Source organism: Halomonas sp. ABH4_019 (assembly GCF_056159885.1).
Genome location: NZ_JBSWWC010000004.1, coordinates 170,012 through 224,420, shown reverse-complemented (window position 1 = coordinate 224,420; position 54,409 = coordinate 170,012). Strand labels below are relative to the sequence as shown.

At 68.9% G+C, this 54,409-nt stretch carries 59 protein-coding genes and 1 tRNA gene (2 of these 60 cut by a window edge); 35 read left to right on the top strand and 25 right to left on the bottom strand.

The annotated features are described in order from the left end of the window. The 5 genes from ACXAFN_RS16775 to yidD all read left to right on the top strand — a co-directional run. Positions 1-314: the end of an inactive transglutaminase family protein gene (locus ACXAFN_RS16775; protein ID WP_474990562.1), read on the top strand. Its footprint begins 1,198 nt before the window's first position; only the last 314 of its 1,512 coding nucleotides appear in the window; its start codon lies beyond the left edge, outside the window; the stop codon is at positions 312-314. A 4-nt stretch (positions 315-318) separates the two neighbouring features. Continuing rightward, positions 319-1,296, top strand: coding sequence for an alpha-L-glutamate ligase-like protein (locus tag ACXAFN_RS16770; protein ID WP_474990560.1), 978 nt, complete (start codon positions 319-321; stop codon positions 1,294-1,296). Positions 1,297-1,393: 97 nt separating this feature from the next. Beyond that, a complete protein-coding gene (locus ACXAFN_RS16765; protein ID WP_474990558.1) occupies positions 1,394-1,864 on the top strand; it encodes a Fur family transcriptional regulator in 471 nt (156 codons plus the stop codon). Next, a complete protein-coding gene (gene hisI / locus ACXAFN_RS16760; protein ID WP_474990556.1) occupies positions 1,861-2,301 on the top strand; it encodes a phosphoribosyl-AMP cyclohydrolase in 441 nt (146 codons plus the stop codon). Before ACXAFN_RS16765 ends, hisI begins: the two co-directional genes overlap by 4 nt. 4 nt (positions 2,302-2,305) lie before the next feature. Then, positions 2,306-2,647 (top strand): membrane protein insertion efficiency factor YidD, encoded by a 342-nt coding sequence (gene yidD, locus ACXAFN_RS16755; protein ID WP_474990554.1) that lies wholly within the window; start codon positions 2,306-2,308, stop codon positions 2,645-2,647. A 113-nt stretch (positions 2,648-2,760) separates the two neighbouring features. Here the strand turns inward: yidD and ACXAFN_RS16750 are convergent, their stop codons facing one another. Both ACXAFN_RS16750 and ACXAFN_RS16745 read right to left on the bottom strand, forming a co-directional pair. Continuing rightward, positions 2,761-3,183 carry a SufE family protein gene (locus ACXAFN_RS16750; protein ID WP_474990552.1) on the bottom strand — a complete coding sequence of 141 codons (423 nt, stop codon included), beginning with the start codon at positions 3,181-3,183 and terminating at the stop codon, positions 2,761-2,763. Positions 3,184-3,210: 27 nt separating this feature from the next. Then, a complete protein-coding gene (locus ACXAFN_RS16745) occupies positions 3,211-4,428 on the bottom strand; it encodes a tyrosine-type recombinase/integrase (protein WP_474990550.1) in 1,218 nt (405 codons plus the stop codon). A gap of 309 nt (positions 4,429-4,737) precedes the next feature. Here ACXAFN_RS16745 and ACXAFN_RS16740 point away from each other — a divergent pair, with 309 nt between their 5' ends. Then, a complete protein-coding gene (locus tag ACXAFN_RS16740; protein ID WP_474990548.1) occupies positions 4,738-5,796 on the top strand; it encodes a DNA-binding protein in 1,059 nt (352 codons plus the stop codon). Between the two features lie 18 nt (positions 5,797-5,814). Here the strand turns inward: ACXAFN_RS16740 and nfuA are convergent, their stop codons facing one another. Further along, a complete protein-coding gene (nfuA, locus tag ACXAFN_RS16735; protein ID WP_474990546.1) occupies positions 5,815-6,405 on the bottom strand; it encodes a Fe-S biogenesis protein NfuA in 591 nt (196 codons plus the stop codon). A 570-nt stretch (positions 6,406-6,975) separates the two neighbouring features. On the opposite strand from nfuA, the gene metH reads away from it, so the two are divergent. The 4 genes from metH to ACXAFN_RS16715 all read left to right on the top strand — a co-directional run bounded on the left by metH (position 6,976) and on the right by ACXAFN_RS16715 (position 14,459). After that, positions 6,976-10,677 carry a methionine synthase gene (gene metH, locus ACXAFN_RS16730; RefSeq protein ID WP_474990544.1) on the top strand — a complete coding sequence of 1,234 codons (3,702 nt, stop codon included), beginning with the start codon at positions 6,976-6,978 and terminating at the stop codon, positions 10,675-10,677. A 150-nt stretch (positions 10,678-10,827) separates the two neighbouring features. Then, positions 10,828-12,156, top strand: coding sequence for an MATE family efflux transporter (locus tag ACXAFN_RS16725; protein ID WP_474990543.1), 1,329 nt, complete (start codon positions 10,828-10,830; stop codon positions 12,154-12,156). A 139-nt stretch (positions 12,157-12,295) separates the two neighbouring features. Beyond that, positions 12,296-13,948, top strand: coding sequence for a nitrite/sulfite reductase (locus ACXAFN_RS16720; RefSeq protein ID WP_474990541.1), 1,653 nt, complete (start codon positions 12,296-12,298; stop codon positions 13,946-13,948). Then, entirely contained in the window at positions 13,941-14,459 is a 519-nt protein-coding gene (locus ACXAFN_RS16715; RefSeq protein ID WP_474990539.1) for a DUF934 domain-containing protein, read from the top strand. The genes ACXAFN_RS16720 and ACXAFN_RS16715 overlap by 8 nt, the downstream gene beginning before the upstream one ends. Before the next feature lie 229 nt (positions 14,460-14,688). On the opposite strand, the gene smrA is transcribed toward ACXAFN_RS16715, so the two are convergent. Then, complete coding sequence (smrA, locus tag ACXAFN_RS16710) at positions 14,689-15,279, bottom strand: DNA endonuclease SmrA (RefSeq protein ID WP_474990537.1); 591 nt, start codon at positions 15,277-15,279, stop codon at positions 14,689-14,691. Between the two features lie 158 nt (positions 15,280-15,437). Between smrA and ACXAFN_RS16705 the strand changes: the two genes are divergently transcribed. The 8 genes from ACXAFN_RS16705 (at position 15,438) to pdxH (ending at position 19,828) form a co-directional block, all read left to right on the top strand. Continuing rightward, positions 15,438-15,698, top strand: coding sequence for a helix-turn-helix domain-containing protein (locus tag ACXAFN_RS16705; protein WP_474990535.1), 261 nt, complete (start codon positions 15,438-15,440; stop codon positions 15,696-15,698). Positions 15,699-15,701: 3 nt separating this feature from the next. Continuing rightward, complete coding sequence (locus tag ACXAFN_RS16700; RefSeq protein WP_474990533.1) at positions 15,702-16,436, top strand: HipA N-terminal domain-containing protein; 735 nt, start codon at positions 15,702-15,704, stop codon at positions 16,434-16,436. Continuing rightward, on the top strand, positions 16,436-17,008 hold the full coding sequence (locus ACXAFN_RS16695; protein ID WP_474990531.1) for a HipA domain-containing protein: 573 nt from the start codon (positions 16,436-16,438) through the stop codon (positions 17,006-17,008). The genes ACXAFN_RS16700 and ACXAFN_RS16695 overlap by 1 nt, the downstream gene beginning before the upstream one ends. 84 nt (positions 17,009-17,092) lie before the next feature. Continuing rightward, a complete protein-coding gene (locus ACXAFN_RS16690; RefSeq protein WP_474990529.1) occupies positions 17,093-17,524 on the top strand; it encodes a gamma-glutamylcyclotransferase family protein in 432 nt (143 codons plus the stop codon). 128 nt (positions 17,525-17,652) lie between these two features. Then, positions 17,653-17,994: an arsenate reductase (glutaredoxin) gene (gene arsC / locus ACXAFN_RS16685; protein ID WP_474990527.1), complete on the top strand. Its 342-nt coding sequence runs from the start codon at positions 17,653-17,655 to the stop codon at positions 17,992-17,994. A gap of 33 nt (positions 17,995-18,027) precedes the next feature. After that, positions 18,028-18,648 (top strand): NAD(P)H:quinone oxidoreductase, encoded by a 621-nt coding sequence (gene wrbA / locus ACXAFN_RS16680; protein WP_474990525.1) that lies wholly within the window; start codon positions 18,028-18,030, stop codon positions 18,646-18,648. Beyond that, positions 18,645-19,037, top strand: coding sequence for a DUF2069 domain-containing protein (locus tag ACXAFN_RS16675; protein WP_474990523.1), 393 nt, complete (start codon positions 18,645-18,647; stop codon positions 19,035-19,037). Before wrbA ends, ACXAFN_RS16675 begins: the two co-directional genes overlap by 4 nt. A 149-nt stretch (positions 19,038-19,186) precedes the next feature. Further along, on the top strand, positions 19,187-19,828 hold the full coding sequence (gene pdxH / locus ACXAFN_RS16670; RefSeq protein ID WP_474990521.1) for a pyridoxamine 5'-phosphate oxidase: 642 nt from the start codon (positions 19,187-19,189) through the stop codon (positions 19,826-19,828). A gap of 30 nt (positions 19,829-19,858) precedes the next feature. On the opposite strand, the gene ACXAFN_RS16665 is transcribed toward pdxH, so the two are convergent. Beyond that, positions 19,859-22,606, bottom strand: coding sequence for a bifunctional acetate--CoA ligase family protein/GNAT family N-acetyltransferase (locus ACXAFN_RS16665; protein WP_474990519.1), 2,748 nt, complete (start codon positions 22,604-22,606; stop codon positions 19,859-19,861). Positions 22,607-22,711: 105 nt separating this feature from the next. Between ACXAFN_RS16665 and ACXAFN_RS16660 the strand changes: the two genes are divergently transcribed. Beyond that, positions 22,712-23,644, top strand: coding sequence for a histone deacetylase family protein (locus ACXAFN_RS16660; RefSeq protein ID WP_474990517.1), 933 nt, complete (start codon positions 22,712-22,714; stop codon positions 23,642-23,644). Positions 23,645-23,802: 158 nt separating this feature from the next. Further along, complete coding sequence (locus ACXAFN_RS16655) at positions 23,803-24,435, top strand: helix-turn-helix domain-containing protein (protein ID WP_474990515.1); 633 nt, start codon at positions 23,803-23,805, stop codon at positions 24,433-24,435. A gap of 6 nt (positions 24,436-24,441) precedes the next feature. Here ACXAFN_RS16655 and ACXAFN_RS16650 read toward each other — a convergent pair whose 3' ends face one another. Continuing rightward, positions 24,442-25,284: a formate dehydrogenase accessory sulfurtransferase FdhD gene (locus tag ACXAFN_RS16650; protein WP_474990513.1), complete on the bottom strand. Its 843-nt coding sequence runs from the start codon at positions 25,282-25,284 to the stop codon at positions 24,442-24,444. A gap of 161 nt (positions 25,285-25,445) precedes the next feature. Between ACXAFN_RS16650 and ACXAFN_RS16645 the strand changes: the two genes are divergently transcribed. The 3 genes from ACXAFN_RS16645 (at position 25,446) to ACXAFN_RS16635 (ending at position 28,086) form a co-directional block, all read left to right on the top strand. Next, complete coding sequence (locus ACXAFN_RS16645) at positions 25,446-25,778, top strand: DUF1244 domain-containing protein (RefSeq protein ID WP_474990511.1); 333 nt, start codon at positions 25,446-25,448, stop codon at positions 25,776-25,778. Next, the gene (moaB, locus tag ACXAFN_RS16640; protein ID WP_474990509.1) at positions 25,775-26,296 is read left to right on the top strand and encodes a molybdenum cofactor biosynthesis protein B; all 522 of its coding nucleotides are present in this window, start codon (positions 25,775-25,777) and stop codon (positions 26,294-26,296) included. The genes ACXAFN_RS16645 and moaB overlap by 4 nt, the downstream gene beginning before the upstream one ends. 584 nt (positions 26,297-26,880) lie before the next feature. Then, positions 26,881-28,086: a molybdopterin molybdotransferase MoeA gene (locus ACXAFN_RS16635; protein ID WP_474990507.1), complete on the top strand. Its 1,206-nt coding sequence runs from the start codon at positions 26,881-26,883 to the stop codon at positions 28,084-28,086. Here the strand turns inward: ACXAFN_RS16635 and ACXAFN_RS16630 are convergent. The 7 genes from ACXAFN_RS16630 to ACXAFN_RS16600 form a co-directional block, all read right to left on the bottom strand. Beyond that, entirely contained in the window at positions 28,066-28,650 is a 585-nt protein-coding gene (locus ACXAFN_RS16630; RefSeq protein WP_474990506.1) for an acyl carrier protein phosphodiesterase, read from the bottom strand. The two genes, ACXAFN_RS16635 and ACXAFN_RS16630, sit on opposite strands and share 21 nt — an antisense overlap. A gap of 10 nt (positions 28,651-28,660) precedes the next feature. Beyond that, positions 28,661-29,014 (bottom strand): TusE/DsrC/DsvC family sulfur relay protein, encoded by a 354-nt coding sequence (locus ACXAFN_RS16625; RefSeq protein ID WP_474990504.1) that lies wholly within the window; start codon positions 29,012-29,014, stop codon positions 28,661-28,663. A gap of 4 nt (positions 29,015-29,018) precedes the next feature. Beyond that, the gene (gene tusB / locus ACXAFN_RS16620; RefSeq protein ID WP_474990502.1) at positions 29,019-29,309 is read right to left on the bottom strand and encodes a sulfurtransferase complex subunit TusB; all 291 of its coding nucleotides are present in this window, start codon (positions 29,307-29,309) and stop codon (positions 29,019-29,021) included. A 23-nt stretch (positions 29,310-29,332) separates the two neighbouring features. After that, positions 29,333-29,713, bottom strand: coding sequence for a sulfurtransferase complex subunit TusC (gene tusC, locus ACXAFN_RS16615; protein WP_474990500.1), 381 nt, complete (start codon positions 29,711-29,713; stop codon positions 29,333-29,335). Positions 29,714-29,725: 12 nt separating this feature from the next. Then, complete coding sequence (tusD, locus tag ACXAFN_RS16610) at positions 29,726-30,118, bottom strand: sulfurtransferase complex subunit TusD (protein WP_474990498.1); 393 nt, start codon at positions 30,116-30,118, stop codon at positions 29,726-29,728. 70 nt (positions 30,119-30,188) lie between these two features. After that, complete coding sequence (locus tag ACXAFN_RS16605) at positions 30,189-30,857, bottom strand: Bax inhibitor-1/YccA family protein (protein ID WP_474990496.1); 669 nt, start codon at positions 30,855-30,857, stop codon at positions 30,189-30,191. A gap of 87 nt (positions 30,858-30,944) precedes the next feature. Continuing rightward, positions 30,945-31,358 carry an NUDIX hydrolase gene (locus ACXAFN_RS16600; protein ID WP_474990494.1) on the bottom strand — a complete coding sequence of 138 codons (414 nt, stop codon included), beginning with the start codon at positions 31,356-31,358 and terminating at the stop codon, positions 30,945-30,947. Between the two features lie 142 nt (positions 31,359-31,500). On the opposite strand from ACXAFN_RS16600, the gene ACXAFN_RS16595 reads away from it, so the two are divergent. After that, positions 31,501-31,590, top strand: a tRNA-Ser gene (locus tag ACXAFN_RS16595). A gap of 158 nt (positions 31,591-31,748) precedes the next feature. Here ACXAFN_RS16595 and ACXAFN_RS16590 read toward each other — a convergent pair. After that, positions 31,749-31,973: a hypothetical protein gene (locus tag ACXAFN_RS16590; RefSeq protein ID WP_474990492.1), complete on the bottom strand. Its 225-nt coding sequence runs from the start codon at positions 31,971-31,973 to the stop codon at positions 31,749-31,751. Positions 31,974-31,995: 22 nt separating this feature from the next. Between ACXAFN_RS16590 and ACXAFN_RS16585 the strand changes: the two genes are divergently transcribed. Beyond that, positions 31,996-32,148, top strand: coding sequence for a hypothetical protein (locus ACXAFN_RS16585; protein WP_474990490.1), 153 nt, complete (start codon positions 31,996-31,998; stop codon positions 32,146-32,148). 8 nt (positions 32,149-32,156) lie between these two features. Here the strand turns inward: ACXAFN_RS16585 and ACXAFN_RS16580 are convergent, their stop codons facing one another. Both ACXAFN_RS16580 and ACXAFN_RS16575 read right to left on the bottom strand, forming a co-directional pair. Next, positions 32,157-32,807, bottom strand: coding sequence for a metallophosphoesterase (locus ACXAFN_RS16580; protein WP_474990488.1), 651 nt, complete (start codon positions 32,805-32,807; stop codon positions 32,157-32,159). Between the two features lie 68 nt (positions 32,808-32,875). After that, entirely contained in the window at positions 32,876-34,582 is a 1,707-nt protein-coding gene (locus ACXAFN_RS16575) for a potassium/proton antiporter (RefSeq protein ID WP_474990486.1), read from the bottom strand. Between the two features lie 178 nt (positions 34,583-34,760). Here ACXAFN_RS16575 and ACXAFN_RS16570 point away from each other — a divergent pair, with 178 nt between their 5' ends. Then, positions 34,761-35,960, top strand: coding sequence for an ABC transporter substrate-binding protein (locus tag ACXAFN_RS16570; protein ID WP_474990484.1), 1,200 nt, complete (start codon positions 34,761-34,763; stop codon positions 35,958-35,960). Positions 35,961-35,966: 6 nt separating this feature from the next. Here the strand turns inward: ACXAFN_RS16570 and ACXAFN_RS16565 are convergent, their stop codons facing one another. From ACXAFN_RS16565 to ACXAFN_RS16555, 3 genes are all read right to left on the bottom strand, one after another. After that, positions 35,967-36,743, bottom strand: a complete 777-nt coding sequence (locus ACXAFN_RS16565; protein WP_474990482.1) for an alpha/beta fold hydrolase — start codon at positions 36,741-36,743, stop codon at positions 35,967-35,969. A 19-nt stretch (positions 36,744-36,762) separates the two neighbouring features. Beyond that, on the bottom strand, positions 36,763-37,443 hold the full coding sequence (locus tag ACXAFN_RS16560; protein WP_474990480.1) for a 7-cyano-7-deazaguanine/7-aminomethyl-7-deazaguanine transporter: 681 nt from the start codon (positions 37,441-37,443) through the stop codon (positions 36,763-36,765). Between the two features lie 134 nt (positions 37,444-37,577). Then, entirely contained in the window at positions 37,578-39,485 is a 1,908-nt protein-coding gene (locus tag ACXAFN_RS16555; protein WP_474990478.1) for a propionyl-CoA synthetase, read from the bottom strand. 316 nt (positions 39,486-39,801) lie between these two features. On the opposite strand from ACXAFN_RS16555, the gene ACXAFN_RS16550 reads away from it, so the two are divergent. Continuing rightward, complete coding sequence (locus tag ACXAFN_RS16550; protein WP_474990476.1) at positions 39,802-40,128, top strand: ArsR/SmtB family transcription factor; 327 nt, start codon at positions 39,802-39,804, stop codon at positions 40,126-40,128. Positions 40,129-40,132: 4 nt separating this feature from the next. Here the strand turns inward: ACXAFN_RS16550 and sohB are convergent, their stop codons facing one another. Continuing rightward, on the bottom strand, positions 40,133-41,164 hold the full coding sequence (gene sohB / locus ACXAFN_RS16545; protein ID WP_474990474.1) for a protease SohB: 1,032 nt from the start codon (positions 41,162-41,164) through the stop codon (positions 40,133-40,135). 131 nt (positions 41,165-41,295) lie between these two features. On the opposite strand from sohB, the gene ACXAFN_RS16540 reads away from it, so the two are divergent. After that, positions 41,296-41,610: an SCP2 sterol-binding domain-containing protein gene (locus tag ACXAFN_RS16540; RefSeq protein WP_474990472.1), complete on the top strand. Its 315-nt coding sequence runs from the start codon at positions 41,296-41,298 to the stop codon at positions 41,608-41,610. Positions 41,611-41,652: 42 nt separating this feature from the next. On the opposite strand, the gene nudC is transcribed toward ACXAFN_RS16540, so the two are convergent. From nudC to ACXAFN_RS16520, 4 genes are read right to left on the bottom strand one after another with little or no spacing between them, the layout of a single operon-like run. Continuing rightward, positions 41,653-42,426 (bottom strand): NAD(+) diphosphatase, encoded by a 774-nt coding sequence (gene nudC / locus ACXAFN_RS16535; RefSeq protein WP_474990470.1) that lies wholly within the window; start codon positions 42,424-42,426, stop codon positions 41,653-41,655. Further along, positions 42,426-43,187, bottom strand: coding sequence for a DNA polymerase III subunit epsilon (dnaQ, locus tag ACXAFN_RS16530; protein ID WP_474990468.1), 762 nt, complete (start codon positions 43,185-43,187; stop codon positions 42,426-42,428). The genes nudC and dnaQ overlap by 1 nt, the downstream gene beginning before the upstream one ends. Before the next feature lie 45 nt (positions 43,188-43,232). Beyond that, a complete protein-coding gene (gene rnhA, locus ACXAFN_RS16525) occupies positions 43,233-43,676 on the bottom strand; it encodes a ribonuclease HI (RefSeq protein ID WP_474991055.1) in 444 nt (147 codons plus the stop codon). A 23-nt stretch (positions 43,677-43,699) separates the two neighbouring features. Continuing rightward, the gene (locus ACXAFN_RS16520; RefSeq protein WP_474990466.1) at positions 43,700-44,467 is read right to left on the bottom strand and encodes a class I SAM-dependent methyltransferase; all 768 of its coding nucleotides are present in this window, start codon (positions 44,465-44,467) and stop codon (positions 43,700-43,702) included. A 99-nt stretch (positions 44,468-44,566) separates the two neighbouring features. Between ACXAFN_RS16520 and gloB the strand changes: the two genes are divergently transcribed. The 7 genes from gloB (at position 44,567) to ACXAFN_RS16485 (ending at position 54,390) form a co-directional block, all read left to right on the top strand. Then, the gene (gene gloB / locus ACXAFN_RS16515) at positions 44,567-45,334 is read left to right on the top strand and encodes a hydroxyacylglutathione hydrolase (RefSeq protein WP_474990464.1); all 768 of its coding nucleotides are present in this window, start codon (positions 44,567-44,569) and stop codon (positions 45,332-45,334) included. 69 nt (positions 45,335-45,403) lie between these two features. Continuing rightward, positions 45,404-46,594, top strand: coding sequence for a transglycosylase SLT domain-containing protein (locus ACXAFN_RS16510; RefSeq protein ID WP_474990462.1), 1,191 nt, complete (start codon positions 45,404-45,406; stop codon positions 46,592-46,594). 46 nt (positions 46,595-46,640) lie between these two features. After that, positions 46,641-48,461 carry an extracellular solute-binding protein gene (locus ACXAFN_RS16505; protein WP_474990460.1) on the top strand — a complete coding sequence of 607 codons (1,821 nt, stop codon included), beginning with the start codon at positions 46,641-46,643 and terminating at the stop codon, positions 48,459-48,461. A 206-nt stretch (positions 48,462-48,667) separates the two neighbouring features. After that, complete coding sequence (locus ACXAFN_RS16500) at positions 48,668-49,741, top strand: microcin C ABC transporter permease YejB (protein WP_474990458.1); 1,074 nt, start codon at positions 48,668-48,670, stop codon at positions 49,739-49,741. Between the two features lie 2 nt (positions 49,742-49,743). Continuing rightward, a complete protein-coding gene (locus tag ACXAFN_RS16495) occupies positions 49,744-50,844 on the top strand; it encodes an ABC transporter permease (protein WP_474990456.1) in 1,101 nt (366 codons plus the stop codon). Then, entirely contained in the window at positions 50,837-52,426 is a 1,590-nt protein-coding gene (locus ACXAFN_RS16490) for an ABC transporter ATP-binding protein (protein ID WP_474990454.1), read from the top strand. The genes ACXAFN_RS16495 and ACXAFN_RS16490 overlap by 8 nt, the downstream gene beginning before the upstream one ends. 224 nt (positions 52,427-52,650) lie before the next feature. Further along, positions 52,651-54,390, top strand: a complete 1,740-nt coding sequence (locus ACXAFN_RS16485) for a GGDEF domain-containing protein (protein WP_474990452.1) — start codon at positions 52,651-52,653, stop codon at positions 54,388-54,390. Positions 54,391-54,394: 4 nt separating this feature from the next. Here the strand turns inward: ACXAFN_RS16485 and ACXAFN_RS16480 are convergent, their stop codons facing one another. Then, positions 54,395-54,409, bottom strand: partial view of a pseudouridine synthase gene (locus ACXAFN_RS16480; RefSeq protein WP_474990450.1) — the end only. The gene runs 687 nt beyond the window's last position; only the last 15 of its 702 coding nucleotides appear in the window; its start codon lies beyond the right edge, outside the window — the gene reads right to left on this strand; the stop codon is at positions 54,395-54,397.

Sequence of the window (54,409 nt, the reverse complement as noted above, 5' to 3'; positions counted from 1 at the left end):
TGTCGTTCCGGTTCGGGCTCAATGCCGGGCTGCAGATCACCTTCTTCCCGATGATCATCCTGTCGTGGACGATCGAGCGCATGTCGATCCTCTGGGAGGAGGAAGGCCCCAAGGAGGTGCTCATCCAGGGTGGCGGCAGCCTGCTCACCGCGGTGCTAGCCTACCTGGCCATGAACAATCCCTGGATCCGCCACCTCACCTTCAACTTCCTCGGCATCCAGCTGATCCTGATGGCGCTGATCCTGATGCTCGGCAACTACACCGGCTATCGACTGCTCGAACTGCGCCGCTTCAAGCCGGTCACGGAGGACTGACGCTATGTGGACCTCCCCGGGACGATTGCGCGCCAAGGGCATCATCGGCATGAACCGGCGCAACATCCGCTACATCGGTCGCTACAACGACCGCCGGCTGTATCCGCTGGTCGACGACAAGCTCAAGACCAAGCTGCTGGCCCAGCAGCACGCCATCACCACGCCGGCGCTGATCGGCACCGTGACCACCCAGTTCGGCGTCAAGCGCATCCACGAGATGCTCGCCGCCCACGACGGTTTCGTGATCAAGCCGGCCAAGGGCAGCGGCGGCAAGGGCATCCTGGTCATCGAACGCCGCGACGGTGCGCACTTCGTCAAGCCCAGCGGCGCCCACCTCAGCCTCGAGGACGTCGAGCGCCATGTCTCGAACATCCTGTCCGGGCTCTATTCGCTGGGCGGCTCGCCGGACGTGGCGCTGATCGAGGCGCTGATCGACTTCGACGAGACCTTCGCCGAATACAGCTACGAAGGCGTCCCCGACATCCGGGTCATCGTCTTCAAGGGCTATCCGGTGATGGCCATGATGCGCCTGTCGACCGCCGCCTCCGACGGCAAGGCCAATCTCCACCAGGGCGCCGTGGGCGTGGGCATCGACATCGCCAGCGGCACGGCGATCCGTGGCGTGCAGTTCGACCGCGCCCGCCACGACCATCCGGATACCGGCCACGAGCTGGCGAGCCTCAGCATCCCCGGCTGGGAGACGCTGCTGCGGCTGGCGTCCAGCTGCTACGAGATGACGGCGCTCGGGTATCTCGGCACCGATATGGTGCTCGATCGCCAGCACGGGCCCATGCTGCTGGAACTCAACGCCCGGCCCGGGCTGGCCATCCAGATGGCCAACGGCGAGGGGCTGCGCCCGCGGCTCGACCTCATCGAACGCCAGCCGGACGGCGTCGCCCCCGACGAGCGCGTGGCCTTCGCCCAGCACCACTTCGCGCGCCGCAGCGAGCTCGAGGCCGTGGCCATGGCGGCTCAGGCCTGAGCTCGCCGCCCGGCGACGACCGCGCCGGGCCATGACTGGCCGCTGGGGTGCGGGGCGCGTAGAATATAGCCCTCAATCCGCTGACCGCATGGCCCGCATGACCGATTCCCGCGCCCTGATGCAGCAAGCCGAGCGACAGTGCCGTCGCCGAGGCGTGCGCTTCACCCCGATCCGACAGCGGGTGCTGCAGCTGATCGCCGAGACCCGGGGCGGCCTGAAGGCCTACGAGCTGCTCGACCGCCTGGCCGCCGATCACGCCTCCGCCCGTCCGCCCACGGTGTACCGCGCCCTGGAATTCCTCATCGACCAGGGGCTGGTGCATCGTATCGAGTCGCTCAATGCCTACGTGGCCTGCCCCTGCCCCGAGCACGCCCACGGCTTCCAGCTGCTGATCTGCCGTGATTGCGGGCGCGTCGAGGAACTGCACCTCGACGACATCAACACCCAGCTTGGCCGGCGGGCCAGCGAGCTCGGCTTCGTCGTGCAGCGCCAGACCATCGAGCTGCTCGGCCAGTGCGACGCCTGCCGGACCGCCCAAGCCCCCTCCCGAGCCTCGGAATGCCCATGACCGACACCTTCAAGCGCCTGGAAGGCGCCGCGCCCGACAGCCGCCGCCCCCTCGGCGAGATCCTCGACGCCATTCCCTTCAACGCCGACGGCCTGATTCCCGCCATCGCCCAGCAGCACGACAGCGGCGAGGTGCTGATGATGGCGTGGATGAACCGCGAAGCGCTGGACGAGACCCTCGCTACCGGCCGCGTGTGCTACTGGTCGCGCTCCAAGGGCAAGCTGTGGCGCAAGGGAGAATCCTCCGGGCAGCAGCAACACCTGCGCGCCGCGGCCCTCGACTGCGACGGCGACACCCTGCTGATGCAGGTCGACCAGACCGGGCCGGCCTGCCACAGCGGGCGTCGCAGCTGCTTCTACGTGGCCCTCGAAGGCGACCAGGCGCGCATCACTTCGGCGCCGCTGATCGACCCCGAGGCCCTCTACGGCAAGCGCTGACGCCATGGGCGCCGCCCTGCTCCGCCGCGCCCGGCATCGCGCCGGACGCCTGCTGGTTCTCCCGCTGCTGGGAGCGGTCAAGGCCTATCAGCTGCTCCTCAGCCCCCTCCTCGGCCCGCGCTGCCGCTACTGGCCGAGCTGTTCGCACTACACGGCGGAGGCGCTGCGGGTACACGGCCCGCTGAAGGGCGGCTGGCTGTCCGCCAGGCGCCTCGCCCGCTGCCGTCCCGGAGCCGCCAGCGGCATCGACCCGGTCCCCGGCGGCCCCAGCGAGCGGCTATGCCGCGAGGACCCGGAGCTCGACGAGCATTTCCGACCTCGAGCCGCGTCTCGCGACGCGCGCTAGCGTCGCACGCCCGCCCGTTACCAGGCGACGGACACTCAAGGCGCCAACCAGGAACGCCCGCGATACCGCCATCGCGGGCGGGTTGGCACGCTTCGGTGTGCCCGGCTCGTCGCTCAGGCGGCTTCCTGTTCGGCGACCCGATAGATGCGTTCCAGCATGGCATTGAGGCCGTTGCTGCGCGTCGGCGAGAGGTGCTTGTCGAGCCCCAGGTCCTTGAGGAAGTGCGGACTGGTGTCGCGGATGTCCTGCGGCGAGCGATCGTTGTAGATGCGCATCAGCACGGCGATCAGCCCGGACACGATGGCGGCATCGGAGATCGCCTGGAAGGTGAGGCGATCGCCGTCGCGGGCATGGTGCATCCAGACGTTGGACTGGCAGCCCTGGATCTTGCGCTCGTCGGTCTTCCACTCCTCGGGGAAGGCCGGCAACTGCTTGCCCAGGTCGATGATGTACTGGTAGCGATCCATCCAGTTGTCGAACATCTCGAACTCGTCGACGAGCTCCTGCTGGGCCTGTTCGGCGGTCGTGGTGGTCATGCAAACTCCTCGATACGGTTGCCGCCATTATAACGGCTGAGGGGCGTCGTCGTCCGCCCCCGGCGAGAGTGAGTGGCGCGACTGCTGGCGATGCCATTCATCGTCCTCGGCATGCAGGTAGCGGGCGGTGGTGTCGAGCCGCGAGTGACGCGCCGTCTCGGCCAGATAGCGCAGCTCGACGCCGGCCTGGGCCTGATGGGTCAGCGCCGTGTGGCGCAGCCAGTGCGGCGTGGCGCGGCGCAGCAGCGCGACCTCGCGGGCGCCCTCCTCACCCAGTCGCGCCGCCAGCGACTCCGCGGCCGCCGTGAAGGCCTCGCGCATCAGGCGATAGAGCCGGTTCTCGCCCAGGCCGCGCCGGCCATCGAGCCCGCGCAGCAGCGGCGTCGCCTCGCCCGGCTCAGGGTCGGGGGCAAGCTCCAGCGCGACGCGCCACCGCCTGAGCAGGCGCAGCATGTCCGGCGGCACCGGGATACTCGCAGCCTTGCCGCCCTTCCCCACCGTATGCCACCACCAGCGCCCCTCGCGACGATGGAAGTCGTGCATCCGGGCCGCCGCCATCTCGCCGATCCGCGGTGCCAGCAGGTAGGCGAAGCCGAACGCGAAGCGCCGACGCTCGTGCTCGAAGCGCGCCCGCGGGCTGGCGCCCTGGGCCGGGACCTCGTCCAGCCAGCGCCACAACCAGTCCCACAGCGGCTTCTCCAGGTAGCGCTCCACTCGGCCACGACGATTGTCCAGCCGCCGGCGCTTGTCGCGCATCAGCCGAAACGGGTTGTGCCCGACCCAGCCCGCCTCCACGAGCCAGGCGAAGAGCCCCTGCAGGATCACCAGGCACTGACGGCGACTGGCCGGTGACAGCGGGCCGCGAAACGGCCGCCAGCGCGGATCCTGACGCGGGCGGGTCGGACCGGTCCAGCGCTCACGAGGCTGCGGGTCGGCCAGGAAGGCCTCGAAGGCGTCCAGATGGTCGCGGCGCACCTCGCCGAGTGAGAGGTCCCGCTCGGCCAGCCACAGCAGCAGCCGCTCCGCCTCGCGCCGGTAGGCTCGCTGGGTATGGGGGCTGGCGCGGTACTCGCCGAGCCACAGGGCCACCGCCTCGGCATCCGAGGTCGCGGCGATATGCGCCCGCCCGGCAGACGGCAGCGGCGATGTCGCAAGCGACTCGTCGCGGTCCAGCACCGCACCGATCGCCGTCGCCCGAGCCACCAGGCCTGACTGCCCTGTACCGCCCTCGCTTCTGTCGTCCATCGCCGCCTGCGCCTCGCTGCGTCTTTCGGGTGATTCATGGCGCGTGCCCGGCGGCTCGCGCCCGCCCTGCCGCCCGGCAATTCGCTCATGTCGTTCAAGGGCTTGGCTATCCGGCGCCAGACTCCGAGCAAGTATCGGCATTACGACGCCGTTAATCAAGATAAGCCGCGTAATCTTGATTTTATGGGCCATACCATAATGTATTTTACGTATTACGTTTAATGTAATTATCTTTATCCCGGCACCCGTGGCGGGTATAGTGCGATCTGAAGGCCCCGACGGGCGGACTCACGAAACGAGGAGAACGGCATGGCGCGCAGCGGCGTACGCTTCGAGGACGTGCAGCGGGCGATCGACGAACTGATGGCCACCGGACAGGCACCCAGCGTGCAGCGGATCCGCGAGGCACTGGGGACCGGCAGCTTCACCACCATCAGCGAGCACCTGCGGGAATGGCGAAAGCGACGCGAGGAGAACCGCGACGTGCCGCCGCCGCGCGGCATGCCGGCGCCGTTGCAGGAACTCGCCGAGTCGCTGTGGCAGCAGGCCCAGGAGAGCGCCAACGAGGCCCTGGCCCACTACCGCCGCGAGGCCGACGACAAGGTCGCCGAGGCCCAGCAGTGCGTCGCCGCTGCCGAGCGCCGCGCCGAGGATGCCGAGCAGCGTGAATCCGCCCTGTCGACGCACCTGACTCGCAGCGAGGAGCGCCTGAACGAGCAGACCGCCGAACTCGGTCGACTGCAGGCCGACCACGACACCCTGCTGGCCGAGGAGGCCCGACAGCGCGAGGCCCGCGGCCGCCTCGAGGCGCGCCTGGACGAGCTGCAGGGCGAACTCGAACGCCAGGCCCAGACTCACCGCCAGGACAAGGAAGAGACTGAAGCCGCGCACCAAGCGCGACTGAATCAGGAAGAGCAGCGCCACGAGGCCGCCGAAGCGAGGCTCATGGGGCTGCTCGACGAGGCCCGCCAGGAGCGCCAGGCCGCCGAGAAGGCACATTCGGCCCGTGCCGAACGACTGGAGAAACGCCTCGAGGCAACCAAGGCGGAGCAAAAGGCGCTGCAGGAGGCCCTGAAGGAAGAGGAACAGAAGCGACGCGACGAAGCGCAGGGACGCCGCGAGGTCGAGGCCGCCCAGGCGACCCTGATCGAGGAGCGCGCGCGCCTCGACGCCCAGCTGCAGGATGCCCAGGCGGCCCTGGCCAGCCGTCAGGCCAGGGTGGAAACCCTCGAGCAGCAGCTCGAGACCCGGCTGTGGTCATCGCTGGAACGGATGCAGGAGAGCCAGGCGCGGCTCGAGGCCGCCGCCGAAAACGCCTCGGGCCCCGACGATGCGGGGCCCGAGGAGGACACACAGGCCGGCCACTGAGCCGGCCCGGCGGAACGCTTATTGATAGTAGGCGTTGGTGGTGTCCGTGTGGTCGGTCACGTCACGGATGCCGGCGAGCTCGGGGATTCGCTCGAGCAGGGTCTTCTCGACGCCTTCCTTGAGCGTCAGGTCGACCGCGGCGCAGCCCTGGCAGCCGCCGCCGAAGGCCAGCACCGCCACCTGCTCCTCGGTCAGCTCGACCAGCTTGATCTCGCCGCCGTGGGCCGCGAGGCCGGGATTGATCTCGCTGTAGAGCACGTAGTTGACGCGATCCGCCAGCGGGCTGTCCTCGTTGACCTTGGGCATCTTGGCGTTGGGCGCCTTGATGGTCAGCTGGCCACCCATGCGATCGGCATTGAAGTCGACCACCGCTTCCTCGAGGAAGGGGATGCTGTTGGTGTCCAGATAGACGGCGATCTTGTCGAGCTCCAGACGCTCGTCGCTGGGCTCCTCCTCGCCGGGCCGGCAGTAGGCCAGGCAGGTCTCGGCATACGGCGTGCCGGGCTGGGTGATGAAGATGCGCACGGCGATGCCCTCGACGTTCTGCTTGGCCAGCAGTTCGGCAAGGTAGTCCTGGGCGCTGTCGGTGATCTGAATGCTCTCGCTCATTGCTCTCTCGCTGGTCGAGCCCGGCACGGTCGAGCCGGGATGAGGGTCTCTCACCATGGTAAGCGACTGCCCGAACCCTGACAATCCCGACCGCCACACTCGGTTTTAGCTCCTTGCTCCTTGCTCCTTGCTCCTTGCTCCTTGCTCCTTGCTCCTTGCTCCTTGCTCCTTGCTCCTTGCTCCTTGCTCCTTGCTCCTTGCTCCTTGCTCCTTGCTCCTTGCTCCTTGCTCCTTGCTCCTTGCTCCTTGCTCCTTGCTCCTTGCTCCTTGCTCCTTGCTCCTTGCTCCTTGCTCCTTGCTCCTTGCTCCTTGCTCCTTGCTCCTTGCTCCTTGCTCCTTGCTCCTTGCTCCTTGCTCCTTGCTCCTTGCTCCTTGCTCCTTGCCTGCATGAGCCTGGCTCAACACACCATGAAGCAAGCTCCTATTTGCGGCCCCTGCCCCGGCGCCGCGGCTTTTGCTAAGATGTGGCCCCTGTCCGGCCCCGTGCCGACCCCCGACGGACGCCCCACTCCCATAATATCGCGCCGTCGTCGCGCCCCGATGCCCTCACGCTGGAGATAGACCCGACCCATGGCCGCCGTTCCGACTCCCCTCACCGCCTCGCTCTCCGACAGCCTTCGCCGGCGCATCCTGATGCTCGATGGCGGCATGGGCACCATGCTGCAGAACGCCGCGCTGTCCGAGGAGGAATTCCGCGGGGAGCGCTTCGCCGACTGGCCTACCGACCTGAAGGGCAACAACGACCTGCTGGCGCTGACCTGCCCGGACCTGGTGACGCGCATCCATCGCGACTACCTGGAAGCCGGCGCCGACATCGTCGAGACCAACACCTTCAACAGCACCCGGCTGTCCCAGGCCGACTACGGCATGGAGGAGCTGGTGGTCGAGCTCAACCGCGAATCGGCCCGCCTGGCCCGTGCGGTCTGCGACGCCGTGGCCGAGGAGACCGGCGTGCCTCGCTATGTGGCCGGCGTGCTGGGCCCGACCTCGCGTACCGCCTCGCTGTCGCCGGACGTCAACGACCCCGCCAGGCGCAACGTCACCTTCGATGCGCTGCGCGACAACTACCGCGAGGCCGCCGAGGCGCTGATCGAGGGCGGCAGCGACCTGATCCTGATCGAGACCATCTTCGACACCCTCAACGCCAAGGCCGCCATCTACGCCCTGGAGGAGCTGTTCGAGGACCGCGGCGAGCGCCTGCCGGTGATGATCTCCGGCACCATCACCGACGCCTCCGGCCGCACCCTGTCCGGCCAGACCACCGAGGCGTTCTGGAACTCGATCCGCCACGCCAAGCCGATCTCCGTGGGTCTCAACTGCGCCCTGGGCGCCGAGGAGCTGCGCCCCTACCTGCAGGAGCTCTCCGACAAGGCCGACACCTTCGTCTCGGCGCACCCCAATGCCGGGCTGCCCAACGAGTTCGGCGAATACGACCAGACGCCGGAGGAAATGGCCGCCATCGTCGGCGAGTTCGCCGAGAGCGGGCTGGTCAACATCATCGGCGGCTGCTGCGGCTCCACCCCCGAGCACATCGCCGCCATTCATCGCGCCATTCGCGACACCGCGCCCCGCGAGGTGCCCGAGCGTCCCCTGGCCTGCCGGCTGTCCGGCCTCGAGCCCTTCAACATCGCCCACGACTCGCTGTTCGTGAACGTCGGCGAACGCACCAACGTCACCGGCTCGGCGCGCTTCAAGCGGCTGATCAAGGAAGAGGACTACACCACCGCCCTCGAGGTGGCACTCGAGCAGGTCGAGAACGGCGCCCAGGTCATCGACATCAACATGGACGAGGGCATGCTGGAGTCCGAGGAGGCCATGGTGCGCTTCCTCAACCTGATCGCCGGCGAGCCCGACATCGCCCGGGTGCCGATCATGGTCGACTCCTCCAAGTGGGAGATCGTCGAGGCCGGCCTCAAGTGCATCCAGGGCAAGGCGGTGGTCAACTCGATCTCGATGAAGGAAGGCGAGGACGCCTTCCGCGAGCAGGCCACCAAGTGCATGCGCTACGGCGCCGCCATCGTGGTGATGGCCTTCGACGAGGAAGGCCAGGCCGATACCTTCGCCCGCAAGGCCGAGATCTGCCAGCGCGCCTATCGCCTGCTGGTCGACGAGATCGGCTTCCCCGCCGAAGACATCATCTTCGACCCCAACATCTTCGCCATCGCCACCGGCATCGAGGAGCACGACAACTACGCCGTCGACTTCATCGAGGCCACCCGCTGGATCCGCGAGCACCTGCCCCATGCCATGGTCTCCGGCGGGGTCTCCAACGTGTCGTTCTCGTTCCGCGGCAACAACCCGGTGCGCGAGGCGATCCACTCGGTGTTCCTCTATCACGCCATCCGCGCCGGGCTGACCATGGGCATCGTCAACGCCGGCCAGCTGGCGGTCTACGACGACCTGCCCGAGGCGCTGCGCGAGGCGGTCGAGGACGTGGTGCTCAATCGGCGCAGCGACAGCACCGAGCGGCTGCTGGAGATCGCCGACGAGTACAAGGGCGACGGCTCCGGCGGCGCCAAGAAGGAAGACCTCGAGTGGCGCAACGAGGAGGTCGAGAAGCGCATCGAGCATGCCCTGGTCAAGGGCATCACCGCCTATATCGAGGAAGACACCGAGCTCGCTCGCCAGCGGGCCACCCGGCCCATCGAGGTGATCGAGGGGCCGCTGATGGACGGCATGAACGTGGTCGGCGACCTGTTCGGCGCCGGCAAGATGTTCCTGCCCCAGGTGGTCAAGTCGGCCCGCGTCATGAAGCAGGCGGTGGCCTACCTGCTGCCTTACATCGAGGCGGAAAAGAGCGAGGACACTCAAACCAAGGGCAAGATCGTCATGGCCACGGTCAAGGGCGATGTCCACGATATCGGCAAGAACATCGTCGGCGTGGTCCTGCAGTGCAACAACTACGAGGTGATCGACCTCGGCGTGATGGTCCCGGCGGAGAAGATCCTGCAGACGGCCAAGGAAGAAAACGCCGACATCATCGGTCTCTCCGGGCTGATCACCCCGTCGCTCGACGAGATGGTCCACGTGGCCAAGGAGATGCAGCGCCAGGGCTTTACGCTTCCGCTGCTGATCGGCGGCGCCACCACGTCCAAGGCCCACACCGCGGTCAAGATCGAACCGGGCTACGAGCATCCGGTGATCTACGTCACCGACGCCTCGCGGGCGGTGGGGGTGGCCGGCCGGCTGCTGTCGCCGGCCCAGAAGCCGGACTACGTGGCCGAGATCCGCGCCGAATACGAGAGGGTCCGCGAACGCAACGCCAAGCGTCGCCCCAAGGCAGCGGACCTGTCCTACGCCGAGGCGCGCGCCCGCAAGCCGGTCTACGACTGGGAGGGCTACACGCCGCCGGCGCCGAGCTTCACCGGCCTCAAGGTGTTCGAGGACTACGACCTGAACGAGCTGGTCGAGCGCATCGACTGGACGCCCTTCTTCATGAGCTGGGAGCTGGCCGGCAAGTACCCGAAGATCCTCGACGACGAGGTGGTCGGCGAAGCGGCGCGCAGCCTGTTCGCCGACGCCCGGGCGATGCTCGCCAAGCTGATCGACGAGGGGCTGGTCCAGGCTCGCGGCGTGATCGGCCAGTGGCCGGCCAACGTCGTCGATGACGACGTCGTCGAGGTCTACGCCGACGAGTCCCGGACCGAGGTGCTCGAGCGGCTGCATCACATCCGCCAGCAGACCACCAAGAACCGCGAGGGCGTCTGCTACAGCCTGGCCGACTTCATCGCCCCCAAGGACTCGGGCAAGCCGGACTGGATCGGCGGCTTCGCCGTCACCACCGGCCACGGCGTCGAGGAACTCGCCAACCGCTACAAGGCCGCCGGAGACGACTACAACGCCATCATGGTCCAGGCGCTGGCCGACCGCCTGGCCGAGGCCTTCGCCGAGCGCATGCACGAGCGGGTGCGCAAGGAGTACTGGGGCTACGCCGCCGACGAGACCCTCGACAACGAGGCGCTGATCGCCGAGAAGTACCAGGGCATCCGCCCGGCCCCGGGCTATCCGGCCTGCCCCGACCACACCGAGAAGGCCACCCTGTTCCGGCTGCTCGAGGCCGAGGCCAACGCCGGCCTCGAACTCACCGACAGCTTCGCCATGTGGCCCGCCGCCGCGGTCTCCGGCTGGTACTTCGCCCATCCGCAGTCGAAGTACTTCTCGACCGGCAAGATCACCCGCGACCAGGTCGAGGCGCTGGCCAGCCGCAAGGGCATGACGCTGGCCGAGCTGGAGCGCTGGCTGTCGCCGGTGCTCTCCTACGACCCGAGTTGATCGTGACCCGCTCGCCCCGGGCCCGCACGGCGGGTCCGGCCTCGTCACCCGTGGAAGTCGGCATGCTGCCTGATCTCGCTCGACGCCATCTCCTGAGGCGCCCTGCCACGCCGATACGCGCACGTGCCTCAGCGATCAAGGGACGCCGGCATGCTGCCTGACGCCTCTCGCCGCCAGACCATCCTGCGTCTCGCCCTGCCGATCATCGGCGGCATGCTCACCCAGAGCCTGCTCAACCTCGTCGACGCCGCCCTGGTGGGCGCGCTCGGCGAGGTGCCGCTGGCCGCGGTGGGCATCGGCGGCTATGCGATGTTCCTGATCACCGCGGTGGTGTTCGGGCTGTCGTCCGGTGTCCAGGCCCAGGCGGCGCGGCGTCACGGCGAGGGTGACTGGGAGCGCCGCGCCGTGTCGCTCAACGCGGGGCTCGTCATCGCCCTGGCCGTCGCCGGCCCCCTGATGTTGGTGTGCCTGTGGCAGGCGCCCACGCTGCTGGCGCTGATCAACCAGGACCCGGCGGTCAACGCCGAGGCGGTCGGCTATTTCCAGTGGCGCGTCGTGTCGCTGGTGCCGGTGGCGATGATCTTCTGCTTTCGCGGCTACTGGAACGGCATCCAGCAGACCGGCTTCTACCTGCGCATCATCCTGGTCATGCACCTGATCAACGTGGTCGCGAGCATCGGGTTGATCTTCGGGCTGGCCGGCCTGCCCGCCATGGGCGCGGCCGGTGCCGGCGCCGGCACCAGCCTGTCGCTGTTCGCCGGTCTCGGCCTCTGGTCCTGGGTCAGCCTGCGCCAGGCGCGAACCAGCGGCTTCTTGACCCGCCGCCCCTGCCCCCGCACCTTCGCCACCACCCTGCGCCTGGCCGTGCCGCATTCCTTCCAGCAGATCTGGTTCGCCGCCGGCTACGCGGTGCTGTTCTGGATACTGGGGCGGATCGACACCGCCAGCGTGGCGGTCGGCCACGTGCTGGTGAACCTGTCGCTGCTGCTGATCCTGCCCGGCGTGGGGCTCGGCATGGCGGCGATGAGCCTGGTCGGCGAGTCGCTGGGCCGGCGCGACCATGGCGACGCCCACCGCTGGGGCTGGGACGTGGTGCGCCTGGCCTGGCCCTGCCTGGCGCTGATCGCCCTGCCGATGGTGCTGCTGCCCGATGCCGTGCTGGGACTGTTCCTGCACGACGCGGAGCTGATCGCCCTGGGCCACTTGCCGTTGCAGCTCACGGCGGCCATGATCGTGCTCGACGCCGCGGCCCTGGTCTTCGCCCAGGCGCTGCTCGGCGCCGGCGCCCAGCGTACGGTGATGACCCTGACCCTGGCGCTGCAATGGCTGGTCTTCCTGCCGCTGGCCTGGTGGGTCGGCGTGCATCAGGAGGCCGGATTGCTCGGCATCTGGTGGATCCAGCTGGGCTACCGCTGCCTCAACTCCCTCGGCTTCATGCTGATCTGGCAGCGTCGGGGCTGGCAGCGGCTCGCGGTATGAGGGGCACGATCTCGGCAGGGCCGCCGCCCTCATTCCATTTCGAATATAAACTATGAAGATTTATTCTTTTATAGAATAATTGCGGCCCGTTAAGGTAGTCGCCAAGCTTCACCATTCCCCAGTTGCAGGTAAGCGCTGAATGTATCGCTACGACACCCATGACCAGATCCTGGTCGACGAGCGCGTCGCTCAATTCCGCGACCAGATGCGTCGCTACCTCGAGGGCAAGATCAGCGACGAGGAATTTCTGCCGCTGCGCGTGCAGAACGGTCTCTATATCCAGCGCTATGCGCCGATGCTGCGCATCGCCATTCCCTACGGCATGCTGGCCTCCTATCAGCTGCGCAAGCTGGGTGAGATCGCCGCCCGCTACGACCGCGGGTACGGTCACTTCACCACACGCACCAATCTGCAGCTGAACTGGCCCGAGCTCGAGGACGTGCCGGACATCCTGGCCGACCTGGCCAGCGTGCAGATGCACGCCATCCAGACCAGCGGCAACGACATCCGCAACACCTCCACCGACCAGTTCTCCGGCATCGCCGCCGACGAACAGGTCGATCCGCGCCCCTGGTGCGAGCTGATCCGTCAGTGGTCCACCTTCCACCCCGAGTTCGCCTACCTGCCGCGCAAGTTCAAGATCGCGGTGACCGGCGCCGAGGAAGATCGCGCGGCCATCCAGGTTCATGACGTGGGCCTGCGCTTCTGGCGCGACGCCGCCGGCGAGGTGCGCGTCAGGGTGCTGGCCGGCGGTGGCCTGGGCCGCACGCCGATGATCGGCAGCGCGGTCTGCGAGGACCTGCCCTGGCAGCACCTGCTGACCTACCTCGAGGCGATCCTGCGGGTCTACAACCAGTTCGGCCGCCGCGACAACAAGTTCAAGGCGCGCATCAAGATCCTGGTCAAGGCACTGGGCGTCGACGAGTTCCGTCGCCGCGTCGAGGAAGAATGGGCGCACCTCAAGGACGGCCCCCAGACCCTCACCGAGGAGGCCGTGTCGGCCGTGGCCGAGCACTTCGTCGACCCCGAGCGGCGTGAGGTGAGCGGCGAGGCCATCGAGGCCTATGAGGCCCTGCGCGCCGAGAACCGCACCTTCGCCCGCTTCGTGACCAACAACGTCACCGACCACAAGGTCCCCGGCTACAAGGCCGTGACCCTGTCGCTGAAGCGCCGCGAGCACTCCCCGGGCGACGTCACCTCCGAGCAGATGGCCGCCATTGCCGACCTGGCCGACGACTTCAGCTACGGCGAGCTGCGCGTCACCCACGAGCAGAACCTGGTGCTCACCGACGTGCCGGTGGATCGCCTGGAGGACCTGTGGCAGCGCCTCGACGAGCTCGGCCTGGCCAATCCCACCGTGGGCACCCTGGCCGACCTGATCTGCTGCCCCGGCGGCGACTACTGCGGCCTGGCCAACGCCAAGTCGATCCCGGTCGCCCATGCCATCCAGGAGCGCTTCGAGGACCTCGACTTCCTCTACGACCTGGGCCCGCTGGAGCTCAACATCTCCGGCTGCATGAATGCCTGCGGGCACCACCACGTCGGCAACATCGGCATCCTCGGCGTCGACAAGAAGGGCGAGGAGTACTACCAGATCTCGCTGGGCGGCAGCCAGGGCAACGAGTCGTCGCTCGGCAAGATTCTCGGCCCGTCCTTCTATCGCGAGGACGTGCCGGGCGTGATCGACAAGCTGCTCCAGGTCTATGTCGGCGAGCGCACCCCCGACGAGAACTTCCTCGACACCTATCGCCGCATCGGCCTCAAACCCTTCAAGGAGCGTGTCTATGCCTGAGCCGACTTCCCGCACCCTGATCGCCGACCGCCGCGTCGCGACCGACGAGTGGGTCCTCTGCGAGTCGGCCGAGCAGCGCCCCGAGGGCCAGCCGGCCATCCTCCCGCTCGCCGACTGGCAGGCCTGTGCCAAGGGCGACGACGTCGCCCCCTGGCTGCCCAGCGACACGGAGATGACCGCCGAGCTGGCAGCTGAGCTCGCGGCCGCTCCGCTGGTGGCCATCGACTTTCCGAAGTTCACCGACGGCCGCGGCTACAGCATCGCCCGTCTGCTGCGCGAGCGGCACGGCTACCAGGGCCAGATCCGCGCCATCGGCGACGTACTGATCGACCAGCTGTTCTACATGTCGCGCTGCGGCTTCGACGCCTTCTTGCTGCGCGAGGACCAGATCGTCGAGGATGCCTTGAACGCCCTGAACACCTTCAGCCGCAGCTACCAGCCCGGCACCGACGACCCGGAGCCGCTGTTCCGGCGCCGCCTGCGCGAGGCCCACAAGGGCGAAGTCGCCTGACGCGATGACCTCGCCAGAACCCACGAAGCCGGCCCTTGGGCCGGCTTCGTCGTTTCCAGCAACCATTCCCGCACCATCAGCGCGAACCTGTCGCCGCGGGAACGCGGCACGATACTTCGTCGCCTCGCTGCACACATCGGGCGCCTGACGGCACCATTCGTCGAGGCGTCGAATCGGCAGAAGGTCTGCGCTCCCACTGGCATTGGCGAGAGCGCAGTCACTTCCGATTTCAGCCCCGGCGCTTCTGCTGGCGCTCCCGATTGGCCGCCCTCGCCCGTTCGCTCTTGCGCAGCATCACCCAGGTGGCGCCCAGGCCACCGTCGGCCTGGCTCGCCGAGGCAAAGGCCTGCACCTCGTCGAAGGCCGGCAGCCACTTGGCCAGGTAGGAGCGCAGCACGTTGGCGGGGCTGTCGATCTCGTGCCCCCGGCCGTGGACGATCATCACCGAGCGCAGATCGTGCTCGACGGCCTCGCGCAGGAAGGCCGGCAGCGCCCGACGGGCCTCCTCCACCGGGCGGCGCAGCAGGTGCAGGCTGGCCTGCATCGGATAGCCGCCCTGGCGCAGGCGCTCCGCCACGCCCCGCTGGATGCCGTCGCGGCGAAAATCCAGCGGATCGAAGGGCGGTACCAGGTCGACGACGTCGTCGGAGAGGATATCGCGGCCCGAGTCGCCGCCGGCGGCGCTCTCGCGCTTGGCGAGCTGTGCCTCGGTCGGGGCGCGACGCGGCCGGCCGGCATGGGCCCGATCCTGACCCCGCGTCAGGGGCCTCACGTCGCCCATCAGGGCCTGGAAATCGGCATCGTCGTGAAGGTCCGTCATGGCACACCTCCTGGCCAACTGCGGGGGAACGGTCATCCTAGCAAAGTGCCCGGGGCCGTCGCATGTCGAGAGGGTGGCAAAAAATATCCGCCGTAGCGGATATTGTGCTATTATCCTCTACAGCGGATAATCATCTTTTATCCTCTATGGGGGATATCATGAAGATCACCTCACCCGAGATGCTCGCGCACTCCCTGAAGAGCGCGCGCAAGCGCCGCCAGCTGACGCAGCAGGCGACCGCCGAGCAGACCGGCATCAAGCAGGCGACCGTCTCCGGCTTCGAACACCACCCGGAACGCAGCCGGCTCGAGACGCTGTTCAAGCTGCTGTCGGCCCTCGAACTGGAACTGCACGTCACCGAGCGCGACCGGCCCGAGGACGCGACGGGCAGCGAGGCGCACTGGGACCAGGAGTGGTAGGCCATGGCGAACCTCACCGTCGCGATGAACGGCATCGACATCGGCACGCTGAGCATGGCGCGCTCCGGCGCCATGACCTTCCGGTACCGGCCGGAATGGGTCGAGCGGCCGGGCGCCCGGGCGATGTCGCTGTCGCTCCCCCTCACCACGGCACCATATCGCGGCCAGGTCGTCTTCAACTTCTTCGACAATCTGCTGCCGGACTCGGAGGCCATACGCACCCGCATGCAGGCCCGTTTCCGGGTGCCGACGCGCCACCCCTTCGATCTGCTGGCCAGCATCGGCCGCGACTGCGTCGGCGCGATACAGCTGTATCCCGAAGACGCCCCGACCGGCGACGTCCATGCCGTCACCGCCGCACCGCTCGATGAGCGGGCCATCGAGGCGTTGCTGTCCGGCTACCAGGATGCCCCCCTGGGCATGGCCGAGGGGCAGGATTTCCGCATCTCGCTGGCCGGGGCCCAGGAAAAGACGGCCCTGCTCTGGCACCAGGGCCAATGGCAGCGCCCCACCGGCAGCACACCCACCAGCCACATCTTCAAGCTGCCGATCGGCTTTCTCGAACACAGCAACATCGACCTGCGCCAGAGCAACGCCAACGAGTGGCTGTGTCTGCGCCTGCTGGAGGCCTTCGGCCTGCCGGTGGCCCATACCGAACTCGCCCGGTTCGGTGAGCAGGAAGTACTCGTCGTCGAGCGCTTCGACCGGGGCGCTGGTCGCGGGACGGCTCCTGGCTGATGCGCCTGCCCCAGGAAGACTTCTGCCAGGCACTGGGGATCGCCCCGGCGCTGAAGTACGAAAGCGATGGCGGCCCGGGTATCGCGCAGGCCATGCGCCTGCTACGCGGCTCCCAGCAGGCCGGCCTGGATCGGGACAGGTTCTTCAGGGCCCAGATCCTGTTCTGGCTGTTGGCCGCCATCGACGGGCATGCCAAGAACTTCAGCCTGTTCCTAGAGCCGGGAAGCGCCTATCGCATGACGCCGATGTACGACGTGATCTCGGCCTACCCCCTCATGCGCCAGGGCAGCATGGTCGCCGAGCGGGCCAAGATGGCCATGGCCCTGATGGGCAAGAATCGTCACTACCGGTGGTCGAGGATGGCGCCGCGACACTTCATCGCGACCGCGGAACGGGTCGACTACTCCACCCAGCGGGCCGTCGCGCTGATGGGCGAGCTCGCCACCAACGCCGAGCGGGTCGTCGGCGATCTGGCCGCGCGCCTTCCCGCCGATTTCCCGACGGCCACCAGCGACCCGATCTTCGAGGGCGTCCTCCGGCAAGCGGCCAGGCTCACCGCCTGGCTCGACTGAGCCTGGGCAGCGCATCGCGTCGGCTGTTGCGCGTGCGCCAAGCTATGGCAGCATGAGCCCCTAGATCCCCTCGGAGACCTCACCATGCCCGCCCCGCGCCTGCTGATCGGCCTGCCGCTGCTGGCCACGCCGCTGGCGTTGGCCGGCTGGCTGTGGCTGACGATGCTCAGCCCCTGGACCTACGAGCGCCCCGCGCATCTGGCACCGATCGCGGAGGGCCCCCACTCACTCTTCGTCTACGGGACCCTGACGCATGCTCCGGTGCGCTGGCTGGTCTACGGTCGAACAGGCGATCCCACCGCGGCGCGCCTCGAGGGCTTCCGACGCAGCGGCCTCGACCTGGCGACCTGCGCCGACTGCGCGGTGGAAGGGTTGCGGCTCACCGTCAGCGCCGAGGAACTGGCGCGACTGGACCGCTACGAGCGTCTCGGCATCCGCTACCGTCGCGTTCGCGTCATCCTGACCGATGGTCGGCCTGCCTGGGTCTATCGACGCCTGCCCGCTGAAGAACGCTGACGGAATGATGAGGCGTATTTTTCACCGTTAGGAAAGATAACGGTATAAATACGAAGACGGCGGTTGTGATGGCGTTCCGCCGCGGCCTACAATGAGCCGCGTTCATCCCCGCGATACAAGGAACGCCCATGATCACCCTCCTGCACAACCCGCGCTGTTCCAAGTCGCGCCAGGCCTTGGCCCTGCTGGAGGAGCGAGGCGTCGAGGTCGAGGTTCGCCGCTATCTCGACAGGCCCCTCGACGGGGGCGAGCTGCGGTCGCTGATGTCGCGCCTGGCGGTGGAACCCCGCGCCCTGGTGCGCACCAACGAGACCGAGTGGAAAGCCCTGGGCGCCGACGCCGACGACCCGGATCAGGTAGTGAATGCCATCGTCGCCCACCCGCGGGTCCTGCAGCGCCCCATCGCCGACGACGGCCAGCGGGCGATCATCGGTCGCCCCCCGGAAGACATCCTCGCCCTGCTCGACTGACGCCTTTCCGCCCCCCCGGTACCAGGAAGTTCCATGTCTGCCTCCCTGCCCTATGTCTTGATCCTCTACTATTCTCGCCACGGCGCCACCCGCGGCATGGCCGAACGCCTGGCCGCCGGCGTCGAGTCCTGCCGCGGGGTGGAGGCGCGGCTGCGCACCGTACCCCCGGTCTCCCCGACCTGCGAGGCGGTTTCGCCCGAGATTCCCGACGAGGGCGCGATCTACGCCGACATCGACGACCTGCGCCACTGTGCCGGCCTGGCGCTGGGCAGCCCCACCCGCTTCGGCAACATGGCCGCGCCGCTCAAGCACTTCATCGACACCACCAGCGAGCTGTGGCTGGGCGGCGCTCTGGTGGACAAGCCCGCCACCGCCTTCACCTCGACCTCGAGCCTCCACGGCGGCCAGGAGACCACGCTGATCAGCATGCTGCTGCCGCTGCTGCACCACGGCATGGTCTACGCCGGCCTTCCCTACAGCGAGACCGCGCTGATGGACACCCAGGCAGGCGGCACGCCCTATGGCGCCAGCCACCTGGCCGGCAAGCGCAGCGACCGCCCGCTGGACGAAGCGGAGCGCCAGCTGGCCCACGCCCAGGGACGCCGCCTGGCGCGGCTGGCCCTGGCGCTCGATAGCGCCGGAGTTCGCTCATGAGGCGCTGGCTCGAAGCCCTCGAGGCCCGCCACGGGCTCGACAACCTGACCGCCAGGTCGCGACGCCTGGTGATCGGCAGCTATATCGTCTTGATCGCCGCCATGCTGGGCTGGGGATGGATGCTACGGGAGAACGTCGGCAGCCTGACACCCGCCCTGGCCTTCGTGCTGCCGCTGGTGCTGTTCCTGCCGTCGATCCTTACCCGGCGGGCGCGTGGCCATGCCTGGCTGGCCTTCGTCAGCCTGCTTTACTTCATGATCGGCGTGAACGTGGCCATTCTGCCGGGGGTCGGCGGGCTTGGTCTGTTGATCGCCCTGGTGTCGCTGGCGCTATTCACCGGTTGCATGGGCTATGCCCGTTTTCGCAGCCGTCAGCTCAGGGCGGGCTGAGCGAATCCCGGTCCGGCCCACGCCTGGCGGTGATCCGGCGCCGGGGACAGGTCCGCGGCCCGGGGCAGGATACCCGGATACCGACGCATCGAACGCTTGAGCTCGCCTCGGCGAGCGGCGACCATGAAAGGGCACTCTAGGAGAACACCATGACACGCAATATCGCCGACATCAGGCGCGACTACGAAGGTGGGCGCCTGGACGAGACGCAACTGCCCGACCACCCCATGGCGCTGTTCGACGACTGGCTGACCCTGGCCCTGGACGCCGAGGGCGAGGACGGCAACGCCATGACGCTGGCCACCGTCGACAGCCAGGGCCTTCCCCACGCCCGGGTCGTGCTGCTCAAGGCGGCCGACGATCAGGGCCTGGTCTTCTACAGCAACTACCACAGCCACAAGGGCAGCGAGCTGGCCAACGTCCCTCATGCCGCCCTGGTCTTCTGGTGGCCGTCGCTGTCCCGCCAGGTGCGCGTGGAAGGGGCCGTCGTGCAGGTCGGCGAGTCGGAGTCCGACGCCTACTTCGCCAGCCGGCCTCGTGCCAGCCAGCTGGGGGCCTGGGTGGCCACCCAGAGCGTGGTGATTCCCGACCGTAACTGGCTCGAGGAGCGCGAGGCGCGCTTCGAGCAGGCCTACGAGGGCCAGCAGATCCCGCGTCCGGTGCACTGGGGCGGCTACCGCCTGGTCCCCGAGATGATCGAGTTCTGGCAGGGTCAGCCCAGCCGCCTGCATGACCGCATCCGCTTCGAGCGCCGCGACGATCACTGGCAGCGCTTCCGGCTGGCGCCCTGAGCCCCCGCGTCCCCCGCCCGACGGGGGACCTCAACCCGCCGCGCTGTCGAGCCGCAGCCGCTGCCAGTCGCTCCCGGGCTCGTTGAGCGAGAGCCTCGCGTCCACCACCTGCTCCTCGAGGTTGTAGCTCAGCGAGAACCCCAGCTGCTTCATCAGCGCCCGCATGGGATGGTTGTCGACCATGATCTTGCCGATCATCTCCAGGGTGCCCAGGCTCCGGCAGTAACGGATCATCTTGTCCATCAACAGGCTGCCGATGCCGAGCCCTTGCAGGTCGTCGCGGACGATGATCGAGAACTCGGTGCGGATGTTGTCGGCGTCGTTCCACACCCGCACCACTCCGAGCATCTCCTTGCCGCCGTCGGCCAGCGGATGCTCGGCGATGAAGGCCATCTGGCGGTCGTAGTTGATGTGCGAGAGCACCGACAGGTCACGCTGGCTGAGATCGGCCTTGTTATGGAAATAGCGAAAGCGGATGCTCTCTTCGGACAGTCGCCCGTGGAAGGCGTCGATCAACGGCGCATCCTCGGCGCGGATCGGGCGCACCTCCACCTCCCAGCCGTTGTTCAGCGTCAACCATTCTCGCAGCTCCTCGGGATAGGGCATGATCGCGAAGCGCGCCGGCGCTCCCAGGTCCATGGCGAAATCCACCGCCAGCATGCCGTCCCGGTTGAGCACCAGCGGGTTGAGCTCGAGGCCGCGTAGCTCGGTGAGGTCGGTGGCCATCTGCGAGAGCGTCACCAGCAGCTCGCCGATGCGCTCCAGGTCGCGCTGGGGTGCCCGGGAGTGCTCGCGGATCAGCCGCGCGGCATGGGTGCGATCGACCAGGTCGGCGGCCAGGCTCATGTTGAGCGGCGGCAAGGCCACCTGGCGGTCGGCCAGGATATTGACCTTGTAGCCGCCGATGCCGAACACGATCACCGGCCCGAACACCGGGTCGCGGGTGATCCCGGCGCAGAGCTGCATCGAATGCTTGCCGCGCTGCATGGGCTGCAGGCAGTACTCGCGCACCCGGAACTCGGGAAACTTCTCCGCCACCTTGTCGCCGAGGCGCCGCACACCCTCGGCGACCCGCTCCGGCCCCTCCAGGTCCTGCAGCAGGCCCGCCGACAGCTTGTGGGGATGCTGGCGGTAACGAAAGGGGCGGCAGTTGCCGTCATGCACCACCTTGAGTGCCAGTGGGCCCTCCAGGGCGCGCGCCGCCTCCACGGCGCGTTCGGGACCGCTCACATAGCGACTGGCCGCGACCGGAATGCCGTACGCCTCGAGCACCCGGGCCACCTCGGAGTGATCCAGGCACTCGCGGCCCGCCGCTTTCGCCTGCTCGATCAGCACCCGGCAGGCCGCCCGACTCTCCCGGGTGGTGGCAAACGGCAGGCTCGGCGGCGTCTGATGGAGCAGCGCCTGTACCCGCTGGTAGTCGACCATGTGCATGAAGGCCTTGACCGCCTTCTCCGGCGAGATATAGGTCGGGATACCGGCGTCGTTGCAGGCCTGACGGGCCTTCAGCGCCTCCTCGAGCCCCATCCAGCTGGTCAGCAGGTTGCGACGGAAGCGCTTGCGGGCCTCGATCACCGCCTCGGCCGTGGCCAGGGAAGGCGCCAGCCGCGTCGGGGCATGGACCACCAGCACGGCATCGACCCCGGGATCGTCGGTGACCAGCTCGATGGCCTCGACGAAGCGCTCGGGGGTGGCGTCGCCGCCCAGGTCCACCGGGTTCTCCCCAGGCTTGCTGACGTCCACGTCGTCGCGGCACAGCGCGTCGCGGGTGGCCTCGCCGAAGGTCGCCAGCCGGCCGCCGGCGCTGAGCAGCTTGTCGATGGCCAGCATCGCCGGCCCCAGCCCATTGGAGACCACCGCCAGGCGATCGCGCTTGAGGGGCTTCATGCGCGACAGCGTTTCGAGGGCGTCGAACAGCTCGTCGGAATCGTCGACCCTCACGACCCCGGCACGGGCGAAGGCGGCATCGAAGATCTGGTCGCGGTTGGCGACGCCCGGCGTGGGCGGCAGGTTGGAGATGTCCGAGGCGCTGGTGCGTCCGCTCTTGATCGCCAGCACCAGGCGGTGGCGGGAGGCCTCGCGCACCGCGGTCATGAAGTGCTGGGCGTCGAGGATGCGCTCCAGATGCAGCAGCAGCGCCTGGGTCGGCGCGAACTGGTTGAGGTAGTCGATCAGGTCGGGCAGCAGCACATCGACGCTGTCGCCCAGGGTCACCAGGTGGGAGAAGCCGATGCCGCGACCGGCGGCCCAGTCGATCATGGCATTGCCGAGCATGCCCGACTGGCCCAGGTAAGCCACCCGCCCCCTGCCGACCGGCTGGCTGGCGTAGGAGGCGTTGAGGCGTCGCCCCGGGACGATCAGCCCCATGCACTCCGGCCCCAGCACGCGGATCCCCGACTCCCGGGCCGCCGCCAGCATGCGACCGCGAATCGATCCCTTGCCGTCGCGCTCGTCGTCGAGGTTCGCGCCCCCCGACAGCACCAGGGCAGCCCGCACGCCGAAGCGTCCCAGTTCGCCGACCAGCCGGGGCGCGCGGACCACCGGCGCGCAGACCACCGCCAGGTCCGGCACTTCCGGCAGGCGGGACACGCCGGCCACGCAGGTGACCCCGTGAACGCTGTCGTGGCCCTTGGGATTGACCGCCCAGATCGTGCCCCGGAAACCGCCCTCGCGCAGGTTGCGGATCACCAGCCCTCCCATGGAGTGGGAGCGTTCCGAGGCGCCGACCACGGCGATGGTGCGCGGCTCGAAGAAATGGTGCAGGAAGCGGGTGCTCATGGGCGACTCCGTGACGGGCGAACAGCCTCCTGTGTACGACTTATGGCCACTGTTCCGCAAGGCCTCGTCACGCTTAGGGTAAATCACCCCCTTCGGAGCGCTCGCATGATCACGGCCTACCTCACCCATCCCGGCTGCCAGCGGCATCACATGGGCCCCGACCATCCCGAGAGCCCGCTGCGCCTGGAGGCCATTCGCGCGCGGCTGATGCGCGCCGGCCTGCTTCAGCAGACCATGCAGGGCGACGCCCCCCAAGCCACCGACGACCAGCTCGCCCGGGTCCACCCGTCTCGCCACCTGCGCGCCCTGGAGGCATGCCTGCCCGCCCGAGGGCTGACGGCCCTCGACGGCGACACCCTGATGAACCCGGACAGCCTGAGGGCCGCTCGCCATGCCGCCGGCGCCGTGGTGCGCGGGGTCGACCAGGTATTCCGCCACCAGGCCGACAACGTCTTCTGTGCGGTGCGCCCGCCGGGCCATCATGCCGAGGCCACCGAGGCCATGGGCTTCTGCTTCTTCAACAACGTGGCGGTCGGCGCCGCCCACGCCAGGGCCAGGTACGAGGCCCGGCGGATCGCCATCCTCGACTTCGACGTCCACCAGTGCAACGGCACCATCGAAATCTTCCGCGACGATCCCGAGGTGCTGATCTGCACCAGCTACCAGTACCCCTTCTATCCGTGGCGCTACCTGCAGGCCGCCTACGACAATGTCGTCGACACGCCGTTGCCCGCCGGCACCGACGGCCCGGCCTTCCGGCAGGCCATCGAGCAAGCCTGGCTGCCGGCCCTGCACGCCTTCAAGCCCGAGCTGGTGCTGGTCTCGGCCGGCTTCGACGCCCACCGCGACGACCCGCTGGCCGAGCTGTGCCTGGACGACGAGGACTACTACTGGGTGACCCGCCAGGCCATGGAGATCGCCGCCCTGTACGCCGACGATCGCCTGGTATCGGTGCTGGAGGGCGGCTACGATCCCGATGCCCTGGGGCGCGGCGCCGAGGCCCACCTCAAGGCGCTGCTGGGCCTGCCGTTCGCCTGACCGAGCCGTCAGGTTTCCTGGCGGCGGGAAACGCCGCTCGCCGCGCCCGCCCGCGCCAGTCCGTGTCGCGCCCCGCCAGCCCGGGGTCGCACGGGAGTCCGCACGGGGTGGTGGATATGGTAGTCTGGGGGAAACCCTGTTTCCGATAGTGAACCACCATGCCCGCCACCAAAGACCAGGAGGCCGCCGTGCGCATCGCCTCCGGGCGCAAGCCCTTCGTCGAGCCGTTGCGGCTCGGCGAGCGCCTCAAGGAGATCCGCCTGGCCAACCAGTGGACCCTGGGAGACGTCAGCGAGCGCACCGGCCTGGCCCGCTCCACTCTGTCGAAGATCGAGAACGACCAGATCTCGCCGACCTTCAGCGCCGTGCAGAAGCTGATCAGCGGGCTGGATATCGACCTGCCACAGCTGCTCTCCCAGCCGCGACCACAGCAGCGCACCATGGGACGCCGCGACCTGACGCGCCGTGGCGAGGGCCAGCAGCATCCGACGCCCACCTACGAGCACGAGCTGCTGAGCTGCGAGATGGCCCAGAAGCGCATGATTCCCTTCAAGACCATCGTACGGGCCCGCAGCTTCGAGGAATTCTGCCAGTGGGTGCGCCACGACGGCGAAGAGTTCCTGATGGTGCTGGAGGGCGACATCCAGCTGTTCTCGGAATTCTACGAACCGCTGCACCTGACCAAGGGCGACAGCATCTACTTCGACAGCGACATGGGCCATGCCCTGGTGTCGGTGAGCGAGGAGGATGCCGTGGTGCTGTCGGTGTGCACGCCCCGCGAGACCCAATAGCCGCCCTCAGCCATTACGATCGCCGGGCCGGCGCGTCGGCATGGCGTCTAGCTCGAGGCGCCCCTCGGCACCGATGGCCTGGAAGTGCTTGCCCTTGGCGCGCGCGATCAGCAGCACCCCGAAGCGCTCGGCCAGCTCCACGCCTTTCTGGGTCACGCCGGAGCGCGACACCAGCACGCCGATGCCCAGCTGCGCCACCTTGAGCACCATCTCCGAGGTCAGCCGCCCGGTGGTGTAGAAGATGTCCGGCGACCCGCCGCCGCCCTCGCCCAGCCACTGGCGCCCCGCCAGGGTGTCCACGGCATTGTGGCGCCCCACGTCCTCGACGAAATCGAGCACCCTGGCCTGATGACACAGCGCGCAGCCATGCACCGCCCCGGCGCTGCGGTAGGTGGCGTTGTAGGCGCCGAGGGCCTCCAGCAGCGCGTAGAGCACCGACTGGCGCAGCCGGGTCGGTGGCGGCGGGCTCAGCGCGGCGGTCTCGAGCAGCCGCCCGAACAGCGTGCCCTGGCCGCAGCCGGTGGTCACCGTGCGCTGGCCCAGCCGCGCCTCCAGGTCCTCGGGCTCGCCGCGCGTCACCACCGCCGCGGCTTCCACTTCCCAGTCCACGTGGACCGCCACGAGGTCATCGAGCCGCGCAATCAGCCCCTGGTTGCGCAGGTAGCCCACGACCAGCGCCTCGGGATCGTCGCCCAGCGTCATCAGGGTGACGATCTCGCGACGGTTCAGGTAGATCGTCAGCGCCCGTTCGGCGGCGATCGCCTGCTCTCGCGTCTCGCCGAACTCATCGACGACGCGAATCTCCAGGGTGGCCGGCAGGCGGGCGCGGCTCAGGCGAATCGACGGCATGGGCATCTCCGGTGGCGACTAGCGTCCGCGTATCCTGCTTCCGTCAGCATGGCAGCCGTTTTCGGTCGCGTCGCGCCCGCGCCGCGACGCCCCCAGCCCCGGCGACTTTTGGTAAGCTGAGGGTCTCCCCCAAGGGCCACAACGACAACGGAGTCAGCACCATGCAACACCTGGACGACAGCACCCGCACCGAGCTCGAGGCCGCCGCCTTCCGCCGCCTGCTCCGCCACCTGGACGAGCACAAGGAGGTGCAGAACATCGACCTGATGATCCTCGCCGACTTCTGTCGCAACTGCCTCTCCAAGTGGCTGGTCGCCGCCGCCGAGGACCGCGGCGAGGCCCTCGACTACGAGGCCGCCCGCGAATACGTCTACGGCATGCCCTACGGCGAGTGGAAGGAACGCTATCAGCCGAAGGCCACGCCGGAACAGCTGGCCGCCTTCGAGGCGCGCCAGGAAGAGAAGAAGACGGCCCAGCAGGACGCCGGCTCATGAGCGAGACGATGATCCCGCTGTCGGTGGCGGTGCTGACCGTCTCGGACACCCGCACCGAGGACACCGATCGCAGCGGCCAGGCGTTGGTGGAGCGGCTGACCGCCGCCGGCCATCGGCTGGCCGAGAAGCGCATCGTCGCCGATGACGTCTACCGCATTCGTGCCGTGGTCGCCGCCTGGATCGCCGACCCCGACGTCCAGGTCGTGCTGACCACCGGCGGCACCGGCTTCACCGGCCGCGACTCCACCCCCGAGGCGGTCTCGGTGCTGCTCGACAAGCGCATCGAGGGCTTCGGCGAACTATTCCGCCAGCTGTCCTGGCACGAGGTGGGCAGCTCCACGGTGCAGAGCCGCTGCCTGGGTGGACTGGCCAACGCCACCGTGGTGTTCTGCCTGCCCGGTTCCACCGGGGCCTGCCGGACCGGCTGGGACGGCATCCTCGCCGAGCAGCTCGACAGCCGGCACAAGCCATGTAATTTCGCCAACCTGGTGATTCCAGAGCGAGGCACCCATGGCTGACACCAGCATTCGGCGGCACAAGCCCTGCAACTCTTTGCAAGGTCCGGCCAACCTGGTGATTCCAGAGCGAGGCACCCATGGCTGACACCAGCATTCGGCGGCACAAGCCCTGCAACTCTTTGCAAGGTCCGGCCAACCCGGTGATTCCGGAGCGAGCACCCATGGCTGACACCAGCATTCGTCGACACACGCTGTGTCACTCTTTGCAAGGTCCGGCCAACCCGGTGATTCCGGAGCGAGGCACCCATGGCTGACACCAGCATTCGGCGGCGCAAGCCCTGCAACTCTTTGCAAGGTCCGGCCAACCCGGTGATTCCGGAGCGAGCACCCATGGCTGACACCAGCATTCGGCGGCACAAGCCCTGCAACTCTTTGCAAGGTCCGGCCAACCCGGTGATGCCGGAGCGAGCACCCATGGCTGACACCAGCATTCGGCGGCACAAGCCCTGCAACTCTTTGCAAGGTCCGGCCAACCCGGTGATTCCGGAGCGAGGCACCCATGGCTGACACCAGCACCCACCGATACACGCCGTGTCACTCTCTGCAAGGTCCGGCCAACCCGATGATGCCGGAGCGAGGCACCCATGGCTGAACTCAAGCCGGTCGAGGCCGCGCTCGCCGCGCTGCTCGAGGGCGTCGCGCCGCTTGCTGCCGAGCGGCTTCCGTCGGCCGAGGCCGCGGGGCGGGTGCTGGCCGACGACGTGACGGCCCGGCTCGACGTGCCGCCCTTCGACAACAGCGCCATGGACGGCTATGCGCTGCATCACGACGACGCCGGCCGATGGCTGCCGATACGCCAGCGTATCGCCGCCGGGGCCTCGGCCACGCCGCTCGAGCGTGGCGATTGCGCGCGCATCTTCACCGGCGGCGAGATCCCGCCCGGCGCCGACTGCGTGGTGATGCAGGAAAACGTCGAGGTCGAGGGCAACCAGGCCCGGATGCCCGCGGGCGTGCCGAGCGGCGACAACCTGCGCCGCCGCGGCCGCGACGTGGCGGCCGGCGCCTGCCTGCTCGAAGCCGGCACGCGCCTCGACGCCGCGGCGCTTGGCCACCTTGCCGGGCAAGGCATCACCGACGTCGACGTACGTCGTCGCCCCCGCGTGGCGCTGCTCTCCACCGGCGACGAGATCGTCGAGCCGGGCCGGCCGCTGGGCCCCGGCCAGATCTACAACTCCAACCGCCCCATGCTCCGCGAGCTGCTGACCCGCTTCGGCGCCGAGGTGACGAGGCTCGCCACCGTGCCGGATACCGCCGAGGGCACCCGACGGCTGCTCGCCGAGGCCGCCGAGCAGGCGGATGTGGTGATCACCACCGGCGGAGTCAGCGTGGGCGAGGAGGACCATGTTCGCGGTGCCGTGGAGGCGCTCGGCCGGCTCGACCTGTGGCGGCTGGCGATCCGTCCCGGCAAGCCGCTGGCCCTGGGGCGTTTGCCCGGGGCCTGCGGCGAGGCGCGTTTCGTGGGGCTGCCGGGCAACCCGGTCTCCGGCTTCGTCGGCGCCTGGCTGTTCCTGCGCCCACTGATCGGGGCCCTGCTGGGCTGCCACGCCCTGGCCCGCCTGCCCCGCCTCACCGCCCGCACGGCCTTCGAGACCCGCACCGGCCCCCGCCAGCACTACATGCGCGTGACCCTGGCATTCACCGCCGAGGGCATCGTCGCCCATGCTTTCCGCGACCAGAACTCCGGCGTGCTGTCGTCCTGCATCGGCGCCGATGCCCTGGCCGTGGTCCCGCCCGACACCCGGCTGGCTCCCGGCGATGACGTCGACTGCCTATGGCTGCGGGTCGACTGACTCGGGCCCGACCCCGAGGCGAGCCTCGAGCTCCGGCCACAGGCGCGAGAAGGCCTCGTCGAGGGCGACATAGTCGCGCTCGAGCCAGGGCAGCAATTCCGCCAGGCGATTGGGGCCCGACAGGCGGCGCCCCAGGCCGGCCACGGCCCGGCAGGTGAAGCGGAAGTCGGCGTAGCCGCGCAGCCAGTCCTGGCGCACCAGGGCCGGGGTCATCGAGGCCAGGCGATCTGGCGCCGGGCGTGCCTCCAGCAGCCGGTAGCAGCGGGGAATCAGCCAGTCGCGCTCGGCCGCCGTCAGGCGTCGCGCCAGGCAGTGGTCCCACATCAGGTCGAGGGCGATACCGGCGAAGCGACGCCCGCCGCGGGGCGCCCGGGCCTTCACCTCGCCGACCACCGCATGGCCGTCGACGAAGGCGTCCACCCGACGATGATGGCGAATCCCCGCCGCCACCTCCGGCAGCCAGCCCGACAGGTCGGCGCCCTTGACGCCGTCGGCGATCAGGTTGCCGTACAGAAAATCGTCGCTGCCGCCGCGGGCCAGCCAACCGTGGGCCAGGAAGTTCATGACGAGGGCTTCACAGACAGTTGGTGGGCTTGGGCAGCCCGGCCAGGCGCGCCGCCAGCTTAGCGGGGCTGCCGGGGAACAGCCGCATCAGGTGTATCGAGCGCCCCTTGTCGGGACCCAGCTCGCGCCCCACCGCCTTGACCAGCGGGCGCATGGCCGGCGCCATCTCGTAGCGGGCGTAGAACTCGCGCAACACCTCGAGCACCTCCCAGTGCTCGTCGTCGAGCGTCATGCCCTCCTCCTCGGCCAGTGCTTCGGCCACGCCGGGCGACCATTGGTCGAGGTCGACCAGGTAACCTTCCGGATCGAGGCCGACACTGGCGTCCGGGGTCGAAAGATAACGGTATATTTCGGTGCTTGCCATGGCGTCAGTACCAGCTCAGGGTGCGTTCGGCGTCTTCGGTCAACTGGACGAAGCCGTCCACATCGACCACCTGTACCGATCCGTCGCAACGACCCAGCAGCCCCCGAGCCTCGAGATCCTCGCGCAGCGCGTAGAGGCGCCCGGGAATGCCCTCGTAATAGCGCACCAGCTGGGGCAAGGCACCCTGTACGCCATCCTCGATCAGCAGCAGGCAGTCCTCCGGCCCCATGGCGGCGAGGGCCTGCCCATACACCCGACTGCTGGCCGGTGAACGGTTGACGATATGTAGCTTCATGATCAGCGGACTCCGGGCCGAGGCTAGAAGGTCAGCACCCGGGGGTGCATCTCAACCGCACGGGCAATCTCCGCGGCGGTCAGGGCTCGGGGGGCAGGCGTCAGTGACGGCTCGTCCAGCCCGAAGCGCGCCAGGGCCTCGGCCTCGACCCATAGCGTCTCGATATCATACATCTCCAGCATCTCGAGGGTCGGGGCGGTACCCTTCTGGCCCAGCGCCCCCGGCCCCTGATCCTCGACCAGCGCCGTCACCCCCTCGCCCATGAACAGCAGCGAGACGCGGCCCCCGAAGGCGGCGGCCACCAGGGCGACGTCCAGACCCTCGCGCAGCCAGCTGCTGCCGTGGGGGCCGTGGCGCAGGATCACCAGCAGGTCGCCGGCCAGGGCATCGTCGTCGTGGCGCATCGTGCGTCCTCCTCAGGGCCCGAAGGTGACCAGTCGCTCGCAGCGCTGGCTCAGATCGACCAGCTGGCCGATGCCGGTGAGCTCGAACGGGGCCTCGACGCTGTGCCCCGACTTGCCGTGTCGCGCCGCCTCCCGCTCGTCCATCAGGCCACGGCGCAGCGCCGCCGCGATGCATACCTGCAGGGCAACGCCATGCTCGTCGTGCAGGGCCACCCAGCCGTCCACCAGATGCGGCTCGTCCTGGGGAGGGGCGGCCAGCCGTGCGGCGTTGTGGACACCGTCGTGGTAGAAGAACACCGCCTCGAGGCGATGCCCGCGCGCCAGCAGCGCCCGGGCGAAGCGCAGTGCCGAGTGGCTGGCCTGGTCGCTGTAGGGAGCCCCCAGCAGCAGGATCGCATAACGCATGTTCGTCCTCACAGAAACAGGCTGGCCCCGCCGTAGCGGGGCCAGCATCCTCGCCTCGTCCGGCGAGCGGTCAATCCTGGCTCATGATGCCGAGCAGGGACAGCAGGCTGACGAAGAGGTTGTAGATCGAGACATAGAGGGTGATGGTGGCGAGGATGTAGTTGGTCTCGCCGGCCCGGTGCACGATCTCGCTGGTCTGATAGAGGATGGCCGCGGAGGCGAACAGCACGAAGCCGGCGGACACCATCAGCGACAGGGTCGGGATCTGGAAGATCAGCGCGGCGACCATCGCCAGCACCAGCACGATGGCCCCGGCCATCAGGAAGTTGGCAAGGAAGCTGAAGTCCTTGCGAGTCACCAGCGCCACGGCGGAGAGGCCGAAGAAGGTCAGACCGGTCAACCCCAGGGCGGTCATGATCAGCTGAGCGCCATTGGGCAGCGTCAGGTAGGCGCTGAGGATCGGGCCGAGGGTGAAGCCCATGAAGCCGGTGAAGGCGAAGGTCGCCAGCAGGCCCATGGCGGAGTTGGCGGTCTTGTGGACCAGGAACATCAGCCCGTAGGCGCCGATGAAGAAGACGAAGATGTTCATCTGCTGGACGCCCAGGGCCATGGCGCCCCCCGCCGTGACAGCGGAGAACAGCAGGGTCATCGCCAGCAGGCCATAGGTGTTACGCAGCACCTTATTGGCGCTGACGGCACCCGTCTGCTGCATCGTCACTCTTGAATCTTGGTAAGCCATCGATCCGGTGCTCCCTTTGGTTGATCCTGGCAATGGACACAGGATGCCGTCTGGAGTTTCACGACGCAAGTTTCACCCCACCCTGCTTCAACGCCCCTCGGCCGCAGGGGCAACGCCCAGCACCGCCCGAGCCACCTCAAGCGTGGTCGCGGTGAGCTCGTCCTTCGCCGCCTCCAGACCACCGGTATTTACCCAGGAGATAGCCAGGGCATCGTCGCCCGGCCTGGCCGATCCGGCCGCGACGTCCACCCGTTTCACCAGCAGCACGAAGTGGGCGACCAGACGCCCCTCGTCGTCTCGCTCGAGGAGATCCAGTGCCGTCACCAGCTCCCCGACCCGCCCCTCGAGCCCGGTTTCCTCGCGCAGCTCCCTGGCCAGCGCCTGATCCAGGGTCTCCCCCGCTTCCACCTTGCCGCCCGGCAACGCCAGCCGCCCGGCATGGGGCGGGTGTGACCGGCGAACCAGCAGCAGCCGGTCCTCGCGCACCACGACGGCGGACACCGCAACGCGTGGCCATGCCGAAGGCATCAGGCTTCGCCGCCTGGGCATCGCCCGCATCGATGCAAGGACATGAGATAACACCTTGATCGCACGCCAGTCTTGACCTCGACAGAAAAAATGGTAAAGTAGCTCGCCGTGAGCCGGAGGGATGGCAGAGCGGTTGAATGCACCGGTCTTGAAAACCGGCGAAGGTGAGAGCCTTCCCAGGGTTCGAATCCCTGTCCCTCCGCCACCTTTTTCAAGGGGATCAGCGAGTAAGCTGATCCCCTTTCTCGTTTCCGATCGCTGAAAAATAGCCCAAAGTGCAATGGGTGCACGATTGCCGTTGCACCGCCCCTCCCATACCAGCAAAGAATAGACCAAAGTCCACCCCCAACCCGCTAACCCTATTTATCGCTGAACGATGAATGAACCAAGGAAAGCGGTGCCGCCCAACGCCGCCAGGAAGACGGATAACGGCATGAACAGGCTTTCTTGCAATACGCCATTGGCATCGATACCACCATAGAACGCCTGCTCGGCCAGCCAGCACAGTCCCGCCAACAGCATTGCGACGAGTCCCGTGACTCTCAGCTTGGCTTTCAATGGACGCTCCTTCCTGATCGGGGTCGACATGCGAGCTCAAGTTCGCCATGGCATGGCCGATAGCTCCCTCTCGTCGCTCGATAAATCAATGGAGATGGGGTTGCTCTTGTCTGTCCTTGCCGAATACGGAATCTGGATCGCCAGCGCCGCGTCGCTGGTCGCCGCGGGTATCACCTGGAAAATAGCCAAGTCCCGCGAGGAATAGGGCCGGCTTCATGTCTTGCCAGCCAGCAGCACAGGCGCCTCGACCAGCGTCAGCCGGCCCGTGGCGTAGGCCCCGGTATCGATATAGTGCACGTTGCCGAGCGTCGTCGGGGCCCCGAGGACGGTGTGGCCGACCACCACGGCATCGATGCCGCTGACCGGCGTCGCATCGCCACGCTGGATGCGCCGTCGCACCCAGACCAGGTCATGGCGATCGGCCTCGTCGATACGCGACCAGTCGGCGGGTGGCTCGGCATGCACCAGCCCGATGCGCGCCTCCCCCACCGCGATTTCCCGGGCATAGGGCAAGTGATGAAAGACCTCCTCGAGCCGCTCGCCGAGTTCCCGCCGATCCTGCTCGAGAGACCAGCCGCCGCCGTTGAGCACCCACAGGGCCATGGCCTCGCCGCCTCGCGCCAGGGCATCGCGGGCCAGCAGCTCATGATTCCCGCACACCGAGAAGAACCAGGGCTCACGGGTCAAGGCCAGGCAATCCTGCGACCGGGGACCGCGGTCGATGAGGTCACCGACGGAAAACAGGCGATCGCGGGCGCCATCGAAGGAGACGGCCTCCAGCGCCGCCATCAGCCGGTCGTACTCGCCGTGCAGATCACCGACGAAATAATCGCGGCCGCGCGCATTGGCCGGGTGCCGGATCATGGCTCGACCTCCTGACGGGAATGGCAGACGATACCCGGCCTGCAGTGTCGCCCAGTGCGGCGCGACTGTCAGTAGAGCCTGAGCCCCACCCGGGTGATGCGGTTGCCGTCCATCGCGTTGACGACCCAGTGGATGCCATGCCAGTCGACGTCATCGCCGACCACCGGGTGCCCGCCGACCCGCAGCGAGATGAAATCGGCGAGCGTCATGTCCTGCTCACCTGGGCTCAGGGTCAGGCCATAGGCATCGGCGATGTCGCCGAGCCGCGCCGTCCCCTCGAAATTGAAGGCGCCGAAGAAGGCGCTCTGGCGGCGCAGGGCGGCATCGCCATCGAACAGCCGGTTGAGGGCCGGCAGGTCGTCCTCGCGGCCGATCACGCAGACCGTATCCCCCCGACACAGCCGGGTGCTGCCCTTGGGGTGGAGCATGACCCCATCGCGGAACAGCGAGGCGATCAGGGCACCGGACGGGAAGCGCAACAGCCGGATCGGCACGTCTTCGAGGTCCGCGCTCTCCACCCGATAGACCAGCATCTCGTAATCGTTATCGGCCTGGATGCCCAGCGGCCCGCGACGGCTTGGCGCGACGCTCGGCGGGATCTCCACCCGCAGCCGACGCGCCATCCACGGCAGGCTACCGCCCTGGATCAGCAGCGACAGCAGCACCACCGCGAAGGCGACATTGAAGTACAGCGAGGCATTCTCCACGCCGCCGATGACAGGGAAGATGGCCAGCACGATGGGCACGGCGCCACGCAGCCCCACCCAGGCGATGAAGCCGACCTCCCGCCAGCGGAAGCGGAAGAACGGCTTGATGGCCACCAGCACCGCCAGCGGGCGGGCCACGAAGATAAGCGCCAGGGCCACCACCGCGGCCGGCAGCGCATAGGCCATCATCTCGCTGGGCGTCACCAGCAGCCCCAGCACCAGGAACAGCCCGATCTGGCTGAGCCAGGCCAGGCCGTCGTGGACCGGCAGGATGAAGTTGAGGTGGCGCCCCGGCCGGTTGCCGATCATCAACCCGGTCAGGTAGATCGCCAGGAAACCGCTGCCCCCGAGGGCGCTGGTCATGCCGAACACGCAGAAACCGAGCGCCAGCGCCAGCAGCGAATAGAGCCCCGGCGCCAGGTCGAGCCAGGCCAGCAAGCGGGCGGTCAGCCAGCCGGCACCCAGCCCGAGCAGGGTGCCAAGGCCGAACTGTTGGAGAAAGAACAGCGAGGTCTCGAGCCAGCCGCCGATGTCGCCGACCAGCACCTCGACCAGCATCAGCGTCAGGAAGATCGCCATGGGATCGTTGGTGCCCGACTCGATCTCCAGCGTCGCCCCGACCCGCTCGTTGAGGTTGATGCCGCGGCCGCCGAGCATCGAGAACACCGCGGCGGCATCGGTGGAACCGACGATGGCCCCCACCAGCAACCCCTCGATCGGCCCCAACCCGAAGACCCACATGGCGATCATGCCCACCAGGGCGCTGGTCAGGAACACCCCGAAGGTGGCCAGGGACAGCGCCGGCTTGAAACCGACCCGGAAGGTCTTGAGCCGGGTACGCAGGCCGCCGTCGAGCAGGATCATCGCCAGCGCCAGGTGGCCGATCAGGAAGGCCAGCGGATAGTCGTCGAACTCGATCCCGAGCAGCCCCTCCTCGCCGGCCAGCATCCCCAGCCCCAGGAACAGCAGCAGCAAGGGCACGCCCACCAGGGTGGAGAGCCGGCTGGCAATGACACTCAGGGCGATCAAAAAGCCACTGAGCAAAAAGAGGGTATTGATCGTGTCCATGGCTTCCTGCCTCAGAGATGGCCTAAAGTATCTCACGCCACGCGACGCCTCGCGACGCTTGCCGCACGTTGATCGATGTGCTGGCCAGGCGGGACCGCTCGCCGCTAGACTAGCCGCGTTTTGCCCCGGCCCCGATTCCTGAAGGACCATAGGCGGGGCCTCGCTGGAGTCACTGCGCATGCCGTCACCGCCACGCCATCCGCCCCGGGCGCTGTCAGGGCCCTCCCGGGCCATCGCCGTCGCCCTGCTGGCGCTCCCCCTGGCCGGGCTCGCCCAGCGCGAGGGAGACGCTGTCGCGACGGGCTATCCCCCGCTCGATACCGAGGTCATGGTCCCGAACCTGGAGCAAGCGCCGGCAACGGCATCGCCCCCGCCGGCGGATCCACTGGCCGCCTTCGAGGCGCATCGCGGCGGCCCGGCCGTGGACACCCCCACTCGCCCTGCCGCCCCGGCCATGGCCACCGGCCCCGTCGCGCCCATCGCGCCGCCGCCGGTCAGCCACCTGACGCTGATGCTCGACTGGTATCCCAGCCCCCGCCATGCCGCCCTGTTCGTGGCTCGAGAACTCGACCTGTTTGACGCCCGCGAGCTAAAGGTCGACATCCGCACCCCCGCCGATCCCGACGTACCCACCAAACTGCTGGCCTCATCGCGGATAGACCTGGCACTGACTCGCCAGCCGCTGCTCCACTTGCTGGTCGATCAGGGACAGCCGCTGGTGCGGGTGGCTACTCTGGTCGGCATGCCGCTGGCGGCGCTGGTGATCGCCGAAGATGCCGGCATCGAGGGCCCCGAGGATCTCGCCGGGGCCCGCATCGGCCATGCTGGCCTGGACGATGAGGTCGTGCTGCTGAACAGCCTGCTGGCTCGCCACGAGATGTCCCGCGAAGCGCTGGACAGCCCCGACCTGCATTTCCGTCTCGAGCAGGCGATGCGCGAGGGGCGCGTGGACGGCGTGATCGGTGCCGTGCGCTACCTGCTGCCGCGCGCCCTGGCCGACGACGGCCTGACGACGCGCAGCTACACCACCGAGGCCATGGGCGTGCCGCGCCACGACGGCCTGATCCTGGTCGCCAATCGCGATCACCTGGCGCAGCAGCGCGATGCCATCGCCCGCCTGGTGGATGCCCTGGAGGAGGCCACCGCCTGGATCCTGGAGCATCCCGAGGAAAGCTGGGAACTGCTGGTCGGCGCCGAGCCGGCGCTCGACACGCCCGCCAACCAGGCCGCCTGGCCCGAGGCCATGGCGCGGCTGAGCCTGACCCCGGCCGCCCTGCACCAGCGGCGCTACGCCGAGTTCGAGCGCTTCCTGCTGGATCACCACCTGGTCTCGACGCCGACCCCGGTCGAGCGGCTGGCCGTCGACCCCAACCGCTGAGCGGCCTCAGCCGAGCTGGCGATCCAGGAAGTCGTTGACCACCGCCTGGAACTCCTCCGGGCGTTCGGCATGCAACCAGTGGCCGGCATCGAGGCTCTCCAGCTCCGCCCGGGGGAGCACCTCGCGCAGCGCCGGCAGCATGGCGTCGGTCACGTAGGACGAACGGGCACCGCGCACCACCAGGGTCGGCCCCTGGTAGGCGCCCTCACCGTCGGGCGCGCCGCTGATCGAGGCATAGTCATCGGCGATCTCGTCCAGTCCGACGCGCACCGTCATCCCGCCCTCGCCTCGCACCAGGTTGGTGGCCAGGAACAGGCGCGTGGGGCGCTCATCGATGTACTCGGCCATCAGCGCATCCGCCGCGCGGCGGTCGGCGGGCCGCGCATCGCGCACTCGCCTCAGGGCGCCCAGCTCGTTGTCGTGCCCATGCCCGTAGGCCTGCGGCGCCACATCGGCGACGATCAGCGACGCCAACCGCTCGGGCGCGAGGCGCGCCAGGGTGATCGCCACCTTGCCGCCCATGGAATGGCCCAGCACATGGGCCTTCGCCACGTCCAGCCGATCGAGCAGCGCCAGCACGTCGCGTGCCATCTCGGCATAGCCCATGCCGGGAGCATGGGGCGAACGCCCGTGGTTGCGCAGATCCAGGGCGATGACCCGGCCCCGCTGCTGCCACTGCTTGACGTGGGAACGCCAGTTGTCGGCGCTGCCCAGCAGGCCGTGGATCACCACCAGCGGCGTACCGTCGCCGCCGGTATCGAGATGATGGAGGGCAAGCGTCATCGTGAACTCCTAGTCGGGATTAGCGGGCCCGGGCTCGTTCCGGCGCCAGATCGGACTCGCCGGTGGCCGCCACCAGCCGCCGCGTCAGCCAGCTCAGCAGCACGCCGTAGAGCGGCAGGAAGAAGGCCAGGCTGATCCCCAGCTTGATGGCGTAGTCGACCCAGGCAATTTCCGGCCAGTGGCTGGCCATGAAGGCATCCGGGCCGCGATGGAAGGCGATCGAGAAGAAGGCGAAGGTATCGGCCAGGTTGCCGAACAGGGTCGACAGGGCCGGCGCCACCCACCAGGCGCTCAAGCGGCGCAGGCGGTCGAAGACCGTGACGTCGAGCAGCTGGCCCAGCACATAGGCCATGAAGCTGGCCAGCGCGATGCGCGCCACGAACAGGTTCCACTCGCCGAGCGCCTCAAGACCGGCGAAGCCGCCGCGGGGAAACACCACCGACACCACATAGGAGATCACCAGCGCCGGGAACATCACCCGCAGGATGATGGCCCGGGCCGGTTCCTTGCCGAACAGTCGCACGGTCAGGTCGGTGGCCAGGAAGATGAAGGGGAAGCTGAAGGCCCCCCAGGTCGTGTGCAGGCCGAACAGGCTGAAGGGCAACTGCACCAGGTAGTTGCTGGCGGCGATCACCAGGATATGGAAGGCGACCAGCCACGTCAGGCAACGGCGGGTCTGGGCGGCGGAAAGCACGAACATCGAGCACCTTTTTGGCGGGAGGGGTGAGGGAACCCTCGTCGAGGACGGGCCGGAACCCCGGCGAACGGGCGCGAATTATACGCGTCCCGTCGCCCGTGGCCAAACCCGCCTCGCAAGCCCGCCGCCGGCCCGGCCTATTCCCGCCGCGCCTGCTCCGCCTGGCCCAGCGAGCGGGCCTTCATCGCCTCGTGCACGTCGTCGAGGCTTGCCGGGTCGTCGATGGTCGAGGGCACGCCGAAGGCCTGGCCATCGGCGATGTGGCGCAGCAGCTTGCGCAGGATCTTGCCGGAGCGAGTCTTGGGCAGGCGATCGACCACCAGCACCTGCTTGAAGCACGCCACCGGACCGATCAGCTCTCGCACCCGCGCGACCAGCTCGCGCTCCAGGCCGGCCTCGTCGCCGTCGAAGCCATCCTTGGGGATCACCAGCCCCACCGGCACCTGCCCCTTGAGGGCGTCGTGAATGCCGATCACCGCACACTCGGCTACCGCCGGATGGCCGCCCACCACCTCCTCCATCTCGCCGGTGGACAGCCGATGGCCGGCGACGTTGATGACGTCATCGGTGCGCCCCATGATGAACAGGTAGCCGTCCTCGTCGAGATACCCCGCATCGCCGGTCAGGTAGTGGTTCGGGAACGCCGCCATGTAGGCGGCGTGGAATCGCTCGGGGTCGCGCCAGATGCCGGCGAGGCAACCCGGCGGCAGCGGCTGGCGGATCACCACGCTGCCCTGGGTCAGCGCCGGGGCGTCGTCGCCGTGCTGGTCGAGGATCCGCACGTCGAAGCCGGGCACCGGAACCGTCGCCGACCCGGCCTTGACGGGCATCGGCTCGAGCCCCTGCGGGTTGGCGGCAATCGGCCAACCGGTCTCGGTCTGCCACCAGTGGTCGATCACCGGCACCTCCAGCAACGCCTCGAGCCAGTGGAAGGTCGGCGGATCCAGACGCTCTCCGGCCAGGTAGAGCGCCTCGAGGCTGGAGACGTCGTGCTCGCGGAGCCGGGCACCGTCGGGATCCTCCTTCTTGATCGCCCGGAAGGCGGTGGGCGCGGTGAAGAAGGCCTTGACCCGGTACTCGGCGATCAGCCGCCAGAAGGCCCCGGCATCCGGGGTGCGCACCGGCTTGCCCTCGTAGACCACGGTGGTGCAGCCCCGCAGCAGCGGCCCGTAGACAATGTAGGAGTGCCCCACCACCCAGCCGACATCCGAGGCCGAGAAGAACACCTCGCCGGGCGCCATGTCGTAGATCGTTTCCATGGAATAGTGCAGGGCCACGCCGTAGCCGCCGGTGTCGCGCACCACGCCCTTGGGCCTGCCGGTGGTGCCGGAGGTGTAGAGCACATAGAGCGGATCGGTGGCCTTGACCGGCACGCAAGCGGCCGGCGATGCGGCTTCCAGGCTCGCCCAGTCGCGATCCCGCGCCCCGAGCTCGGCGGGGCATTGGCTGCGCTGCAGGATCACGCAGGCCTCGGGCCGATAGGCGCTCTGCTCGAGGGCCGCATCGACGATGGGCTTGTAGGGCAGCACCCGATCGACCTCGATGCCGCAGGAGGCCGCAATCACCACCCGGGGCTCGGCATCCTCGATGCGCACCGCCAGCTCGTGAGGCGCGAAGCCGCCGAACACCACCGAGTGCACCGCCCCCAGCCGGGCGCAGGCCAGCATGGCAATCAGCGCCTCGGGCACCATCGGCATGTAGATGACCACCCGGTCGCCCTTCTCGACCCCGAGCCCGGCCAGGCCACCGGCGAAGCGCGCCACCCGGTCGCGAAGCTCGGCATAGCTCAGCCGCTGCCGGCCACCGGTGACCGGCGAGTCCCACAGCACCGCCGCCTGGTCCCCGCGCCCCAGCTCGATGTGATGGTCGAGGGCGGCATGACAGAGGTTGAGTTCGCCGTCGGGGTACCAGCGAGCGTGCCCCTGGTCATCGTGGACGAGCGTGGTGCGCGGGGCGGTGAACCAGGGCAGGCGATGCGCCTGCTCGGCCCAGAAGGCCTCGGGATGCTCGAGGGAACGACGGTATTCACGGGAATATGCGGACATGGGCACGGCCTATGCTAGAGAATGTCGCGTGATTGTTGACACTCTAGAACAGGCGCTGCGCGAAAACCTCATACCAAGGGATAATCTTCGACAAAAGGACGAAAAAGGCACTGCCATTGTCGACAAAATGCCGACCCACTCCCGCAGAGCCTCCATCGCCGTGCTTACACTGCGCTATAATTGAGTAATGGCTGAATCAGGGAATGGATGGGGCACGACAGCGGTCGGCCGGGGGCGCCGATTCGATCAGATACCCAGGGTCCGAAAACGGCGAGGAACAGCCGTCGAGCCGCCCTGACAGCGTGAGGGTGACATCATGAACGACTCGCAAGGCCAGGCGGCACGCCTGCTCAAGGGCGGGGACGTGGTGATCGACCAGGCCAGCGCCTTGCTCAAGGCGATGGCCAACGATAATCGGCTGCGCATCCTGTGCCTGCTCGACGGCCGGGAGCTGTCGGTCACCGAGCTCAACCGGGAACTGGCCCTGAGCCAGTCGGCGCTTTCCCAGCACCTCGCCATCCTGCGGCGGGAAGAACTGGTGAGCACGCGCCGGGCCTCCCAGACCATCTACTACTCCCTCCAGGGCCAGCGGGCCCAGGCCATCCTCACGGCACTCGACGACCTGGGACTGAGCGGCCACTGAGATCTCAGCGCTTCTGCCAGCCCCGCGCCTCCAGGTGTTCGAGGCTGCGCTCGACCCCGCGCTCCACGCCGTGGGAAACCGTCAGCCCCAGTCGCTCGACCAGGGACTGGCGGCGCTCCAGGCGCAGGGTCACGACTCGGGCGGCGGCCATGCGTTCCACCAGGTAGGCCTCGCTGGTGCCTAGCTCGTCGGCCAGGCCGCGCGGCAGCGCCTCCTGCCCGTACCAGACCTCGCCGGTCGCCACCGCCTCGATGTCCAGGTCCGGGCGGCGCTCCGCCACGTAGCGCTTGAACAGGCCATGCACGGTCTCGAGGTCCTCCAGGAACTTTTCCCGACCTTCCTCGGTATTCTCGCCGAACACCGTCAGGGTGCGCTTGTAGCGACCCGCGGTCAGCACCTCGACATCGATGTCGTGCCGCTTGAGCAGGCGGTGCAGGTTGGGCAGCTGGGCGACCACGCCGATCGAGCCCAGCACCGCGAAGGGAGCGACCCGCAGCCGGTCCGCGCAGCAGGCCATCAGGTAGCCGCCGCTGGCCGCCACCTTGTCGACGCACACCGTAGTGGAGAGCCCCGCCTGGCGCAGACGGTCCAGCTCGGCGGCGGCATGCCCGTAGGCGTGTACCAGGCCGCCCGCGGACTCCAGGCGCACCACCACCTCGTCGCGCTCGCCGGCGACGTCCAGCACCGCCGACACCTCCTCGGCGAATCGCCCGGTGGCGCTGGCCTTGAGGTCGCCGTGGAAGTCCAGCACCCAGACCATCGCGGCGGTGCCCTCGCCCTGTTCCTTGCCGCGCGCCTTGTCGTCTCGTCGGAAGGCCTTGCGCAGCCGCTTGCGGGCGCCGGGGTCACTGGCGGCAAGCTGCAGCCGCCGACGCCGGCGCCGGCGGTCGTCGTTGAGCTCCTCGACCCTGAGCCGGACCCGCTCGCCTTCGCCGCCGCGAGCCCGCAGCACCACCAACGCGCCCAGGGCGACGATGATCACCACCGCCACCAGTTGGGCCAGGAACATGCCGAAATCCGTCAGCCACTCGTTCACCGTGTCTCTCCTTCGAGGTGTCTGCCCTCATCCTGCCCAGCGACGGGCGTCGCGACAAGCGGGCTCTTGATGGGCCCGGCGGTTTTGCCTAATCTCGCGGATCGATCTTCCACCGTCTCCGGAGACCCATGATGTCCGACAGCACCCTCGACAAGCTCCATGCCCGCTTCGATCCCGAGGCCGCCCGCGGCATGGACGAGGTCTTCCAGTTCCACTTCAGCGACGCCGGCGACTATCACCTGGTGGTGCGGGATGGCGAACTGGACGTACAGGAGGGCATCCACGAGGAGCCGTCGGTCAGCCTGAGCCTCAGCACCGAGACCCTCAAGGGCGTGATGAACGGCGAGATCAGCGGCATGAGCGCCTTCATGAGCGGCCGACTCAAGGCCACCGGCAACGTCATGCTGGCGACCAAGCTCGGCGGGCTGTTTCCCGGCCGCGGCTGACCCGGGCGTCGGCCTCTCCCCCAGGGAGCATGCCCCCATTGGCTATGGCCGGGCACCGACCTCGGCCAGGTGGGTCTCGATCAGCGCCCGCGAGATCGAATAGGGCGGCGGTAGCTGGGGCAGCCGACGCGGCGAGAACCAGGCGGCATCACTGATCTCGTGGCCGTCGATGCGGATGCGACGGCTGGCCGCCTCGGCGAAGTAGCCAAGCATCAGCGAATGCGGGAAGGGCCAGGCCTGGCTCTGGAAGTAGCGAAGCCGCCCCACCGTCAATCCCACTTCCTCGAAGATCTCCCGGCGCACCGCCTCCTCGGCGGACTCACCCGGCTCGATGAAGCCGGCGAGCGTCGAGTAACGCCCCGGGGGGAAGCGCGGGCTGCGCGCCAGCAGCAGCGACTCGCCATGGGTCACCAGGGTGATGATGCACGGCGAGATGCGCGGGTAGTTGCGATGCCCGCACTGCTCGCAGTGCATGGCGAACTCGCGGTCGAGTCGCGAGGCAGGCGCCCCGCAACTGCCGCAGAAACGGTGGTGACGCAGCCAGGCGCCCACCTGCAGCGCCGTGGACACCAGCGCGAACCAGGACTCCGGCAGCCGCGCCAGCCAGGCGCGCCCCTCCACCCAGTCGTCGCCGGCGGACGCCTCGACCGACAGCGCCACCGGCGCGTCCTGCCACCAGCACAGCGGCTGCATGGCCGGCGTCCAGGGTTGCTCGGGTTGCAAGGGGCCGCCATCCGGCCCGGGAGCGATGCGCCCCTCGGCCAGGCGAATGACCGGCCCCGCCGCCTCGCCGACGGGCAACTCGCGACGCAGCATCAGGGCGTCTCCCGGCCGGGCCAGCCCTCGAGGGCATCCCAGCGACACTCACCGCCGGCATCCCGGATCGTCGCCAGCTTGTCACGGTGGGCCTGCCACTCGGCGTCGTCCGGCGCCTGGACGCGCAGGCTCCCCGGCGACAGCGACAGCCGTCGCACGTTGAGCCCGCCGCCGGCGGCGGCCCCGCCTTCCTCGGCGGCGGCGGACGCATCCAGCGACAGCGCGGTCTGGCCGCCGGTCATCGCCAGATAGACGTCGGCCAGGATCTCGGCGTCCAGCAGGGCCCCGTGGAGCACCCGGTGGCCGTTGTCGATCTCGTAGCGCTTGCACAGGGCATCGAGATTGTTGCGCTGGCCGGGGTGCTTGTCCCGAGCCAACCGCAGGGTGTCGAGGATCCGGCAATGATCGGCCACCGGGCCCAGACGCGGCTCGCCGCGGGCCTGGTTCAGCATCCCCAGCTCGTGATCGATGAAGCCCACGTCGAAGGGAGCGTTGTGGATCACCAGCTCGGCGCCCTCGATGAAGGCCCAGAAGGCATCGGCGACCTCGGCGAACAGCGGCTCCTCGGCGACCCGCTCGTCGGTGATGCCGTGCACCGCCACCGCCTCGGCATCGATGCTGCGCTGGGGGTTGATGAACTGATGGTAGGTGTTGCCGGTCAGCCGGCGATTGACCATCTCCACGGCGCCGATCTCGATCAGCCGGTGGCCGTCGCGGGGGTCGATGCCGGTGGTCTCGGTATCCAGGATAATCTGGCGCATGAGGCGTTACCTGTGGGTGGTCGGCGTTGTCGTCTCGGGCGAGGCTCAGGCCTTGGCCTGCATCTCGTCGATGGCCTCGTTGGCCAGGCTGTCGGCGCGCTCGTTGCCGGGATGGCCGCTGTGCCCCTTGACCCAGTGCCACTCGACGCGATGACGCTGCGCCTCCTCGTGGAGCGCTCGCCACAGTTCGGCGTTCTTGACCGGCTGCTTGGAGGCGGTCTTCCAGCCACGCTTGATCCAGCCGTGGATCCACTCGGTGATGCCGCGCCGCAGGTATTCGGAGTCGGTCCAGAGCTCGACGCGGCAGGGCCGGGTCAGCGCCTTCAGCGCCATGATGGCGGCCATCAGCTCCATGCGGTTGTTGGTGGTCCTTTCCTCGGCGCCCTTGAGCGGCTTCTCGTGGGGCCCGCTGCACAGCAGCGCGCCCCAGCCGCCCGGACCGGGGTTGCCGCGGCAGGCGCCATCGGTATAGATCGTCACCACGGGCAGAGTCCCCGGCTGTGGTCTGTCTGTCACCCTCGCTCACCCTCTCCGGTAGCGGACCGCCCCGTGGCGTTACCCAGCGTCGAGCCGGCGAGCGGCGCCGGGAAGACCACCCGACCGCGCCGGGGCTGGGCCAGCTGGGACCGGCGCCGCGCATGAATCATGAAGCTCTCGCCGAGCGGCAGGTTATGCCGACGGCCCAGGGTCTCGAGCACGGTGTTGTGCGCCAGCGCACCGGGCAGGCGAAAGCCGCAGTAGTCTACCCGCTGGGCCTCGAAGTCGACAAACGCCAGCCAGTCGGCGAGCCGCCCCGGCGTGCGCCAGCGACCGTGCCAGGGAAGCTGGCGGCGGCGCCCCGGCCACCAGCGCAGCCAGCCCCCCGGCCCCAGGGGATGCCAGCCGAAGAGGATGAGGTGGCCATCGTCGGCGGTGACCCGGGCCGCCTCCTGCAGCAGGTGATGGGGATCGGGCACGACCTCGAACAGGTGATGCACCACCACCAGGCTCAGGCAGCCGTCGGGCAGCGGCAGGGCGTCGGGCGGGCACACCAGGGTATTGTCGGACGTCGCCAGCTCCCGGGTCGGCGACCAGCGTAGCGCATGGCGGACCGGGCACATGTCGGCCAGCGTCGGCGCCAGCCCGAGCTCCAGGCCATGGACCCCGAACCAGCGCTCGCAGAGCGGCCCCAGACAGGCACGCTGGGCCTGCCAGATGCCTCGCCCGGCCGGCCCCGCCCAGAAGCGCCGGCCTTCGCGTGCCAGCCGCGCCATGCTCATCGCATCCTGCGAATTTGACATGATCCGTTCATCTCTCCAAAGTTAGCGGCTTTGTGAACGTTGTTGAACTGGACGCGCGCGGCCACCACACCCTGACCGCGGCGCAAGGACCCCGAACCCATGTTGAGCGTGACACCGATTCCCGCCTTTCGCGACAACTATATCTGGCTGCTGCGACAGGACACGAGCGATGCCGTCTGCGTGGTGGATCCCGGTGATGCCGCCCCGGTGATCGAGACCCTCGAGCGCGAGGGCCTGACGCTGGGCAGCGTGCTCGTCACCCATCACCACCCGGACCACGTCGGCGGCCTGCCCGAGCTGATCGCGCGCTATGCCCCGCGGGTGATCGGTCCGCATAACCCGGCGATCGACGGCATCGACGAACGCGTCGCCGCCGGCGACGAGGTGCGGGTCATGGGTCGCCTGTTCGAGGTCCTCGAGGTCCCGGGGCATACCCTGGACCATATCGCCTTCTTCACCGCCGGTATCCCGCCGCTGCTGTTCTGCGGCGACACCCTGTTCAGCGCCGGCTGTGGACGCCTGTTCGAAGGGACACCCGAGCAGATGCATGCCTCGCTGGCGCGCCTCACGGCGCTGCCCGAGGACACCCTGGTCTTCGCGGCCCACGAGTACACCCTGGCGAACCTGCGTTTCGCCAAGGCCGCGGATCCCGACAACCCCGATATCGATGCCGCCGAGCAGGAGTGCCGGCGGGCCCGGGAGCTCGAGCGCCCCACCCTGCCCAGCACCATCGGGCGGGAAAGGCGCATCAACCCTTTCCTGCGCTGCGCTGATGCCGGCGTTCGTCGTGCCGCCGCCTCCCAGGGCGACACCGCCGACGACCTGGCCACCTTCGCCACCCTGCGCGCCTGGAAAGACGACTTCTGAGACCCAGCCGCCGGGCGCCCGACGCCGCCGCCGTGACGGCGGCCACCCTGCGCCCCCGGAGACCCCTGCATGACCTATCACACATCGCGCCGACGGCTCCTCGGATTCGCCAGCACGATCGCCATGGCCGGCGCCCTGATCGCCGGCGCCTACACCAAGGCATCGAGCCTGCCGGCCGGCCGCCTGGCGGCCGACATGCCGACCTTTTCGCCCAGCCATCGCGGCGAGCCGGAGGGCCGCCGCACCTTCTGGAGCCATCTCCAGCTCAAGCCGGCCGACGCCTGGTCGCGGCTGCGCGACAGCTTCCACTGGCAGGACCAGTGGCAGGACGGGGCCGGCCACGCCCGGGTCCAGCACTGGATCGACGAGTACAGCGCCAAGCCGCACAACATCGTCGAGATCGCCGAACGCGCCCGCCCCTGGCTGGCCTGGATCCTCGAGCGCGTCGAGACCCGCGGCCTGCCGGGCGAGCTGGCCCTGGTGCCCTTCGTCGAGAGCTCCTTCGACCCCGAGGCCCGTAGCCACTTCGGGGCTGCCGGCCTGTGGCAGATCATGCCGCGTACCGGCGACGCCCTGGGCCTGCGTCGCAGCGGCAGCTGGGACGGCCGCCTCGACGTGGTGCGCTCCACCAAGGCCGCGCTGGACTACATCGAGTATCAGGCCGACCAGTGGTACGAGGGCGACATCGAGCTCTCCCTGGCGGCCTACAACGCCGGAGCGGGCACCGTGAACCGGGCCCAGAAACGGGCCCTGGCCGGTGGCCGGGCAAGCACCTACTGGGACCTCGAGCTGCCCAACGAGACCATGGACTATGTGCCCAAGCTGCTGGCGATCTCCGCCATCGTCAACGACCCGGCTCGCTACGGGGTCGAACTGCCCGAGATCGAGGGCTCGCCGGCCTTCGAGCGCGTGCCGGTAACGCGTGCGGTGCGGCTCGGCGAGGCCGCGGAACTGGCCGGCGTGCCGACCGGTCAGCTGGCCGCCCTCAATCCCGGCCTGCGCGGCGACACCGCCCATCCCGGCCAGGTCCGGGAGCTGCTGGTCCCCGCCGAACGCGCCGAGCCGCTGTTGGCCGCCCTGGGACGCAGCGCCCCGAACGCCGCTGCGGCGGGCGAGGTCCACGTGGTCCAGAACGGCGACACCCTGTCCGACATCGCCTCCACCCATGCCGTGGCGGTCGCCGACCTGGCCCGCTGGAACGGCCTCGACAGCCCCGACGCTTTACAACCCGGCCAGCAGCTGACACTTTCCGGTAGATGACCCGGGGGGCCATTCGCCCCCCGCCCTGGTACAAGGATGCTGACCGATGCGATCGACCGTGCTGCTGATGGCGGCCCTGGCGGCGAGCCCCGTCCTGGCCGCCGACCCGGCTGACGTGCCCACTCGCCATGCCCTTGCCCTCTACGGCGACCCGGCGCTAGCGGCGGACTTCGAACACTTCCCCTACGTCAATCCGGACGCCCCGGTGGGCGGCACCCTGACCCGCGGCGCCAACGGCAGCTTCGACTCCACCAATCCCTTCATCGTCCAGGGCACCCCGGCCGCCGGCCTCGCCGCCATCTACGACACCCTGATGGTGCAGAATCCCGACGAGCCCTTCACCATGTATGGCCTGCTGGCCCAGGGCATTCGGCTCGACCCGGACCGCCAGTGGATCGAGTTCGACCTCGCCCCCGAGGCCCGCTTCCACGACGGCGAGCCGGTCGACGCCCACGACGTGGTCTTCAGCTTCGAGACCCTGACCGAAAAGGGCCAGCCCTTCTACGGCGCCTACTACGCCGACGTCAAGGACGTGCGCGCGGTCGACGAGGACACTGTGCACTTCGACCTGGCCGCCAGCGAGTCCCGGGAGCTGCCGCTGATCCTCGGCCAGTTGCCGATCCTGCCGGCCCACTACTGGGAGGATCGCGACTTCGAACGGCCCACCCGGGAGGCCCTGCTCGGCTCCGGCCCCTATCGCATCGCCCAGGTCGATCCGGGGCGGCGCATCGTCTATGAACGTGTCGACGATTACTGGGGCCATGACCTGCCCGTCAATCGCGGTCGCCACAACATCGCACGGCTGGCCTTCGACTATTATCGCGACCAGACGGTGGCGCTCGAGGCCTTCAAGGCCGGCAACTTGGACATGCGCATCGAGTCCAGCGCCCGCAACTGGGCCACCGCCTACGACTTTCCCGCCGCCGACGACGGCTTCGTCGAGCGCCTGGAAGTGCCCGACGGCCAGCCGGCGGGCATGCAGGCCTACGTGATGAACAGCCGTCGCGACACCTTCCAGGACGTACGGGTACGCGAGGCGCTCAACCTGGCCTTCGACTTCGAGTGGCTCAACCAGAACCTCTTCTACGGCGCCTATGAGCGCACCCACAGCTATTTCGAGAACTCCGAGATGGCGGCACGGGGCCTGCCCGGCGAGGACGAACTGGCCCTGCTCGAGCCCCATCGCGATGCCCTGCCCGAGGCGGTCTTCGACCAGCCGCTGCCCATCGAGCAGCCGCAGGACATGCGCGCACGATTGCGCAAGGCCCTGGGACTGCTGCACGCGGCCGGCTACGAGAACGCCGAGGATGGCACCCTGGTCGACGCCGAGACCGGCGAGCCGCTGACCCTCGAGGTGCTGCTCTACGACACCCAGTTCGAGCGGGTGGTGCAGCCGCTGCTGCGCAACCTCTCGCGGCTCGGCGTGCAGGGCGACATCCGCATCGTCGACGTCAACCAGTACCTGAACCGGCTGCGCCGCTTCGACTTCGACATCGTGGTCGGCGGCTTTCCCCAGTCGGCGAATCCCGGCAACGAGCAGCGCGAGTTCTGGGGCAGCGAATACGCCGACGCGCCCCAGAGCCGCAACCTGATCGGTCTCGAGAGTCCGGCGGTCGACGGCCTGGTGGACGCCCTGATCGCCGCCGACACCCGCGAGTCGCTGGACACCGCCGCCCAGGCCCTGGACCGGGTGCTGCGCTGGGGCTTCTACGTGATTCCCCAATGGCATCTGGGCAGTACCCGTATCGCGGTGTGGAACAAGTTCGGCTGGCGGGAGCCCTTCCCCGAGTACAACCTGGACCTCGACGCCTGGTGGGTCGAGCCCGACCGCGCCGCCGAGATCGAGGCCCGCCAGCGGAATCGATAAACGCGGTACGAGGTACGAGGTGCGAGGTGCGAGGTGCGAGGTGCGACACCGATGCTGCTGGTAGATGGGCGCCGGGGACAAGGCGAAGCGAGGTTCTTTTGACAGGGACGTCAAAAGAAGCGCCCACGGATGGGTTGACAGCGTCCTCGCGGAGGCTTGTCGCCGCGAAAGCTCATCATTCGTTGAAGAAGCTCTAAGGACACGCCGTGGCCGCCTATGTACTGCGCCGCCTGCTGCTGATGATCCCCACCCTGCTGGGGATCATGCTGCTCAACTTCCTGATCGTCCAGGCCGCCCCGGGGGGGCCCATCGACCAGATGCTGGCCCGCTTCGAGGGCCTCTCCACCCAGGCCAGCACCCGCCTGGAGGGCGGCGGCGGCGACAGCGCGGGCGGCGGGGAATCGCGCGGCGCCCGCGGCGTGCCCCAGCAGTTCATCGACCGCCTGGAGACCCAGTTCGGCTTCGACCAGCCGGCCCACGAGCGCTTCTTCGGCATGCTCGCCGACTACGCCACCTTCGACCTCGGCGAGAGCTTCTTTCGCGGCGAGAAGGTCACCACCCTGATGCTCGAACGACTGCCGGTGTCGATCTCGCTGGGGCTCTGGACCACCCTGCTGGTGTATCTGATCTCGATCCCGCTGGGCGTGCGCAAGGCACTGCGCCATGGGTCGCGCTTCGACGTCTGGACCTCGGGGCTGGTGATCGTCGGCTACGCCATCCCGGGCTTCCTGTTCGCCATCCTGCTGATCGTGCTGTTCGCCGGCGGCAGCTACTGGGAGGTCTTCCCCCTGCGCGGCCTGACCTCGCCGGACTTCGCCGACCTCTCGGCCTGGGGCAAGGTCAAGGACTACTTCTGGCACATCAGCCTGCCGGTGCTGGCCTCGGCGATCGGCAGCTTCGCCACCCTGACCATGCTGACCAAGAACAGCTTCCTCGACGAGGTCCACAAGCAGTACGTGCTCACCGCCCGCGCCAAGGGGGCCAGCGACCGCCGGGTGCTCTACGGCCACGTCTTCCGCAACGCCATGCTGATCATCATCGCCGGGCTGCCCTCGGCGCTGGTGGCGATCTTCTTCACCGGCTCGCTGCTGATCGAGGTGATCTTCTCGCTCAACGGCCTGGGCCTGCTGGGCTTCGAGGCGGTGATGCAGCGCGACTATCCGGTGATCTTCGGCACCCTCTACCTGTATACCCTGATCGGGCTGATCCTGAAGCTGATCTCGGATCTGACCTACGTGTGGGTCGACCCTCGCATCGACTTCGAGACCCGGGAGTCCTGAGCATGGCGCTGACCGATCGTCTTTCCCCCATCACCCGCCGACGGCTGGCGGTATTTCGCGGCAATCCCCGGGCGCGCCTGTCGCTGTGGGTGTTCCTGGCGCTGTTCGTGATCAGTCTCGGCGCCGAGCTGGTGGCCAACGACAAGCCGCTGCTCGTCCACTACCAGGGCCAGTGGTACGCCCCGCTCGCGGTCGACTATCCGGACAGCGAGTTCGGCGGCTTCCTGCCCACCCCGGCCGACTACCGGGATCCCTATACCCGCGAGGCCATCGAGGCCGAGGGCTGGATGCTGTGGCCGCCGATCCCCTTCGCCTACGACACCCTGGACCAGCATCTCGACCATCCGGCGCCCTCGCCGCCCGGTTCGCGCCACTGGCTGGGCACCGACGACCAGGGACGCGACGTGCTGGCCCGGGTGATCTATGGTTTCCGCCTGTCGGTGGTCTTCGCCCTAGTGCTCACCGCCGGCTCGCTGGTGCTCGGGGTGGTGATCGGCGGCGTGCAGGGCTACTTCGGCGGCAAGGTGGACCTGATCGGCCAGCGCCTGATCGAGATCTGGTCCGGGCTGCCGGTGCTGTTCCTGCTGATCATCCTGGCGAGCCTGGTCGAGCCCGACCTGTGGTGGCTGCTCGGCATCATGCTGCTGTTCTCCTGGCTGGGGCTGGTCGACGTGGTCCGCGCCGAGTTCCTGCGCGCCCGCAACCTGGAATACGTGCGCGCCGCCAAGGCCATGGGCCTGCCCTCGCGGATCATCATGTGGCGCCACGTGCTGCCCAACGCCATGGTCGCCACCCTCACCTTCATCCCCTTCCTGTTCACCGGTGCCATCACCACCCTCACCGCCCTCGACTTCCTCGGCTTCGGCCTGCCGCCCGGCTCGCCGTCGCTCGGCGAGCTGGTGGCCCAGGGCAAGAACAACCTCCAGGCCCCCTGGCTCGGCATCACCGCCTTCCTGACACTGGCGGTGATGCTGTCGCTGCTGGTGTTCATCGGCGAGGGCCTGCGCGACGCCTTCGACCCGCGCCATATCCAGCACGCCAGCGGCAAGGCGCCACACGCCGGCGACGAACGCCGGCCCGTCTCCGGGAGCGCCCATGACTGACCAGCCCCTGCTCCGCCTCGAGGGCCTGACCATCGCCTTCGACGACGCCCCGGTGGTCGAGGACCTGTCGCTGGAGGTACACCCCGGCGAGACCCTGGCGCTGGTCGGCGAATCCGGCTCCGGCAAGTCGGTCTCGGCGCTCGGCGCCCTGGGCCTGCTGCCCCCCGGTGCGAGCGTCACCGGTCACCGCCGGTTGGAGGGCACCGACCTGGCCAGGCTCTCGGCCCGCGACTGGCGGGCACTGCGCGGCGGCCGGGTCGGCTTCGTGTTCCAGGAGCCCATGACCTCGCTGAACCCGCTGCACACCGTGGCCAAGCAGATCGGCGAGACGCTGCGGTTGCACCAGGGACTGACCGGACGGGCCGCCCGGCGGCGCAGCCGGGAGCTGCTCGAGCAGGTCCAGCTGCCGCGCGCCGAGGAGCTGCTCGATGCCTGGCCCCACCAGCTCTCGGGCGGCCAGCGCCAGCGGGTGATGATCGCCATGGCGATCGCCAACAACCCCCGGCTGCTGATCGCCGACGAGCCGACCACCGCCCTGGACGTGACCGTGCAGCGGGAGATCCTGGCCCTGCTCGCCGAGCTGCGCGATACCCGCGGCATGGGCATGCTGTTCATTACCCATGACCTCAACCTGGTGCGCCGCCATGCCGATCGGGTCTGCGTGATGCGCCACGGCCAGGCCCAGGAAAGCGGCGAGGTGGCCCGGGTATTCGACGCGCCGCGAAGCCCCTACACCCGGGAGCTGCTGGCCGCCGAGCCCTCCGGCCGCCCCGCGCCGGTCGCGTCCGGGGCGCCGCTGCTGCGGGCGCATCGCCTGGGCATCCGCTTCCAGCGCCCGAAGAAGCTGTTCAGCCGCCGCCCTCCCGCCTTCGAGGCCGTGAAGCCGCTCGACCTCGCGGTCGCCCCCGGCGAGACGCTGGGCATCGTCGGCGAATCCGGCTCCGGCAAGACCACCCTGGCCCTGGCGCTGCTGCGCCTCCAGCACAGCGAGGGCGAGATCGAATTCGACGGCGAACGCCTCGACAGTCTCCACGGCGAGGCCCTGCGTCGCCGACGGCGTCGCCTCCAGGTGGTGTTCCAGGATCCCTACGGCTCGCTGTCGCCGCGCATGCCGGTCGCCGAGATCGTCAGCGAGGGGCTGCGCTTCCACCACCCCGAGCTGGACGCCGCCGAGGTGGACCGTCGGGTCCGCGCCACCCTGCGCGAGGTCGGCCTGCCCGAGGCGTGCGGCGCCCGCTACCCGCACGAGTTCTCCGGGGGCCAGCGCCAGCGCATCGCGGTGGCCAGGGCCATCATCCTCGAACCCTCGCTGCTGGTGCTCGACGAGCCGACCTCGGCGCTGGACCGCACCGTGCAGAAGCAGCTGGTCGCCCTGCTGCGCGAGCTCCAGCAGCGGCGCGGCCTCAGCTACTTGTTCATCAGCCATGACCTGGCGGTGGTGCGGGCCATGGCCCACCGCCTGCTGGTGCTCAAGGACGGCGACGTCGTCGAGCAGGGCGACTGCGAGACCGTGCTCGGCCAACCCTCGACCGACTACACCCGGGCGCTGGTCGAGGCCGCCGGCCTCTCCCCCATGGCCTGAAGGCGGAGCGCTGCCCGCCCCCGCCTCGACCGGCGGGGTCGTTGCAGCAAGCCTGTGCGCACGAATAGATAACGGTATAAAACCCAGGTCCGGCGAGTCGGCGCGAGGCTGATGCCCCATGACGCCATGAGCCAAGGCCGTTGAAGCCGACCCGTCTCGGGACGGCAGACTTGACGCCCCGCGCGGCTATACTGTGCCGACACGATCGGGGAACGGGGCGTGCCATGGGGCGAGCGGGAAATCGGTGGGCGGGCACCCTGCTGGCGCTCGCCCTGGGACTGCTGGCCACCACGGCCATGGCCCAGCCCCGCGACCTCGGGCAAGGCTGGGAATACCGCTGGGGAGACTCCCCGGCCCTGGCCGACGGCACCCCCGCCTGGACACGGCCCGGCGATGACCAGGCCTGGCGCACGATCGACTTCCCCTCCAATCCGCCACAGCGGGCCGGGCGCGAGCACGCCTGGTTCCGCGTCACCCTGCCGGCAGGCGAGTGGCGGGACCCGGTGCTCTACGTATACAGCATCGACCTGATCGCCGAGGCCTACCTGGCCGGCCAGCGCATCTATCGTCACGGCGCCTTCGATGACGCCGGCCAGGGCCGCTTCGCCGGCTGGCCCTGGCACATGATCTCGCTGCCGGCGGACGCCGCCGGCCAGCGCCTGTACTTCCGGATCTACTCCGACTACACCGATATCGGCCTGTGGGGCGAGGTCAAGCTGATGGAACGCGCCGAACTGATCGGCTACATCCTGCAGCACTCCGCCGCGGCGCTGATCGTCAGCCCGCTGTGCCTGTTGCTGGCGCTGCTGGCCGGGATCTTCGCCGTCATCCAGGCCAACCGACGCAGCTTCGCCGCCATCGCCCTGTTCGGCCTGGCGGCGGGCACCATGATCCTGGCCGAGTCCCAGGCCAGCCAGCTACTGCTCAACGCGCCCTTGATGTGGGACTTCCTGGCCGCCGGCGGCTACTTCGCGCTGCCGGTCGCCCTGGGGCTGCTGCTCGAGCACTGGTTCGTCGATACCCGCCCGCGACTGATCCGACGCATCTGGCAGGCCCACCTGGGCTATCTGGCCGCGGCCCTGGGCGCCGCCGGCCTCGGCTGGGTGGGCCTGGCCATCACCTTCCCGGTGTTCGATGCCCTGCTGGTCGTCAGCCTGGCGTTGCTGATGGCCGCGATCACCCCGCGCCTGCATCGGCTCGGCGGGCGCCAGCGGGCCATCCTGGCGACCTTCGCCCTGTTCGGCGCCCTGCTGCTGGCCGACATGGCCGTCGCCCACGGCCTGCTGCCCTGGTCGCGCGTGCCGGTGAGTGCCGGGGCGCTGGCCTTCGCGCTGGCCATCGTGGTGATCTCGCTGCTCGACTATGCCCATACCCAGCGCGACCTCAAGCGACTGAACCTGCGCCTCGAGGCCGAGGTCACCGCCCGTACCCAGCAGCTGCAGACGCTGGTCGAACGGCTCGAGACCTACTCCTACACCGACCCCCTCACCGGCCTGCACAACCGTCGCTACTTCGACGAGCTGCTGCAGCACGAGGCTCGCCAGGCCCAGCGCCAGGGCACGCCGCTGTCGCTGGCGATGATCGACATCGATCATTTCAAGCGGGTCAACGACCGTCACGGCCATGAGGCGGGGGATACGGTGCTGGCCGGCGTGGCCACCACGCTCGACGAGCATTTCCGCGATGCCGACGTGGTCTGCCGCCTGGGCGGGGAGGAATTCGTGGTCTTGCTGCCCGGGGCGGACGCCGACGAGGCCCGGGCACGGCTGGAGACGCTGATGATACAGCTCGCCGGGCGCGTCTACTGGCACGGCGAGAACATGCTGGGACCGGTCACCATTTCCTGCGGCATCGCCGCCTATCCGGCCCATGTCTCCAGCCCCATGGCCCTGGCCGGGCTCGCCGACCGCGCCCTCTATGCGGCCAAGCAAGGCGGCCGGGACAGGGTCGCGGTCTACGCCTAGGCGCCTAGAAGGCCGCCAC

Coding starts and splice junctions, on each gene's coding strand:
- ACXAFN_RS16770 (WP_474990560.1), top strand. CDS start 319: ATGTGGACCTCCCCGGGACGATTGCGCGCCAAGGGCATCATCGGCATG.
- ACXAFN_RS16765 (WP_474990558.1), top strand. CDS start 1,394: ATGACCGATTCCCGCGCCCTGATGCAGCAAGCCGAGCGACAGTGCCGT.
- hisI (WP_474990556.1), top strand. CDS start 1,861: ATGACCGACACCTTCAAGCGCCTGGAAGGCGCCGCGCCCGACAGCCGC.
- yidD (WP_474990554.1), top strand. CDS start 2,306: ATGGGCGCCGCCCTGCTCCGCCGCGCCCGGCATCGCGCCGGACGCCTG.
- ACXAFN_RS16750 (WP_474990552.1), bottom strand. CDS start 3,183: ATGACCACCACGACCGCCGAACAGGCCCAGCAGGAGCTCGTCGACGAG.
- ACXAFN_RS16745 (WP_474990550.1), bottom strand. CDS start 4,428: ATGGACGACAGAAGCGAGGGCGGTACAGGGCAGTCAGGCCTGGTGGCT.
- ACXAFN_RS16740 (WP_474990548.1), top strand. CDS start 4,738: ATGGCGCGCAGCGGCGTACGCTTCGAGGACGTGCAGCGGGCGATCGAC.
- nfuA (WP_474990546.1), bottom strand. CDS start 6,405: ATGAGCGAGAGCATTCAGATCACCGACAGCGCCCAGGACTACCTTGCC.
- metH (WP_474990544.1), top strand. CDS start 6,976: ATGGCCGCCGTTCCGACTCCCCTCACCGCCTCGCTCTCCGACAGCCTT.
- ACXAFN_RS16725 (WP_474990543.1), top strand. CDS start 10,828: ATGCTGCCTGACGCCTCTCGCCGCCAGACCATCCTGCGTCTCGCCCTG.
- ACXAFN_RS16720 (WP_474990541.1), top strand. CDS start 12,296: ATGTATCGCTACGACACCCATGACCAGATCCTGGTCGACGAGCGCGTC.
- ACXAFN_RS16715 (WP_474990539.1), top strand. CDS start 13,941: ATGCCTGAGCCGACTTCCCGCACCCTGATCGCCGACCGCCGCGTCGCG.
- smrA (WP_474990537.1), bottom strand. CDS start 15,279: ATGACGGACCTTCACGACGATGCCGATTTCCAGGCCCTGATGGGCGAC.
- ACXAFN_RS16705 (WP_474990535.1), top strand. CDS start 15,438: ATGAAGATCACCTCACCCGAGATGCTCGCGCACTCCCTGAAGAGCGCG.
- ACXAFN_RS16700 (WP_474990533.1), top strand. CDS start 15,702: ATGGCGAACCTCACCGTCGCGATGAACGGCATCGACATCGGCACGCTG.
- ACXAFN_RS16695 (WP_474990531.1), top strand. CDS start 16,436: ATGCGCCTGCCCCAGGAAGACTTCTGCCAGGCACTGGGGATCGCCCCG.
- ACXAFN_RS16690 (WP_474990529.1), top strand. CDS start 17,093: ATGCCCGCCCCGCGCCTGCTGATCGGCCTGCCGCTGCTGGCCACGCCG.
- arsC (WP_474990527.1), top strand. CDS start 17,653: ATGATCACCCTCCTGCACAACCCGCGCTGTTCCAAGTCGCGCCAGGCC.
- wrbA (WP_474990525.1), top strand. CDS start 18,028: ATGTCTGCCTCCCTGCCCTATGTCTTGATCCTCTACTATTCTCGCCAC.
- ACXAFN_RS16675 (WP_474990523.1), top strand. CDS start 18,645: ATGAGGCGCTGGCTCGAAGCCCTCGAGGCCCGCCACGGGCTCGACAAC.
- pdxH (WP_474990521.1), top strand. CDS start 19,187: ATGACACGCAATATCGCCGACATCAGGCGCGACTACGAAGGTGGGCGC.
- ACXAFN_RS16665 (WP_474990519.1), bottom strand. CDS start 22,606: ATGAGCACCCGCTTCCTGCACCATTTCTTCGAGCCGCGCACCATCGCC.
- ACXAFN_RS16660 (WP_474990517.1), top strand. CDS start 22,712: ATGATCACGGCCTACCTCACCCATCCCGGCTGCCAGCGGCATCACATG.
- ACXAFN_RS16655 (WP_474990515.1), top strand. CDS start 23,803: ATGCCCGCCACCAAAGACCAGGAGGCCGCCGTGCGCATCGCCTCCGGG.
- ACXAFN_RS16650 (WP_474990513.1), bottom strand. CDS start 25,284: ATGCCGTCGATTCGCCTGAGCCGCGCCCGCCTGCCGGCCACCCTGGAG.
- ACXAFN_RS16645 (WP_474990511.1), top strand. CDS start 25,446: ATGCAACACCTGGACGACAGCACCCGCACCGAGCTCGAGGCCGCCGCC.
- moaB (WP_474990509.1), top strand. CDS start 25,775: ATGAGCGAGACGATGATCCCGCTGTCGGTGGCGGTGCTGACCGTCTCG.
- ACXAFN_RS16635 (WP_474990507.1), top strand. CDS start 26,881: ATGGCTGAACTCAAGCCGGTCGAGGCCGCGCTCGCCGCGCTGCTCGAG.
- ACXAFN_RS16630 (WP_474990506.1), bottom strand. CDS start 28,650: ATGAACTTCCTGGCCCACGGTTGGCTGGCCCGCGGCGGCAGCGACGAT.
- ACXAFN_RS16625 (WP_474990504.1), bottom strand. CDS start 29,014: ATGGCAAGCACCGAAATATACCGTTATCTTTCGACCCCGGACGCCAGT.
- tusB (WP_474990502.1), bottom strand. CDS start 29,309: ATGAAGCTACATATCGTCAACCGTTCACCGGCCAGCAGTCGGGTGTAT.
- tusC (WP_474990500.1), bottom strand. CDS start 29,713: ATGCGCCACGACGACGATGCCCTGGCCGGCGACCTGCTGGTGATCCTG.
- tusD (WP_474990498.1), bottom strand. CDS start 30,118: ATGCGTTATGCGATCCTGCTGCTGGGGGCTCCCTACAGCGACCAGGCC.
- ACXAFN_RS16605 (WP_474990496.1), bottom strand. CDS start 30,857: ATGGCTTACCAAGATTCAAGAGTGACGATGCAGCAGACGGGTGCCGTC.
- ACXAFN_RS16590 (WP_474990492.1), bottom strand. CDS start 31,973: ATGTCGACCCCGATCAGGAAGGAGCGTCCATTGAAAGCCAAGCTGAGA.
- ACXAFN_RS16585 (WP_474990490.1), top strand. CDS start 31,996: ATGGCCGATAGCTCCCTCTCGTCGCTCGATAAATCAATGGAGATGGGG.
- ACXAFN_RS16580 (WP_474990488.1), bottom strand. CDS start 32,807: ATGATCCGGCACCCGGCCAATGCGCGCGGCCGCGATTATTTCGTCGGT.
- ACXAFN_RS16575 (WP_474990486.1), bottom strand. CDS start 34,582: ATGGACACGATCAATACCCTCTTTTTGCTCAGTGGCTTTTTGATCGCC.
- ACXAFN_RS16570 (WP_474990484.1), top strand. CDS start 34,761: ATGCCGTCACCGCCACGCCATCCGCCCCGGGCGCTGTCAGGGCCCTCC.
- ACXAFN_RS16565 (WP_474990482.1), bottom strand. CDS start 36,743: ATGACGCTTGCCCTCCATCATCTCGATACCGGCGGCGACGGTACGCCG.
- ACXAFN_RS16560 (WP_474990480.1), bottom strand. CDS start 37,443: ATGTTCGTGCTTTCCGCCGCCCAGACCCGCCGTTGCCTGACGTGGCTG.
- ACXAFN_RS16555 (WP_474990478.1), bottom strand. CDS start 39,485: ATGTCCGCATATTCCCGTGAATACCGTCGTTCCCTCGAGCATCCCGAG.
- ACXAFN_RS16550 (WP_474990476.1), top strand. CDS start 39,802: ATGAACGACTCGCAAGGCCAGGCGGCACGCCTGCTCAAGGGCGGGGAC.
- ACXAFN_RS16540 (WP_474990472.1), top strand. CDS start 41,296: ATGTCCGACAGCACCCTCGACAAGCTCCATGCCCGCTTCGATCCCGAG.
- nudC (WP_474990470.1), bottom strand. CDS start 42,426: ATGCTGCGTCGCGAGTTGCCCGTCGGCGAGGCGGCGGGGCCGGTCATT.
- dnaQ (WP_474990468.1), bottom strand. CDS start 43,187: ATGCGCCAGATTATCCTGGATACCGAGACCACCGGCATCGACCCCCGC.
- ACXAFN_RS16520 (WP_474990466.1), bottom strand. CDS start 44,467: ATGTCAAATTCGCAGGATGCGATGAGCATGGCGCGGCTGGCACGCGAA.
- gloB (WP_474990464.1), top strand. CDS start 44,567: ATGTTGAGCGTGACACCGATTCCCGCCTTTCGCGACAACTATATCTGG.
- ACXAFN_RS16510 (WP_474990462.1), top strand. CDS start 45,404: ATGACCTATCACACATCGCGCCGACGGCTCCTCGGATTCGCCAGCACG.
- ACXAFN_RS16505 (WP_474990460.1), top strand. CDS start 46,641: ATGCGATCGACCGTGCTGCTGATGGCGGCCCTGGCGGCGAGCCCCGTC.
- ACXAFN_RS16495 (WP_474990456.1), top strand. CDS start 49,744: ATGGCGCTGACCGATCGTCTTTCCCCCATCACCCGCCGACGGCTGGCG.
- ACXAFN_RS16490 (WP_474990454.1), top strand. CDS start 50,837: ATGACTGACCAGCCCCTGCTCCGCCTCGAGGGCCTGACCATCGCCTTC.
- ACXAFN_RS16485 (WP_474990452.1), top strand. CDS start 52,651: ATGGGGCGAGCGGGAAATCGGTGGGCGGGCACCCTGCTGGCGCTCGCC.